The sequence below is a fragment of the Polaromonas sp. genome (assembly GCF_030682935.1).
Taxonomy (GTDB): domain Bacteria; phylum Pseudomonadota; class Gammaproteobacteria; order Burkholderiales; family Burkholderiaceae_C; genus Polaromonas.
On the sequence record NZ_JAUXNA010000347.1, the window covers coordinates 1 to 56,954 of the forward strand.

The 56,954-nt window shown below is 63.0% G+C and carries 53 protein-coding genes and 1 pseudogene (1 of these 54 running past the window's edge); 39 read left to right on the forward strand and 15 right to left on the reverse strand.

The genetic code is table 11. The features are described 5' to 3' along the window. Positions 1–653 (reverse strand): RNA methyltransferase (locus tag Q8K05_RS15915; protein WP_305247592.1); only part of this gene is annotated, 653 nt, incomplete at its 3' end. A 145-nt stretch (positions 654–798) separates the two neighbouring features. Here Q8K05_RS15915 and Q8K05_RS15920 point away from each other — a divergent pair. The 15 genes and pseudogenes from Q8K05_RS15920 to Q8K05_RS15990 all read left to right on the forward strand — a co-directional run bounded on the left by Q8K05_RS15920 (position 799) and on the right by Q8K05_RS15990 (position 15,595). Beyond that, complete coding sequence (locus tag Q8K05_RS15920; RefSeq protein WP_305247593.1) at positions 799–1,791, forward strand: inositol monophosphatase family protein; 993 nt, start codon at positions 799–801, stop codon at positions 1,789–1,791. Positions 1,792–1,922: 131 nt separating this feature from the next. Then, on the forward strand, positions 1,923–2,219 hold the full coding sequence (locus Q8K05_RS15925; protein ID WP_305247594.1) for a phosphopantetheine-binding protein: 297 nt from the start codon (positions 1,923–1,925) through the stop codon (positions 2,217–2,219). A gap of 53 nt (positions 2,220–2,272) precedes the next feature. Then, a complete protein-coding gene (locus tag Q8K05_RS15930; RefSeq protein WP_305247595.1) occupies positions 2,273–2,887 on the forward strand; it encodes a hypothetical protein in 615 nt (204 codons plus the stop codon). Continuing rightward, positions 2,884–4,582, forward strand: a pseudogene (locus Q8K05_RS15935) (AMP-binding protein). Before Q8K05_RS15930 ends, Q8K05_RS15935 begins: the two are co-directional and overlap by 4 nt. After that, positions 4,579–5,550: an acyl-CoA synthetase gene (locus Q8K05_RS15940; protein ID WP_305247596.1), complete on the forward strand. Its 972-nt coding sequence runs from the start codon at positions 4,579–4,581 to the stop codon at positions 5,548–5,550. The pseudogene Q8K05_RS15935 and the gene Q8K05_RS15940 overlap by 4 nt, the downstream one beginning before the upstream one ends. Next, positions 5,547–6,188: a LolA-related protein gene (locus Q8K05_RS15945; RefSeq protein WP_305247597.1), complete on the forward strand. Its 642-nt coding sequence runs from the start codon at positions 5,547–5,549 to the stop codon at positions 6,186–6,188. The genes Q8K05_RS15940 and Q8K05_RS15945 overlap by 4 nt, the downstream gene beginning before the upstream one ends. After that, positions 6,188–8,533, forward strand: coding sequence for an MMPL family transporter (locus Q8K05_RS15950; RefSeq protein ID WP_305247598.1), 2,346 nt, complete (start codon positions 6,188–6,190; stop codon positions 8,531–8,533). The genes Q8K05_RS15945 and Q8K05_RS15950 overlap by 1 nt, the downstream gene beginning before the upstream one ends. Further along, complete coding sequence (locus Q8K05_RS15955; RefSeq protein ID WP_305247599.1) at positions 8,526–9,329, forward strand: polysaccharide deacetylase family protein; 804 nt, start codon at positions 8,526–8,528, stop codon at positions 9,327–9,329. The genes Q8K05_RS15950 and Q8K05_RS15955 overlap by 8 nt, the downstream gene beginning before the upstream one ends. A 3-nt stretch (positions 9,330–9,332) precedes the next feature. Beyond that, on the forward strand, positions 9,333–10,061 hold the full coding sequence (locus Q8K05_RS15960; protein ID WP_305247600.1) for a phosphatase PAP2 family protein: 729 nt from the start codon (positions 9,333–9,335) through the stop codon (positions 10,059–10,061). A gap of 60 nt (positions 10,062–10,121) precedes the next feature. Beyond that, entirely contained in the window at positions 10,122–11,315 is a 1,194-nt protein-coding gene (locus tag Q8K05_RS15965; protein WP_305247646.1) for a beta-ketoacyl-[acyl-carrier-protein] synthase family protein, read from the forward strand. A gap of 9 nt (positions 11,316–11,324) precedes the next feature. Further along, positions 11,325–12,161 (forward strand): beta-ketoacyl synthase chain length factor, encoded by an 837-nt coding sequence (locus tag Q8K05_RS15970; RefSeq protein ID WP_305247601.1) that lies wholly within the window; start codon positions 11,325–11,327, stop codon positions 12,159–12,161. A gap of 20 nt (positions 12,162–12,181) precedes the next feature. Beyond that, positions 12,182–12,733, forward strand: coding sequence for a hotdog family protein (locus tag Q8K05_RS15975; protein ID WP_305247647.1), 552 nt, complete (start codon positions 12,182–12,184; stop codon positions 12,731–12,733). Beyond that, a complete protein-coding gene (gene fabG / locus Q8K05_RS15980) occupies positions 12,730–13,467 on the forward strand; it encodes a 3-oxoacyl-ACP reductase FabG (RefSeq protein WP_305247602.1) in 738 nt (245 codons plus the stop codon). Before Q8K05_RS15975 ends, fabG begins: the two co-directional genes overlap by 4 nt. A gap of 13 nt (positions 13,468–13,480) precedes the next feature. Further along, positions 13,481–14,257 (forward strand): class I SAM-dependent methyltransferase, encoded by a 777-nt coding sequence (locus tag Q8K05_RS15985; protein WP_305247603.1) that lies wholly within the window; start codon positions 13,481–13,483, stop codon positions 14,255–14,257. A gap of 15 nt (positions 14,258–14,272) precedes the next feature. Continuing rightward, a complete protein-coding gene (locus Q8K05_RS15990; RefSeq protein ID WP_305247604.1) occupies positions 14,273–15,595 on the forward strand; it encodes a cation:proton antiporter in 1,323 nt (440 codons plus the stop codon). Here Q8K05_RS15990 and Q8K05_RS15995 read toward each other — a convergent pair. Genes Q8K05_RS15995 through Q8K05_RS16005 form a run of 3 tightly spaced genes read right to left on the reverse strand, consistent with a single transcriptional unit; the run spans position 15,554 to position 18,574 of the window. Then, on the reverse strand, positions 15,554–16,330 hold the full coding sequence (locus tag Q8K05_RS15995) for a glycosyltransferase family 2 protein (protein WP_370868881.1): 777 nt from the start codon (positions 16,328–16,330) through the stop codon (positions 15,554–15,556). The two genes, Q8K05_RS15990 and Q8K05_RS15995, sit on opposite strands and share 42 nt — an antisense overlap. A 52-nt stretch (positions 16,331–16,382) precedes the next feature. Continuing rightward, the gene (locus tag Q8K05_RS16000; RefSeq protein WP_305247606.1) at positions 16,383–17,198 is read right to left on the reverse strand and encodes a 1-acyl-sn-glycerol-3-phosphate acyltransferase; all 816 of its coding nucleotides are present in this window, start codon (positions 17,196–17,198) and stop codon (positions 16,383–16,385) included. Between the two features lie 23 nt (positions 17,199–17,221). Further along, a complete protein-coding gene (locus Q8K05_RS16005; protein WP_305247607.1) occupies positions 17,222–18,574 on the reverse strand; it encodes an NAD(P)/FAD-dependent oxidoreductase in 1,353 nt (450 codons plus the stop codon). Positions 18,575–18,997: 423 nt separating this feature from the next. On the opposite strand from Q8K05_RS16005, the gene chrA reads away from it, so the two are divergent. The 8 genes from chrA to Q8K05_RS16045 all read left to right on the forward strand — a co-directional run bounded on the left by chrA (position 18,998) and on the right by Q8K05_RS16045 (position 28,133). Beyond that, the gene (gene chrA / locus Q8K05_RS16010; RefSeq protein ID WP_305247608.1) at positions 18,998–20,215 is read left to right on the forward strand and encodes a chromate efflux transporter; all 1,218 of its coding nucleotides are present in this window, start codon (positions 18,998–19,000) and stop codon (positions 20,213–20,215) included. A gap of 21 nt (positions 20,216–20,236) precedes the next feature. Next, positions 20,237–21,208 carry a MoxR family ATPase gene (locus Q8K05_RS16015; protein ID WP_305247609.1) on the forward strand — a complete coding sequence of 324 codons (972 nt, stop codon included), beginning with the start codon at positions 20,237–20,239 and terminating at the stop codon, positions 21,206–21,208. Beyond that, the gene (locus tag Q8K05_RS16020) at positions 21,208–22,122 is read left to right on the forward strand and encodes a DUF58 domain-containing protein (protein WP_305247610.1); all 915 of its coding nucleotides are present in this window, start codon (positions 21,208–21,210) and stop codon (positions 22,120–22,122) included. The genes Q8K05_RS16015 and Q8K05_RS16020 overlap by 1 nt, the downstream gene beginning before the upstream one ends. Next, positions 22,115–22,489 (forward strand): hypothetical protein, encoded by a 375-nt coding sequence (locus Q8K05_RS16025; RefSeq protein ID WP_305247611.1) that lies wholly within the window; start codon positions 22,115–22,117, stop codon positions 22,487–22,489. The genes Q8K05_RS16020 and Q8K05_RS16025 overlap by 8 nt, the downstream gene beginning before the upstream one ends. Then, positions 22,486–23,469: a VWA domain-containing protein gene (locus Q8K05_RS16030; RefSeq protein WP_305247612.1), complete on the forward strand. Its 984-nt coding sequence runs from the start codon at positions 22,486–22,488 to the stop codon at positions 23,467–23,469. Before Q8K05_RS16025 ends, Q8K05_RS16030 begins: the two co-directional genes overlap by 4 nt. Continuing rightward, positions 23,466–25,337 carry a VWA domain-containing protein gene (locus Q8K05_RS16035; protein WP_305247613.1) on the forward strand — a complete coding sequence of 624 codons (1,872 nt, stop codon included), beginning with the start codon at positions 23,466–23,468 and terminating at the stop codon, positions 25,335–25,337. The genes Q8K05_RS16030 and Q8K05_RS16035 overlap by 4 nt, the downstream gene beginning before the upstream one ends. After that, positions 25,331–26,869, forward strand: coding sequence for a hypothetical protein (locus Q8K05_RS16040; RefSeq protein WP_305247614.1), 1,539 nt, complete (start codon positions 25,331–25,333; stop codon positions 26,867–26,869). The genes Q8K05_RS16035 and Q8K05_RS16040 overlap by 7 nt, the downstream gene beginning before the upstream one ends. Before the next feature lie 94 nt (positions 26,870–26,963). Beyond that, positions 26,964–28,133 (forward strand): fumarylacetoacetate hydrolase family protein, encoded by a 1,170-nt coding sequence (locus tag Q8K05_RS16045; RefSeq protein ID WP_305247615.1) that lies wholly within the window; start codon positions 26,964–26,966, stop codon positions 28,131–28,133. Between the two features lie 37 nt (positions 28,134–28,170). Here the strand turns inward: Q8K05_RS16045 and Q8K05_RS16050 are convergent, their stop codons facing one another. From Q8K05_RS16050 to Q8K05_RS16060, 3 genes are read right to left on the reverse strand one after another with little or no spacing between them, the layout of a single operon-like run. Further along, positions 28,171–29,019 carry a fumarylacetoacetate hydrolase family protein gene (locus Q8K05_RS16050; protein WP_305247616.1) on the reverse strand — a complete coding sequence of 283 codons (849 nt, stop codon included), beginning with the start codon at positions 29,017–29,019 and terminating at the stop codon, positions 28,171–28,173. Between the two features lie 43 nt (positions 29,020–29,062). Then, positions 29,063–29,809 carry an SDR family NAD(P)-dependent oxidoreductase gene (locus tag Q8K05_RS16055; RefSeq protein ID WP_305247617.1) on the reverse strand — a complete coding sequence of 249 codons (747 nt, stop codon included), beginning with the start codon at positions 29,807–29,809 and terminating at the stop codon, positions 29,063–29,065. Continuing rightward, a complete protein-coding gene (locus tag Q8K05_RS16060) occupies positions 29,806–30,537 on the reverse strand; it encodes an SDR family oxidoreductase (RefSeq protein WP_305247618.1) in 732 nt (243 codons plus the stop codon). Before Q8K05_RS16060 ends, Q8K05_RS16055 begins: the two co-directional genes overlap by 4 nt. A gap of 161 nt (positions 30,538–30,698) precedes the next feature. Between Q8K05_RS16060 and Q8K05_RS16065 the strand changes: the two genes are divergently transcribed. The 9 genes from Q8K05_RS16065 to Q8K05_RS16105 all read left to right on the forward strand — a co-directional run bounded on the left by Q8K05_RS16065 (position 30,699) and on the right by Q8K05_RS16105 (position 40,413). Next, positions 30,699–31,892 carry a four-carbon acid sugar kinase family protein gene (locus tag Q8K05_RS16065; protein ID WP_305247619.1) on the forward strand — a complete coding sequence of 398 codons (1,194 nt, stop codon included), beginning with the start codon at positions 30,699–30,701 and terminating at the stop codon, positions 31,890–31,892. Further along, positions 31,889–32,902, forward strand: coding sequence for a 4-hydroxythreonine-4-phosphate dehydrogenase PdxA (gene pdxA, locus Q8K05_RS16070; RefSeq protein ID WP_305247620.1), 1,014 nt, complete (start codon positions 31,889–31,891; stop codon positions 32,900–32,902). Before Q8K05_RS16065 ends, pdxA begins: the two co-directional genes overlap by 4 nt. A gap of 50 nt (positions 32,903–32,952) precedes the next feature. Then, positions 32,953–33,732 (forward strand): SDR family NAD(P)-dependent oxidoreductase, encoded by a 780-nt coding sequence (locus tag Q8K05_RS16075; protein WP_305247621.1) that lies wholly within the window; start codon positions 32,953–32,955, stop codon positions 33,730–33,732. A gap of 169 nt (positions 33,733–33,901) precedes the next feature. Next, entirely contained in the window at positions 33,902–34,618 is a 717-nt protein-coding gene (locus tag Q8K05_RS16080; RefSeq protein ID WP_305247622.1) for a FadR/GntR family transcriptional regulator, read from the forward strand. A gap of 143 nt (positions 34,619–34,761) precedes the next feature. Further along, positions 34,762–35,661, forward strand: coding sequence for a sialic acid TRAP transporter substrate-binding protein SiaP (locus Q8K05_RS16085; RefSeq protein ID WP_370868882.1), 900 nt, complete (start codon positions 34,762–34,764; stop codon positions 35,659–35,661). Positions 35,662–35,737: 76 nt separating this feature from the next. Next, positions 35,738–36,292 (forward strand): TRAP transporter small permease, encoded by a 555-nt coding sequence (locus Q8K05_RS16090; protein ID WP_305247624.1) that lies wholly within the window; start codon positions 35,738–35,740, stop codon positions 36,290–36,292. 15 nt (positions 36,293–36,307) lie between these two features. Next, positions 36,308–37,699 carry a TRAP transporter large permease gene (locus tag Q8K05_RS16095; protein ID WP_305247625.1) on the forward strand — a complete coding sequence of 464 codons (1,392 nt, stop codon included), beginning with the start codon at positions 36,308–36,310 and terminating at the stop codon, positions 37,697–37,699. 26 nt (positions 37,700–37,725) lie between these two features. Beyond that, positions 37,726–39,252 (forward strand): UxaA family hydrolase, encoded by a 1,527-nt coding sequence (locus Q8K05_RS16100; RefSeq protein WP_305247626.1) that lies wholly within the window; start codon positions 37,726–37,728, stop codon positions 39,250–39,252. Positions 39,253–39,258: 6 nt separating this feature from the next. Continuing rightward, positions 39,259–40,413 (forward strand): Ldh family oxidoreductase, encoded by a 1,155-nt coding sequence (locus tag Q8K05_RS16105; protein ID WP_305247627.1) that lies wholly within the window; start codon positions 39,259–39,261, stop codon positions 40,411–40,413. Between the two features lie 19 nt (positions 40,414–40,432). On the opposite strand, the gene Q8K05_RS16110 is transcribed toward Q8K05_RS16105, so the two are convergent. The 7 genes from Q8K05_RS16110 to Q8K05_RS16140 form a co-directional block, all read right to left on the reverse strand. After that, positions 40,433–40,984: a gluconokinase gene (locus Q8K05_RS16110; RefSeq protein ID WP_305247628.1), complete on the reverse strand. Its 552-nt coding sequence runs from the start codon at positions 40,982–40,984 to the stop codon at positions 40,433–40,435. A 42-nt stretch (positions 40,985–41,026) separates the two neighbouring features. Beyond that, positions 41,027–42,139 (reverse strand): mandelate racemase/muconate lactonizing enzyme family protein, encoded by a 1,113-nt coding sequence (locus Q8K05_RS16115; RefSeq protein WP_305247629.1) that lies wholly within the window; start codon positions 42,137–42,139, stop codon positions 41,027–41,029. 34 nt (positions 42,140–42,173) lie between these two features. Then, positions 42,174–43,373, reverse strand: a complete 1,200-nt coding sequence (locus Q8K05_RS16120) for a mandelate racemase/muconate lactonizing enzyme family protein (protein WP_305247630.1) — start codon at positions 43,371–43,373, stop codon at positions 42,174–42,176. Between the two features lie 61 nt (positions 43,374–43,434). Then, on the reverse strand, positions 43,435–44,445 hold the full coding sequence (locus tag Q8K05_RS16125) for a TRAP transporter substrate-binding protein (protein ID WP_305247631.1): 1,011 nt from the start codon (positions 44,443–44,445) through the stop codon (positions 43,435–43,437). 44 nt (positions 44,446–44,489) lie between these two features. After that, positions 44,490–45,788, reverse strand: coding sequence for a TRAP transporter large permease subunit (locus Q8K05_RS16130; RefSeq protein ID WP_305247632.1), 1,299 nt, complete (start codon positions 45,786–45,788; stop codon positions 44,490–44,492). After that, positions 45,785–46,330, reverse strand: coding sequence for a TRAP transporter small permease (locus Q8K05_RS16135; protein WP_305247633.1), 546 nt, complete (start codon positions 46,328–46,330; stop codon positions 45,785–45,787). The genes Q8K05_RS16130 and Q8K05_RS16135 overlap by 4 nt, the downstream gene beginning before the upstream one ends. A 25-nt stretch (positions 46,331–46,355) precedes the next feature. Further along, entirely contained in the window at positions 46,356–47,099 is a 744-nt protein-coding gene (locus Q8K05_RS16140) for a FadR/GntR family transcriptional regulator (RefSeq protein ID WP_305247634.1), read from the reverse strand. Positions 47,100–47,165: 66 nt separating this feature from the next. Here Q8K05_RS16140 and Q8K05_RS16145 point away from each other — a divergent pair, with 66 nt between their 5' ends. The 7 genes from Q8K05_RS16145 to Q8K05_RS16175 all read left to right on the forward strand — a co-directional run bounded on the left by Q8K05_RS16145 (position 47,166) and on the right by Q8K05_RS16175 (position 56,148). After that, positions 47,166–48,908 (forward strand): IlvD/Edd family dehydratase, encoded by a 1,743-nt coding sequence (locus Q8K05_RS16145; protein ID WP_305247635.1) that lies wholly within the window; start codon positions 47,166–47,168, stop codon positions 48,906–48,908. Between the two features lie 15 nt (positions 48,909–48,923). After that, the gene (denD, locus tag Q8K05_RS16150) at positions 48,924–49,928 is read left to right on the forward strand and encodes a D-erythronate dehydrogenase (RefSeq protein ID WP_305247636.1); all 1,005 of its coding nucleotides are present in this window, start codon (positions 48,924–48,926) and stop codon (positions 49,926–49,928) included. A gap of 48 nt (positions 49,929–49,976) precedes the next feature. Beyond that, entirely contained in the window at positions 49,977–50,888 is a 912-nt protein-coding gene (locus Q8K05_RS16155) for a 2-dehydro-3-deoxygalactonokinase (RefSeq protein ID WP_059759433.1), read from the forward strand. Continuing rightward, positions 50,885–51,532: a 2-dehydro-3-deoxy-6-phosphogalactonate aldolase gene (locus Q8K05_RS16160; RefSeq protein WP_305247637.1), complete on the forward strand. Its 648-nt coding sequence runs from the start codon at positions 50,885–50,887 to the stop codon at positions 51,530–51,532. The genes Q8K05_RS16155 and Q8K05_RS16160 overlap by 4 nt, the downstream gene beginning before the upstream one ends. Positions 51,533–51,743: 211 nt before the next feature. After that, positions 51,744–54,356 (forward strand): DNA mismatch repair protein MutS, encoded by a 2,613-nt coding sequence (gene mutS, locus Q8K05_RS16165; protein WP_305247638.1) that lies wholly within the window; start codon positions 51,744–51,746, stop codon positions 54,354–54,356. A 47-nt stretch (positions 54,357–54,403) separates the two neighbouring features. Then, positions 54,404–55,231, forward strand: a complete 828-nt coding sequence (locus tag Q8K05_RS16170) for a proteasome-type protease (protein ID WP_305247639.1) — start codon at positions 54,404–54,406, stop codon at positions 55,229–55,231. A 74-nt stretch (positions 55,232–55,305) separates the two neighbouring features. Then, positions 55,306–56,148 carry an alpha/beta hydrolase gene (locus Q8K05_RS16175; RefSeq protein WP_305247640.1) on the forward strand — a complete coding sequence of 281 codons (843 nt, stop codon included), beginning with the start codon at positions 55,306–55,308 and terminating at the stop codon, positions 56,146–56,148. A gap of 44 nt (positions 56,149–56,192) precedes the next feature. Here the strand turns inward: Q8K05_RS16175 and Q8K05_RS16180 are convergent, their stop codons facing one another. After that, positions 56,193–56,954: the 3' portion of an undecaprenyl-diphosphate phosphatase gene (locus Q8K05_RS16180; protein ID WP_305247641.1), read on the reverse strand. It continues 72 nt past the right edge of the window; the window shows 762 of its 834 coding nt (coding positions 73–834); its start codon lies off the right edge, out of view — the gene reads right to left on this strand; the stop codon is at positions 56,193–56,195.

Below are 56,954 nucleotides of genomic sequence, written 5' to 3' on the forward strand. Positions count from 1 at the left end.
GCGGCAGGGTCCAAAAAATCGACCGCCACCAGGGCCTGTTCCAGGTGGTTGAGCATGCCCGCCAGCGCGTGTGCATCGGCGGCGGGCCGGGTGGGTGCGGCGGGTGGCAAGGCAAAACCGCCAAGGGCCTGGCGCCAGTCATAGGCAATCAGCTGCACCGCAGCGGCCAGGTTGAGCGAGCCAAACTTCGGATCACTCGGAATGCTCAAGGCGACGTGGCAGCGGTACACATCGTCGTTTTGCATGCCAAAACGCTCGGAGCCGAACAAAAAAGCAATCGAATCGGGCCTTGGCCCGCGTTCTACGGTCGCAGTCAGCTCCGTTTTTGATAGCACATCAGGGGTCCCGAGCAGCTCGGCAAAATGGGCGCGCGGCGACCGGGTAGGCGGGCCAAAGTCGCGCGGCGTCATGGCCGTGGCGCACAGATGCGCCACGCCGTCCAGCGCTTCATCCAGCGTCGCCACAATGCGCGCGTTGTTCAGCACATCCAGGGCGCCACTGGCGCGCTGGATGGTTTCTTCGCGCCGCAGCACATTGGCCCAGCGCGGCGCGACCAGCACCAGGTCGTCAAAGCCCATGGTTTTCATGGCGCGTGCGGTGCCGCCCACATTGCCAGCGTGACTGGTGTTGATCAGGATAAAACGGGTTTTCATGGATAAAAGAAGCCTCAGGCGGTGCCCGGGCCCCAAGTTTCGCAGCGATTGCGCTTGACTCGGAGGGGAAGCCGGTAAAATGAATCTATTGTCGCCTGCCCCCGGTTACCGGTTTGCAGCCCCTGCCCGCTCTTTCATACCCTCTATGTCCAGCAATCTACACCCCATGCTCAACGTGGCCGTCAAGGCTGCGCGCGCCGCCGGCGCCCTCATCAACCGCGCCGCACTTGATGTCGAAGCGGTCCGCGTTTCAGCCAAGCAGACCAACGACTTCGTCACCGAAGTGGACCATGCCGCCGAGGCCGCGATCATCGAAACGCTGCTCACCGCCTACCCCGGCCACGGCATTCTGGCCGAAGAGTCGGGCTCCGAGCATGGCGCCAAAGACTCCGAATTCGTGTGGATCATCGACCCGCTGGACGGCACCACCAACTTCATCCACGGCTTTCCGTTTTACTGCGTCAGCATTGCGCTGGCCGTGCGCGGCAAGGTCGAGCAGGCCGTGGTGTACGACCCCACCCGCAACGACATCTACAGCGCCAGCAAAGGCCGCGGCGCCTACGTCAACGACCGCCGCATCCGCGTCGGCAAGCGCGCCCGCCTGCAGGAATGCCTGATTTCCACCGGCTTTCCCTACCGCCCAGGCGACAAGCTCAAACCCTACCTCAACATGCTCGGCGAAGTCATGAGCCAGTGCGCGGGCGTACGCCGCCCCGGCGCGGCGGCGCTCGACCTGGCCTATGTGGCGGCAGGCCACAGCGACGGCTTTTTTGAAACCGGGCTCCAGCCCTGGGACGTGGCTGCGGGCTCGCTGCTGATCACCGAGGCGGGTGGCCTGATCGGCAACTTCACCGGCGAGTCTGAATTCCTGGACCAGGGCGAATGCGTGGCCGGCAACCCGCGCATTTACGGCCAGCTGGTGGCGACGCTGGGCAAATACAGCAAGTTTGCGGGCGCGGGCGACAAAGCCACGGTGCGCCAGGCCTTGCAGGACTCAAGGACCGAAGCCAGCGCGGACGAAAGCACCGACGGCAGCGAAAAAACGGTCTCCGCCGTGAGCGAAAAACCCACGCTCAAGGCCAAAAGAATCAAGCCCCCGGTTGCCCGCGATACCAGCACGCCAGACGCCCCCTTCTAAGCGGGCATTGGCGCTTGCCTTCTCTTTACGAGCGCAGTCCCGGAGACGCCTCAGCTAAAATCGGAATCTCCGGCGCGCCTGCGCCGGCGCCGGGCAATCTGCCATTCACCCCTATTGATTGATCCTCTTTTATGTCCGAACCGACCCTTCAGACTTCATCCACACCGGCTGATGCAGCCCTGCTGCTTGAAGTCGCCGAACTGGTGGTGAGCGCCTTGAATCTCGAAGTGGCTGCAGCCGACGTGCAAGCGGACGAGCCGCTGTATGGCGACGGACTGGGTCTGGACTCCATCGATATCCTTGAAATCGCGCTCGTGGTCTCCAAGCGCTATGGCCTGCAGCTGCGCGCCGACCAGGAGGACAACCACGCCATCTTCCATTCGCTACGCAGCCTGAGCGACCATATCGCCGCCCAGCGAACCCAGTGAAAGTCGAGCTGAGGACACAGCTAAAACAAGCCTGCCGCTGGGGCGCTGTCCTCATGCTGGGCACGGCCTATGCAGTGCTCTCCCATTGGGCGGCCGCGTCAGCAGAGCCCGATCTGCTCGACGCCCTGGTCGCCATCGTTCCGCCGCTCGGGCTGGGCTTTGTGATGGCCTGGCGTTCGCCGCGGCGCGCCGTCGGGCTGGCTTTGTTCCTTGCGGCCTGCGCCGCGCTCTATGGCATCAGTGGCTGGCTGGTAGCACATTACAACTGGGTCTTTTTGCTGCAGCATGCAGGCGTGTATGCATTGCTCTGCGTGGCCTTCGGCCGGACCCTGCAGGGCGGCCAGACGCCGATGATTTCGCGCTTTGCCCGCATCGTGCACGGCGAGCTTTCGCCTTCGCTCATCCGCTACACGCGGTCCGCCACCTGGGCTTGGGCCTTTTATTTTGGCGGCATTGCAGGACTTTCGCTGCTGCTGTTCTGGCTCGCACCCGTCCCCCTCTGGTCGGCATTTGCCAACCTTCTGGGCATTCCCCTGCTGGTGCTGATGTTCGCCGGCGAGTATGCCGTGCGCTGCTACGTGCTACCGGCCGCTGAGCGGGCCGGCCCACTTGACGCCATCCGCGCTTACCGGCAAGCCTCCGCAGAGGGTGCTGCGCGCCGGCCATGACCACTTTTCCGCTCGTCACGCATCCCCATGCTGAAGACGTCCTGGCCTGGAGCCATGGCAAGCCCATCACCGTCGCGCATTTTCTGGCCGACGTCAGGCAGCTGGCCGCCGCCTTGCCTGCGGGCCGTCATGTCCTCAACGCCTGCGGCGACCGCTACCGGTTTGCGGTCGGCATGGCCGCCGCCCTGCTGGCCGACAAGATCAGCCTGCTGCCGCCCACGCTGACGCCCGAGATGGTGCGCCAGGTCAAGGATTTTGCACCTGACGTGTTTTGCCTGACGGACCAGCCGCAGTCCATCGCTCTGCCTCGGCTTGCATGGGCAGATGCCGTGACAGCGCGCGTGCCGGCCGGGGCTGGCACGCAAACTGGCAAGCACGACATTCCGGAGATTCCCGCCTCGCGAACGGCAGCCATCGTGTTCACCTCGGGCTCGACCGGCGCGCCTGTTGCGCACCGCAAAAGCTGGGGCGGACTGGTGAGCAGCGTGCGCGCCGAAGCCGCCCGGCTCGGTTTGCTTGACGGGCGGCGCCACAGCATTGTGGCCACGGTCCCGCCGCAGCACATGTTTGGCTTTGAGTCCAGCATGCTGGTCGCGCTGCAAAGCGGTGCCGCGATGAGCGCCGCCCGGCCGTTTTACCCGGCCGACATCTGCTCGGCACTGGCAGCGGCGACGCGCCCCTGCATGCTGGTCACCACGCCCGTGCACTTGAAGGTACTGTTGGCGTCGGGCCTGGACATTCCCTTGCCCGATCTCGTGCTGTCGGCGACCGCGCCCATGCCGCCGCAGTTGGCGCTGGCAACCGAGGCCCGCCTGCAGGCGCCCCTGCTCGAAATCTACGGCTCGACCGAGACCGGCCAGATCGCCTCCCGCCGCACAACCGAAACCGCTGAGTGGACGCTTTTCCCGGACGTCCTGCTCAGCGCTGCGCAGGGGCGCATCTGGGCCTCGGGCGGGCATGTCGGGCAGGCCACGCCCATGGCCGATGAGCTCGAACTGGTCAATTCCGAGCGCTTTTTGCTGCACGGCCGCACCGCCGACCTCATCAACATCGCAGGCAAACGCAGCTCGCTCGACTACCTGAACCACCAGCTCAATGCCGTTCCGGGCGTGCTCGACGGCGCATTTTTCATGCCCGATGAGGCTGATGACGATGGCGACACCGTGACCCGCCTGATGGCCTTTGTGGTGGCACCCGGCATGACGGCCTCCACCCTGCTGACTGCCTTGCGGGAACGTATTGATGCCATTTTCATCCCGAGACCGCTGGTGCTGCTGGATGGCCTGCCTCGCAACAGCACCGGCAAGTTGCCGCGCGGCACGCTGGTCGCGCTGGCGCACGAGCACCAGCGAAAAGGCGCAGTCCATGCACGCTGAAACCACGCTCCGCATTTCGCCAGACCACCCGGCTTTTGCCGGTCATTTTCCGGGCGCGCCCATTGTGCCGGGGGTGGTGTTGCTCGACGCCGCTGTACACGCCGTGCTGCAGACATTGCGCCCCGCGGCATCAGGGGACGGCGATCGGCCCGGCACCGCCTGCCAGATCAGCGCTGCCAAATTCCTCAGCCCGGTCGGCCCGGGCGAGACGCTGACCATTTCCTGCACCACCTCCGCCTCGGGCAGCACGCGCTTTGACATTTCAAGCGGCAGCCGCAAAGTAGCCACGGGCACGCTGGTGTTGCCGCCAGGGTCATGAACAAAGCGTGCAAGGCCGATCGATCAGGCAGCGCTGGATGGAAGCACCGTCCCGAGCGCAGCAGCCTGTTGATGCTGCGCCTGATGACCTGGATTTCGCTGCGGCTGGGCAGAGGAACCAGCCGCCTCGTCCTTTACGGAATCGCGGCTTACTTTTTGGCGTTTGCCCCGGCGGCGCGGCGCATGTCGCGCGCTTATTTGCGGCGCGTGCTCAAGCTGCCATCGCCCGCGGCAGTTGGCTGGCGACATCTGTTCCGGCATTTCCTGAGTTTCGCGTCGGTGATCCACGACCGTGTCTATCTGCTCAACGAGCGCTTCGATCTGTTTGATATTCGCGTTCACAACAAGGCGCTCATAGACGATCTCGTGGCCGATGGCCAGGGCGTGTTCCTGATAGGCGCACACATGGGAAGCTTCGAAGTGCTTCGCGCGATGGGCCGCAAGCAGCACGGCCTGCGCGTAGCGATGGTGATGTACGAAGAAAATGCGCGCAAGCTCAACGCGGCGCTAAGCGCCATCAATCCGAATGCGCAGCAAGACGTCATTGCACTCGGCCATATCAACTCGATGATCCAGGTCCATGCGCTGCTGGACCATGGCACCGTCATCGGCATGCTGGGCGACCGCTCGCTGGGCAACGACGAGACCCGTGCGCTTGATTTCCTGGGCGATCCGGCCGAGTTGCCGCTGGGCCCGTTCAGGATGGCCGCGATCCTGAAGCGCCCGGTCCTGTTCATGACGGGGCTGTACCGCGGCGGCAACCGTTACGACATCCACTTCGAACCCCTCGCCGATTTCTCAGTGCTGCCGCCGCGTGGCCGTGCGCTGGCGGTGCAGACTGCCATGACACGCTATGCTGCGCTGATGGAGCAATACTGCTACACGGCGCCCTACAACTGGTTCAATTTTTTTGACTTCTGGCGAGCGCCTGCGCCGCGTCAAGCCAAGCCTTCCACAGACATCACATGACACTCTCCGTTCACACCTCAACACAGGCTGTCACGCAGGCCCGCACGCTGGGCGGCCGCCTGCGAGGCCTGGCCTTCACGCTGGCCGCGGGCCTGGCGCTTGCCACGCTGAGCCCGGCAGCCTTCGCCGCCTGGGACCTCCAGCAGCTGATGGAAACGCTTGCACAGAACAAGTCCGGCCGCGCCCGCTTTGTCGAGACAAAACACATGGCCATGCTCGACAAACCCGTCGAGTCGTCGGGAAACCTGCTCTACAGCGCGCCGGACCGGCTCGAAAAACGCACGCTCAAACCTCAAGCCGAGTCCATGATTGTGAATGGCGACGAGCTGGTCATAGAACGTGGCCGCCAAAAATACCAGCTGCAATTGCAAAGTTACCCGGAACTGGCGGCTTTCATCGACAGCATTCGCGGCACCCTCGCGGGCGACCGCAAGGCACTGGAACGCAACTACCGGCTGAGCCTGGAGGGCACAGCCGAACGCTGGACCCTGCAACTGCTGCCGCTGGATGCAAAGATGCAGGCCGTGGTACAGCGCATTCGCATCGCGGGCATGCGCGATGACGTGCGCAGCATAGAAATTACCCAGGCCGATGGCGACAGTTCGTTGATGACCATCGAAAAACTGGCAACGCCGTGATGACCAAGCCTCGCCGCCGTGGCATCACGGCCATCACGTTGTGGCTGGCGTTTTTGTTGACCTGCGTTGTCCTTATCAGCCGTACGCAGTTCACCACAGACTTGTCGGGATTTCTGCCGCGCACCCCCACGCCCGAGCAGCAACTGCTCATGGATCAGTTGCGTGACGGCCTGGCCTCGCGCCTGATTCTGGTTGGCATTGAAGGCGCCGATGCGCCCACGCGAGCCCGGCTTTCCAAACAAAGCGCCCAGCGCCTGCGCGCCGACCCCGCTTTTGTCACGGTCAACAATGGCGAGCCCGTGAACACCGAGCGCGACCGGATTTTCCTGTTCAACAACCGTTACCTGCTCAGCCCTGCGGTGACACCTGCACGCTTCAGCGTGGAAGGCCTGCATGCAGCCCTGAGCGACAGTATCGACCTGCTCGCCTCGCCCGCCGGGCTGCTGGTCAAGTCCATGCTGCCACGCGACCCGAGCGGTGAAATGGTGAAATTACTTGACCAACTCAACAGCGGCACCCACCCAAAGCTGGTCGATGGTGCCTGGGCATCACGCGACGGTGCGCGCGCCTTGATGCTGATACAAACGCGCGCGGCGGGGTCCGACACCGATGCCCAACAAAGCGCCATGGCGGCCATCCGGCAAGCGTTTGACCAGGCATCCAGCGCAAGCCCTGACGCCAGGCTGGTGATGACCGGTCCCGGCGTGTTTTCCGTGACGTCACGCGACACCATCAAAAGTCAGGTCACCCGCCTGTCCCTCATCAGTGTCTTGCTCATTGCAACGCTGCTATTGCTGGTTTACCGCTCCTTCAGCGCACTGGCATTGGGTTTTTTGCCCGTCATCAGCGGTGCGCTGGCAGGCGTCGCCGCAGTCAGTCTGGGCTTTGGGGCGGTGCACGGCATCACCCTGGGGTTTGGCACCGCGCTGATCGGCGAGGCGGTGGACTATTCAATTTACCTGTTTGTGCAATCCGAACAAAGCGGTGCAGACCAGCAGAACTGGATCAAGCGCTTCTGGCCCACCATCCGCCTCGGTGTGCTGACCTCGATAGCCGGCTTTGCTTCGCTGCTGTTGTCCGGCTTTCCGGGGCTGGCGCAACTCGGTCTGTATGCGATTGCCGGGCTGGTAGCCGCCGCCATAGTGACCCGTTTCGTCCTGCCTCATCTGCTGCCAGCGACATTTCGCATCCGTGATGTAGCGGCCATCGGCGTCGGCCTGTCCCGCCTGACACAGCGCGCCGCTGCGCTGCGCTGGCCGGCCGCGATACTGTTGCTGGCGGCCTGCGCCATCCTCATCCAGAACCGTGCCAGCTTGTTGAATGACAAGATATCGTCGTTAAGTCCGGTGTCGCAGGCCGAGGTGGCGCTCGATGAGCGTCTGCGCGCCGACATGGGCGCACCCGATGTGCGTTATCTGGTGGTGGTATCGGGCACGAGTCGGGAATCTGTATTGCGCTCGTCCGAGCAAGTTTCTGCGGTGCTGCAAACGCAAGTCGATCAGGGCGAACTCGCCAGATTTGAAAGCCCGAGCTTTTATCTGCCCAGCACTGCAACGCAGCGTGCACGCCAGGCCAGCTTGCCCATGACGGCCTTGCTGGAATCGAACCTGGCACAAGCGGTTCAGGGCTTGCCGGTGCGCGCGCAACTGTTTACGCCGTTTCTGGCCGATGTAGCCGCTGCGCGCAGCCAGCCCTTGCTGCAGGCGGCCGACCTGGAACAGACCTCCATGGCCATGGCGGTCGATGCGTTGCTGATTCAGCAAGACCGCCGCTGGACGGCCTTGTTGCCGCTGACCGCACCCGAGGGCGTCAGCATCAAGGCCAACAAAATTCGCGCTGCGTTGAGCGCCACGGGTTTGCCGAATGTGCTGTTTGTGGACATGAAAGCCGAGTCGGATCGCTTGTATTCCGGCTACTTGCATGAAGCCATCCTGCTGTCACTGGGCGGACTGGTCGCCATTATCGGATTGCTGCTGGTGGTTTTTCGCTCGCCGATGCGCGTGCTACGCATCATCGCGCCGCTGGCCGCCGCGGTCATCACCGTCATGGCGGGATTGGCCTTGTTTGGCCAGCAACTGATTATTCTGCATTTGGTGGGCTTGCTGCTGGTCGTTGCGGTGGGTTCCAACTACGCCCTGTTTTTTGATCGACCTGATCCGCGCACGCCGATCTCGCCGCGCACCCTGGCCTCCATGTTGTTTGCCAACCTCACCACCGTCGCGGGTTTTGGCCTGCTGGCGTTTTCCAAGGTGTCGATATTGCAGGCCATGGGCGTCACCGTGGCACCAGGCGTCATCCTGGCACTGATCTATGCTGCGATTTTCGCCAGGAAAACCCATGCATAGTGGACGCTGGCACCCGACGCTGTTGATCCGCGCAAGCCTCGTGCTGCATCTGCTGGCCTTGCTGGCGGTGATCACTGAACCCGGGCAATGGCGTTGGGCGCTGGGCGCGGTCGTGGTCAATCACCTGCTGCTAGCCGGCATGGGCCTGTGGCCGCGCAGCCACTGGCTGGGGCCGAACTGGACACGGCTGCCCGCCGCCGCCACGGCCAGAAATGAAATTGCCCTGACCATCGACGATGGCCCCGATCCCATCGTCACCCCGCAGGTGCTGGACCTGCTGGATCGATATGCAGCCCGGGCCACCTTTTTCTGCATCGGCGAACAAGCCGCGCGCTACCCGGATTTGTGCCGCGAAATCGTGCGCCGCGGCCATGCCGTCGAAAACCATAGCCAGCATCATCGCCATCATTTTTCGCTGATGGGCCCGCGCGCCATGACGCGTGAAATACAAGCGGCACAAGACACGCTGACCACCATTACGGGCCAGCGTCCCTTGTTTTTCCGCGCGCCAGCCGGCTTGCGCAATCCTTTTCTCGACCCGGTGCTGACCCGGCTGGGGCTACAGCTTGCCAGTTGGTCGGCACGCGGTTTTGACACCCGGATTGGCGATGCAGGGCGCGTTAAAACCCAATTATTGCGTGGCCTGCGAGCGGGTGCCATTTTGCTGGTGCACGATGGCAACGCGGCGCGCACGCTGGACGGCCACCCGGTTATTCTCGATGTGTTGCCCGCCCTGCTGGCGTCCGCTGCGGCAGCCCGTCTGCGTTTTGTCACCCTGCGCCAGGCCCTTCCATGAATCGTGTCCCTATTACAGGCTCTCCATGGAGAACAAGCTTTGAACGAAAGTAGCCCCCATACGCCCTGGTACCGCCAGGCTGCCGCAGTCATACCCCGGCATGTGATTCTGAAAAGTATCGGAACCACGCTGTTCATCAGTCTGTTTTTCGGTGCTTACTTCTATTTGCTCAATGGCCCGGCCTATCCGACCACGGTGATGCCCCTCACCTTCCTGGATAGCCTGATCAGCTTTGAGCCACTGGCCATGCCGCTGTATGTTTCATTGTGGGTCTATGTTTCCTTGCCCCCGGCATTGCTGGCGACGCGGCGCGAACTCTATGGTTATGGTGCGGCCATGGCTGGAACCTGCCTTGTGGGGCTGATCATCTTCTATTTCTGGCCCACGGCAGCCCCCGCAGCCGACATCGACTGGGCGCTGTATCCTGGCGTGGATTTCCTTAAAAGCATGGATGCCTCGGGCAATGCCTTCCCTTCCCTTCATGTCGCCACCGCCATTTTTTCAGGTGTCTGGTTACATCACCTGCTGCGTCGCTTTGGTGGGCCGCAGTGGATACTCATGCTCAATGGGATATGGTGCATCGGCATCATCTATTCCACGCTGGCCACACGCCAGCATGTGGCCGTGGATGTGTGGGCCGGTCTCGCGCTCGGGGGGCCGGCAGCCTGGCTGTCATTGCGTCAACGCCTGAACACGGCGCTAGCCGGTAAAATCCGTCACCCCTCCATTTGATCCAACCCGACCCCCTGAATTTTCCAGTATGTCACTTCCTTTAGATCGGCTTGATTTTCTCTGAACCCGCTCTGGCTCTCCCATTTCACCGCGACCAGCGGCATCGGTCGCGGCCTCCAACAGACCCTCGCTGCGCTAAACCAGCAGCGTGGCGGGCTGGTTCCGTGCGCGTTTGATACGGTTGATCTGGCAACTTTTGTGGGCGAAGTCGCGGGTGTGGATGCCGTGGAGCTGCCCACGCATCTGGCCGACTTTGACTGCCGAAACAACCGGCTCGCGCTGCTCGGATTGATGCAGGATGGCTTCGCCGATGCCGTAACAGCCGCCAGCCACAAATACGGCGCGCAGCGCGTGGGCGTGTTTATCGGCACCAGCACCTCCGGCATCCTGCAAACCGAACTGGCTTACCGTCGGCGCGATCCGGTGAGCGGCGCCCTCCCCGCCGATTTTATTTACCGCACCACGCACAATACTTTTTCCGTCGCCGATTTCACGCGTCATTATTTTGGCCTGACCGGTCCCGCCGTCGCGGTGTCTTCAGCATGCTCATCGAGCGCCAAGGTGTTTGCCTCGGCCCGCCGCATGATGGCGGCAGGACTGATAGACGCAGCGGTGGTGGGCGGCGTGGATTCGCTCTGCCTGACGACCTTGTATGGCTTCAATTCCCTTGGCCTGATTTCCACGCAGCCATGCCGCCCCTTCGACGCCGCACGCGACGGGATTTCCATCGGTGAGGCGGCGGCATTCGCCCTGCTGGAACGCCTGCCAGCGCAACTGGATGACGATGCCGTGCTGCTGCTGGGCGTGGGCGAATCCAGCGATGCCCACCACATGTCCTCGCCCCACCCTGATGGCCTCGGCGCGCGCATGGCGATGCAGGATGCCTTGACCATGGCCCAACTCGACGCGGCCGATATTGACTACATCAACCTGCACGGCACCGCCACGCCAAGCAACGACGCGGCCGAGGCCAAGGCAGTCGCCGCGCTGTTCGGATCCACCACGCCCTGCAGCTCCACCAAAGGCGCTACCGGACACACGCTGGGTGCAGCAGGCGGGCTGGAAGCGGTAATCTGTGCGCTGGCACTGCAACACGGCCTGTTGCCAGGTGGCCTGAATACACAGCAGCTGGATCCGGCGCTGCCCCTCAACTACCTGCTGGACAACCGCGAGCAGCGGGTCAGTCGCGTACTGAGCAATTCTTTCGGTTTCGGCGGCACCAATTGCAGCCTGATTTTCGGCCGGGCCGGTTAAAGACAACAAATGACGCAGCATTCAGCCCATGGCGCGACGCCCCTCACGGTCTTTGTCGAAGGCATCGGCCTGCTGGGCCCCGGCCTGTCCAGCTGGGCGCAAGGCCGCCGGCACCTTGACGGTAATTTGCCCTACGAAGCCGGACGATGCGTGCTGCCATTGCCGATGGCGCTGCCGCCAGCCGAGCGGCGCCGCGCCGGCGCCGTGGTCAAGGTCTCGCTGGCCGTCGGCCAGGAAGCCGTGGCGGCTTCGGGTCTGCAGGCGAATGCCCTGCCTTCGGTTTTTTCATCGTCCAGCGGCGACGCCATCAATTGCCACGAGATCTGCAGCGCGCTGGCGTCAGGCGACCGGCTGATCTCGCCGACCCGCTTTCACAACTCGGTGCACAACGCCTCTTCGGGTTACTGGAGCATTTCGAGTGGCGCCATGGCCTCCTCGTCGGTGCTGTGCGCGCGCGATGGAAGTTTTTCGGCCGGCCTGCTGGAAGCGATGACGCAGGTGATGGTTGAGCAGACGGCGGTCTTGCTGGTCGCCTACGACACCGATTATCCCGAGCCACTGCGCAGCGTGCGGCCCCTGCCCGATACCTTTGGGGTGGGTCTGGTGCTGGCCCCCCAGCGCAGCGAACGCAGCCAGGCCCAATGGACCCTGGCGCCAGCCGCCTGCTTGAGCGGCGCGGCGGCAGACCGCCTGGACGATTGCGCCCTCGAACAGCTCCGCAAGAGCATTCCCGCCGCGCGCTGCCTGCCGCTGCTTCGCAGTGTTGCTGCGCAACGCTCGGGCGAGGTCGTGCTGGACTACCTGGAGGGCCTGCAGTTGGCCGTGCAGGTCGCGCCATGCCGCTAACGTGCAGACGCTGCGACTGACTGACGTCCGTGCTTCCAAACGCGCCTTCCACACTGCAGCACGACGAGATTGCCCGCCGCATTCCCCACCAGGGCAGCATGTGCCTGCTCGACCGCGTGACCGCCTGGGACACCATCCAAATCCGCTGCGAAGCCAGCAGTCACCGGGAGGCGAATAATCCCTTGCGCGCGCACGGACGGCTGGGCGCGTCTTGCGGCATTGAATACGCCGCGCAGGCGATGGCGGTGCATGGCGCCCTGATCGCTGAAGCCCAGGCCAGCGCCGGCAAGGCGAGCCCTGCCCCGCAAATCGGCTACCTGGCCAGCGTTAGAAGCGTGACGCTTCATGTCGAAAGGCTCGATGACCTGAGCGCTGCGCTCACCATCCATGCCGAACGCATGAGCGGTGACGACCGCACCATTCTTTACAGCTTCACGGTGCAGGCCGGGCTTGCGCTGCTTCTGTCAGGACGCGCCGTGGTCGTGCTCGATGCAGCGGGTCTGCTGCTGCCGGGCCGCACCGCCATACCCGTCGAGTCTCCGAACGGGTCAACAACTTCCGGGACCTTATGAGCGAACCAACCCCTCGAAAGCGTGCACTGGTCACCGGCGGCAGTGGCGGCATCGGCTCGGCGATTTGCCGGCAACTGGCCGCCGACGGTTTTCATGTCATCGTGCACGCCAATCGCGGCCTTGAGGCCGCCCAAACGCTGGTGGACGCCATCAAGGCAGCGGGCGGACAAGCACAAGCGCTGGCTTTCGACGTCACCGATGCAGCCGCGACAGCCACCGCACTGGAGGCCCTGCTGGCGGACGGACCGATCCAGGTGGTGGTGAACAACGCCGGCATTCACGACGACGCCGTCTTTCCGGGCATGCAGCTCAGGCAATGGCAGCAAGTCATTGACGTGTCGCTGAACGGTTTTTTCCATGTCACCCAGCCTTTGATGATGCCGATGATCCGCACGCGTTGGGGACGCATCATCAACATCACGTCGGTCGCCGCCGTGGCCGGCAACCGCGGCCAGGTCAACTATTCGGCAGCCAAGGGCGCGCTGCATTCGGCCACCAAGTCGCTCGCGCTGGAGGTGGCCAGCCGCGGCATCACCGTCAATGCCGTGGCGCCCGGCATCATCGCAACGCCCATGAGCCAGGGCACCTTTGATGCCCCCGCCATTGCCCAGCTGGTTCCGATGAAGCGCGCCGGCCGGCCCGAAGAAGTGGCGGACCTCGTCAGTTTTCTGGCCTCGGAACGCGCGGCCTACATCAGCGGCCAGATTATCTCCATCAACGGCGGCATGATTTAAAGGAAATACCAGCATGAAAACCCCTGAACCGACTCCCGGGGTGCATGCACCTCATGGCCCGCTCACCGATTACTACCAGACCGAGCAGGATCGGCAAGCGTATTTACGCAAGATTTTCGACAATACGGCCGCGGATTACGACCGCATCGAGGCGATGCTGGCATGGGGATCCGGCTCCCGCTATCGGCGTCAGGCGCTGGTTCGGGGCGGCTTGAAAGCGGGCATGAAAGTGCTCGATGTGGGCGTGGGAACCGGGCTGGTCGCAGCGCAAGCCTGCATTCTGACCGGCAATCCCGCCCTGGTCACCGGGGTTGACCCCAGCCCCGGCATGATGGCTGCAAGCAAGCTGCCCAAGACCATGGTGTTGCTGGAAGGCCGGGCTGAATCATTGCCTTTCCCCGACAATCATTTTGATTTTTTGAGCATGGGCTATGCACTGCGCCACATCAGCGATCTGGGCGTGGCGTTTGCAGAGTTTGAACGGGTCTTGAAGCCCGGTGGCCGTCTGTGCATACTCGAAATTACCCAGGCAAAAAGCCGTTTTGGGCGATGGCTGCTCAAAAGCTATATGCGCGGGGTGATACCGTTACTAACGCGATTCGTTTCCAGGCGAAAAGATACCGCCACGATCTGGCGCTATTACTGGGACAGCATAGAAGCCTGCGTCCCTCCCGAACAAGTCATGGCCACACTCAGCGCCGCGGGACTGATGCAGGTTAAGCGACATCTGGAAGTTGGCGTATTTTCGGAATACCAGGCAATCAAAACAGGCCCCGCCCAGGCTGACTGATGGCCCGCAAAATCCATGACCACAGCCATTAACAGCGCCACCCACGCAACCGAAGCGCTGCTCTTTTTTACCCTGCTGCAACTCACCGTGATCGTGCTCGCCGCGCGTATCGGCGGCGGGATCGCGTTGCGTATGGGGCAATCGGCCGTGGTCGGTGAAATCGTGATCGGCATCCTGCTCGGGCCTTCACTGTTCGGGCTGCTGGCCCCCGATGTATTTCAATATGTGTTTCACTCCGGCGCACCAGAGCCGATGCAGATGCTGTCGCAAATCGGCCTGGTGCTGCTGATGTTTCAGATTGGCCTGGAATTCGATTTCGCACACCTGGCCGAGCGCCGCAATCGCCGCGTCGTGATGTGGGTGGCGGGTGCCAGCCTGGTGGTGCCGTTTGCACTGGGTTTTGCCGTCGGCCAGGTCAGCGCGCCCGCGCTCTCTCCCGGCGCACATCCGCTGGGGTCTGCGCTATTTGTGGCGACTGCCTTCTCGATTACGGCATTGCCGATACTCGGACGCATCATGATGGAATTCAACATGACACGCACACCGATTGGCGTCATCGCCATCAGCGCGGCGGCGATCAATGACGTCATCGGCTGGCTGCTGCTGGCGCTCATCACCACACTCACCCTGTCGGCGTTCGATGCTGCCAGCTTTGCGGTCAAAGTGGTACTGGTGCTGGGGTTTTTCCTGTTCAGCTGGTTTGGCGTGCGCCCTGTCATGAAACGCATCCTGCATCGTTGCGATGCAGGCTCGGGGGCGCTCTCGCACAACCTGCTCGGTATCGTGCTGGCGGCCATTTTCCTATCCGCCATGAGCACTTACCAGCTCGGCATTTTCGCCATCTTTGGCGGCTTCATGATGGGCGTGTTGCTGTATGACGAACATGCTTTTGTGCGCACCTGGAAGGCGCGCATCAGCCCGTTTGTCATGGTGTTTTTCCTGCCCATCTTTTTTACCTATACCGGCCTGCGCACCAATATCGGCAGCCTCGACAGTGCGGCGGCGTGGGGCTGGTGCGCGCTCATCGTCTTTCTCGCGACAGTGGGAAAGTACGGCGGCGCCTACGCGGCGGCACGTGTGGCGGGGATGAACCACTTTGAGGGCAAGGTCATGGGCATCATGATGAACACCCGCGCGCTGATGGAATTGATCGTGATCAATGTCGGCTACGACCTGGGCGTGATCTCGCAACAGATGTTCACCATCCTGGTGATCATGGCGATATTCAGTACCGTCATCACCAGCCCGCTGTTGCGGCGCTGGCTGCCGCGTATCGGTATTCCGGTGCCGCCGCGTTCAAAAGCGGCCGAGCGCGCGGCGCATGAGCAGCACGGGTAAGCGCAGCACAAATCCGGCCAGGAGGCGCGAATGCATCCAGGTGAGCAGCAGGTTGTCGCGCAGGTAGTTGAAATGCGAGACGCCGCCTTCATCGGCACGGAAATAGCGCACCGTCGCGGGCAGATTGACGGGTTTGACGCCGCGCCAGCACATGCGCACCACAGCCTCGGGGTCGAAATCAAAGCGGCGCATCCAGCGCTGGCCACCCATCACCTGGCGCAGCGGCTCAATCGGGTAGACACGAAAACCGAACAGCGAATCGCCAATCCCCGCCCAGAGCGTTTCCAGATTGGCCCACCAGTTCGACACCTTGCGGCCGTTGACACGCAGGCGCGGCGCGTCGGCCGCGAACACCGGCACACCCAGCACCATGGCAGCGGGCTGCGCGCTTGACGCGGCCATGAAGTCGGGGATCAGGTGGGCCGGATGCTGGCCATCGGAGTCCATGGTCAGCACATGCGTGAAGCCTTGCGCCGCGGCCAGATCCAGCCCGTGCAGCACGGCAGCGCCCTTGCCGACGTTGTGCGGCAGCACGAGCACCCGCAAACCTTCGTCCTGCGCCGCCATCGCCTGCAGGCCTTCGGCGCTGGCGTCGGTACTGCCGTCCACCACCACCCAGACCGGCGTCCACTGCGCGCGTGCCGAACGCACCGTTTCATACACCTTGGGGCCGGGATTGTAGCTGGGAATGAGCACAAGATGCGTGCGGGAAACGGTGGATGGGGAGCGGGACAAGGAAGCATTCATCGGCATGAAACCTGAGCAGAAGAAAAAAGAAGACAGGCCGTCAATTCGGCGGCGCCGAAACAGGAAAGTCGGGCAATTGCGCATGTGCCAGCTCGGACTGGAAGTAGCGCTCAAGCTCAATGACAAAGCGCCCGGTATGCTGGGGCGGCTCAAACCGCTTACCGAGGCGGACTCGGTAAGTGATGGGCATTCTCGGCGTCCACAGTACCGACCAGCCTTTTCCCAGAAAACCCGAATTGGTTTCAATGAAGACCGTCTGTACCGGCACACCCGCATGTTTGGCAATCAGTCCGGCCGTCCCCTGAACCGGGCCGACAGGAAACCGGGTGGTGCGGGTGCCCTCGGGAAACAGCAGTAAATGGCTGCCCTGGTGTAAATCGGCAACAGCCAATTGCACCATGGTGCGAAGCGGCGTGTTGCGGATGTAGCCCGCCAGCCGGGCACCTGCACCGAAAAAAACGCTGTTGACGATGTCGGCCTTCATGATGCAGGCTGCATCGGGCAGCCGCGACAAAATCATGACAGCATCGAGCAGCGACGGATGGTTGGGCGCAATGATCATGGCCGGGCCGCCTTGCAGCGCATCGAGCTCTTCCAGGTCGAAGCGACAGGCTCCCATGAAAACCAGCAAGCGTAAATAAGCCCGGAACGTCCTGGCGATGAGCTTGCGGCCGATCCGCTTGCTCAGCACCCGCGGCAAAATCACGCGCATCGGAATCGCCAGCAACGAGATGGTGAGGCAGATCACGCCCAGCACCACGAAGCCCAGGTGCAGCCTGGCGGGGTCAATCAGGGCCCGGCGAACGGCGTTCAGCGTAAGGTGCTTGTTCAGAACGGTATTTCCCTTGTTTTCCATAAAGTCGGTGCGTGCGGCGGCTCTTAACGCGCCGCCGGCTCTGAGCCCTCAACGACGCGAATGTTGGCCTTGCGCAAGCGCATGGCCTGCCACGAGCGCCTGAAGTTCCAGGCTGATGCAATGTAAAAAATACCCTTGAGCGCTGCGATCGACCGCCAGATCGGTGTTTTTCCAAAAATATCGCCGGCCAGCATCGACAGCAGCGCTTCCTTCACGCGCCACACATTGCTGGGCGCCATGAACATGTCGCGCATGGCCGGGTTCGTCACCCGGTAAATAAACCACGAAAACTCCTTGGGTCCCAGCCGTACCTGGCGGTCAAAATGCGCCAGCGCCGACACGGCTTTTGCGGGTTCGCGCAAGCAGGCATCCACCGTCTCGGCCCCGACAAAGCCGCCCTGCATGGCCAGCATGACGCCTGACGAAAACACCGGGTCAATGAAGGTGAAGGCATCGCCAATCAGCAGGTAGTTGGGGCCGTGCGTTTGCTCGCAGGCGTACGAGAAATTGCCGGTCGCTGCCACATCGGACGACAGCGTTGCGTGGACCAGCCGCTCGGCCAGCGCAGGGCACATGGCAATCGTGTCAAGGAAAAAATCCTTGACCGGCTTGCTCCGACTCTGCAGGTAATGCGGCCACACCACGGCACCGATGCTGGTGGTGCCGTCAGCCAGCGGGATCAGCCAGAACCAGCCGTGCTCGAACCAGAAGATCGTGATGTTGCCTTCGTCCTGGCCCGGGTGCCGGACGGCTCCGGTGAAGTGGGCATACAGCGCCGAGCTGTTGTGCCTGGGGTTGCGGCGCTTGGTGTCGAACTGCTTGCCCAGCAAAGTGTCGCGGCCCGAAGCGTCCACCACAAAGCGCGCGCGCCAGCGCTGGGAGCGTCCATCGTCGTGCTCGGCATGAACGGTGGCGCCGCTGTGGTCAGGCGCAAAAGCCACATCGCGAACCCTGCAGCCTTCAATCACTTCAGCGCCCAATCTGGCGGCATTGCGGATCAGGATTTCGTCGAACTCGGAACGCCGCACCTGGTAGGAAAACGGCATGGATTTGTCCCAGGCGTCGCCGAACTTGAAAGTCTGGGTCTTGCTGTCATGCCAGGGCGAGACAAATTCGGCGCCCCATTTCTCCATGCCGATGGCCTTGACGGCCTCTGCCACCCCGAGTTTTTCAAGCAGCGGCAAGTTGGCCGGCAGCAGCGACTCGCCAATGTGAAAACGCGGATGATGTTCTTTTTCAAGGACCACGACCTTGTGCCCCCGTTGCGCCAGCAGCGCCCCTACCGTGGATCCCGCCGGACCACCGCCAATCACCAGGACATCGCACTCGCTCAGGGCGGCAGGGGATGAGAGGGTCGGTGAGCACTGCTCGGTCATTAAGTGTCCTTCGCTGGGGAGTTTTTCGAGCCTGCCGCAAACCCGGGGCATCGGTCTGGGCATTGTTATCAAGCGCTTCGGGCCACAAGTCAGCGATTTTACTTCGGGGTACGACAAGTTTCGGTGAATGGGGGGGTGTCCGAATTTCTGCATGTGAGGCGCGGCAAGACTTTTCCATCGCTCCAGCAACTCCTGCAACTCCAGACGCTTCGGACTTGCAAACGCCTTGCCGATGCGTGCGACTTGTTCGCGCAGAAGGTCTTTCATTTCTCTTGAGTTTACAACCCATCATTCTAATAATGCTTAGAATGATGACAAGCCATCGGGTTAACCGGTGCCTTGGCCCCCTCATATAAAAGAGACAATCCTGCAGCGTGCGCTCTGCCACAGGCTTTCGCCAATCCACTGTTATCCCTCAAACTGATGCCCTCAAATTCAGACTTAGCCGCAATCCCATTGGTGCCAAGCACCGCGTGGAGCGTTTTTTTGGCTTTCCTGCGTCTGGGCCTGACCTCGTTCGGGGGGCCCATCGCGCACCTGGGCTACTTTCGGGACGAATTTGTCACGCGCAGGCGCTGGCTCAGCGAACGCAGTTACGCGGATTTGGTGGCGCTTTGCCAGTTTTTACCCGGTCCCGCCAGCAGTCAGGTGGGTATGGCGATTGGACTGTCGCGCGCCGGGCTCGGTGGCGCATTGGCGGCGTGGGTCGGGTTCACCTTGCCTTCGGCCCTCGCCCTGATTCTTTTTGCATTGGGTATGTCGGCCTGGGGTGATGTGATGCCAGCAGGGTTTTTGCACGGCCTGAAAGTGGTGGCCGTGGCTGTGGTGGCGCAAGCGGTATGGAGCATGGCACGCAACCTGTGCACGGATACGGCGCGCATCAGCATCGCGGTTGTTGCTGCCTGTGTTTCCCTGCTGCTGCCCAACACCTGGGGCCAGCTTGGCATTATTGCGGTGGCTGCGGTGGTCGGCTTGCTGCTGTTCAAGCCGATTCAGGGCAGTGCGCATGAGGCACTGCCAATGCCTGTGACACGCCGCACCGGTCTGATTCTGTTGCTACTGTTCTTTGGATTGCTGTTCGGTTTGCCACTGCTTGCACAGGCTTGGCCAAACCAGACGCTGGCCCTGGTGGACGCCTTTTACCGTGCCGGCTCGCTGGTTTTTGGCGGCGGGCATGTGGTGCTGCCGCTGCTTCAGTTGGAGGTGGTGCCTCGTGGCTGGGTCAGCAATGACATTTTTCTGGCGGGTTATGGTGCAGCGCAAGCGGTGCCTGGCCCACTGTTTACCTTTGCTGCTTTTCTCGGCGCGTCCATGAGCACCAGTCCGAGCGGCTGGATGGGTGGGCTGGTCTGTCTACTGGCCATCTTTCTGCCCTCGTTTTTATTGGTGGCCGGTGCGCTGCCATTTTGGGAACAGCTGCGCCGTCAGGTACGCGCGCAGGCCGCGCTTGCGGGCGTCAATGCCGCCGTAGTGGGCTTGCTGCTGGCGGCGCTATACCAGCCGGTGTGGATCAGCGCCGTGTTGAAACCCGAAGATTTTGGTCTGGCGCTGCTCGCCTTCGCCGCCCTGATGTTCTGGAAGCTGCCGCCCTGGCTGGTCGTTATCTTCAGCGGCCTGACAGGCTGGCTGCTCCTCGGTTAAAAACACTTATTCATCGCCCGTATGACCCTCTTCACACACCAAGCCGCCATGGTTGCCCTGCGCACCGCCCTATCGGCCACCATCGTGGGCCAGCACAAGCTGCTCGACCGCCTGATCATCGGCCTGCTGGCGGGCGGGCATATTTTGGTGGAGGGCCTGCCAGGGCTGGCCAAGACCACGGCGGTCAAGGTGCTGGCCGCTGGCTTGCAAGCCCAATTCCGGCGTATTCAGTTCACGCCCGACCTGTTGCCCGGCGATCTCACGGGCACCGACATTTACGACCCGCGCGGCGGCGCATTCCACTTTGCGCCCGGCCCGCTGTTCAACGAGATCATTCTGGCTGACGAGATCAACCGCGCACCGGCCAAGGTGCAGTCGGCTCTGCTTGAGGCCATGCAGGAGCGCCAGATCACGGTGGGCGGGGAAACGCGCGCGCTACCCGATTTGTTCATGGTGATGGCCACGCAAAACCCGATTGAGCAGGCCGGCACCTACCCCTTGCCCGAGGCCCAGCTTGACCGCTTTATGCTGCACGTCACGCTGGACTACCCGGCGGAAGACGAAGAGCGTGAAATTCTGCGACGCGACCGTGCCCTGCACTTGGGCGCAAGCAAACCCGCCGCGCCACCGGTGCTCGGTGTGGCCACCGTGCTGGCAGCGCGACAGGAAGTGCAGCAAGTGCATTTGTCCGAGCCCGTGGAAGCCTATATTGTCTCTCTGGTGCGGGCCACCCGCGAGCCGGGTCGCTGGCGCACGGAATGGGCACAGGCCATTGAGGTCGGCGCCAGCCCACGGGCCTCCATTGCACTGGCCCATGCCGCTGCCGCCCATGCCTACCTGTGCGGACGTGACTACGTGAGCCCCGACGACGTGCGCGAGATGGCGCCGGATGTGTTGCGCCACCGGCTGGCGCTGAGCCTGGATGCACGCGTACGCCAGCTCAGCCGCAGCGAATTCGTGGCCGGGTTGATTGAGGCCGTGACCGCACCGTGATGCTTGAGGTAGTAAACAAGCCCCTGCTGGCGGCGGATGAGGTTGCGACGCTGGCCGCACAGGCCGGCATGGCTACACGCACGCCAGTGCGTCGCGAGGTGCATGACCACCACGCGGGCGACTGGCCTTCGGCCTGGCTCGGGCGCGGCATGGACTTTGAGGAAGCCCGCCCCTACACCCCGGGCGACGATGTGCGTGACATGGACTGGCGCACCACCGCCCGCCTGGGCCACCCTTTCATCAAAACCTACCGCGAAGAACGCCAGCCGATGCTGCACCTGGTGGTGGACCGGGGGCCGAGCATGCGCTTTGGTACGCGCCGCCGCCTCAAGGTGACGCAGGCCACACGCCTGGCCGTGCTGGCGGGCTTCATGGCCACCCAAGGCAACGTGGCCGTGGGGCTGACGCTGTGGGACCGCCCGGACCAGATGCTGATGGCTAGGCACGGGCGATCGGGCTGGCTTGAGGCTGTGCAGGCCATGCTGGCGCCTTGTGCGCCACTGCCTGCTGAAGCCGGTGAGGCGCAGCATGAACTGACGCGCCTGCAAACCCTGCGCTCCGAGCTGCCACGCGGCAGCCGTTTGCTGCTACTGAGCGACTTTGCCTGGCTAACCGTGCTGCACGAACCCCTGCTGGCCAGCCTGGCCGAATGCTTTGATGTGCTGGCTGTGCGCATCAGCGATGCCGCCGAGCGCGCCCTGCCTGATGTGGGACTGGCCTGCTTTGCCGACCCGGCTGGCGGCCCCGCGCGCTGGCTCGATACCGGCAAGGCAGCGGTTCGCGCGGCGCATGCCGCCGCATTTGCAGAGCGCCAGACGCAGATAGACAAGACATTCTCACGCTGCGGTCTGCGTCACCTGCACCTCGGCTGCGAAGTGGACGACCTCTTGACGCTGATGCACACCCATGGCTGATCCCCTTCAACTGCTGGCCCCCTTGATCGAGCCACCACTGCCGCCTGTGCGGGTGCCGACGGAGTCTTTGCCGGCATCGCTGTACCCGGCCATCGGTTTGGCGTGGCTGCTCGTCCTGGTGCTGGCGGCCGGATGGCTGTGGCGTCGCCGCGCACCGCAGCGCGCGCTGGGGCGCATTGCGCGCATGAGCGACCCAGCACTGGCCGCCAACCAACTGGCTGGGCTGCTGCGCCAGCAGGCGATACAGCCGCCACGGGACTGGCTTGAGGCGCTGGACCGCGTGCGCTTTGCGCCACCATCGGCTGAACATCGCGACACCATGGCGCGCCTGTGCGCGCAGGCACACTCATTCCTCAACGCAAAATGATCGAATTTTCCCAACCTGTCGTGTTGTGGTTCGCGGCATTGGTGCCGCTCTGGCTGATGCTGGCGTTACGGCGGCGAGGCCAGGGTGCGCCTGCCAGCTGGGTGCTGCGTCACCCGCAGCTCGGCACGGCAACTTGGCAGGCCAGCCCCGGTCAGCGTGTGCCGCTGGTGTGGCACGCGCTGGGTTTTGTCTTGCTGATTACGGCCCTGGCCCAGCCGCGCCAGGTCGGTGCCTGGATCACACCGCCACCGCAGGGGCGCGACCTGGCGCTGGTGATTGACACCTCGCTCACCATGAGTCTGCAAGACTTTGCGCTCAACGACAAGCCCGTGAGTCGCATGGCCATGCTCAAGCAGGTGCTGGCGGACTTCGTCAAAGCGCGCACGGCGGACCGTTTTGCACTGCTGGTGTTTGGCTCGCAAGCGGCACTGCTGACGCCGCCGACCTTCGACCATGCGCATGTGCTGGCCCAGCTGCGCCGCCTGCAAGTGGGCGTGGCGGGGGACGACACCGCGCTGGGGGATGCCTTGGGCCTGGCGCTCAAACCCTTGCGCCAGCAACAACTGCGCCCTGCCATCATTTTGGTGAGTGACGGCGAGCCGTCCAACAGCGGCGAGATGAGTCCGGCCGAAGCCGTGGCTGTGGCGCACCAACTGGGCGTGGCCATACACACACTGGAAATTGGCAGTGCTAGCCGCGCGCCTGCTGAGCCTGTTGCTCCAGATGACCGCATTGAGGCGGCAGTTGCGCAACCGGGCCTCGCAGACATCGCCCGTCTGACCGGCGGGCAGCACTGGAAAATTCGCAGCAGCGCCGATGCACAGGCCGTGATGCAGGCCATCGACCAACTGGAGCCCACGCTGGCACGCCCCGCCCAGGCGCGCGAAGTGCATGAGTGGTTCTGGATACCACTGGTCCTGGGCATTGCCTGCCTCACCGTCGCCCAACTGTTGCTGATTCGCAGGCAGGGTCAACCATGATGCCCACTTGGTCTGAACTGCACTTGCTGCAATGGCGCTTCCCCTGGGGCGCGCTTGTGGTCCTGCTGCCCCTGGCGCTGGCCTGGCTGGCGCACCGCCAACAACAGCGGCTGGCCGGCTACGCCGATGCGCATCTGTTGCCCTGGGCGGTGGTACAAACCGGGCCGGGGCTGGCTGTGGGTGGGCGCAAGGTGCTTGAAGTGGCGGCGTGGCTGCTGCTGGCGCTGGCCGCCACCGGGCCGCGCCTGCCTGCGGCCACAAACGATGCCGCCGCTCATCGATCGGCCCCGCCGCATGTGATGGATCTCATGGTCGTGCTGGATGTCTCGGCCTCCATGGCTGCGACCGATGTCGCGCCAGACCGCTTGAGCCGCGCCCGGCTGGAGCTGACCGATTTGCTCAAACAGCTCAACGGAGAGCGGCTGGGCCTGATGCTCTACGCCGCTCAAGCAGGCCTGCTACTGCCACCCACTGACGATGCCGCGCTGTTTGAGCGCGCACTGAGTCAGGCCGGGGCAGACTTGCTCGATGCGCAGGGCACCGATTTGGCGCAGGCCTTGCGGCTGGCCCGCCAGACGCTGCTGGCCGAGGCTGCCAGCGTGACGGGCCTGCCGCCACGCAGCCGCGCCGTGCTGCTGGTCACCGATGCCGACACCTCCAGCCTTGACGGTGCAGCAGGCGAGGCCGCACAACAAGCCGCACAAACCCTGCGCGCCGACGATATCCCCCTCTTTGTGCTGACAGTTGCCAGCACGGACGGTGCGCCCGTGCCGCTGGCGGGTGGCGGGCAGGCCACGCAAAACGGCACCCCCATGATCAGCCGCCCCGATGTGCGCACCTACCGCCGGCTGGCCCAAGACAGCGGCGGCGAACTGGCCCTGGTGAGCAATGGCGATGCCGATTGGAACGCGCTGTATGACAGCGGCATCGCCCGGCTACGCGGCGCAGCCGTGAACACTGCGACAGCGCAGGCCTGGCACGAGTTGTTTGCGTGGCCGCTGGGCCTGGCGCTGGTCTTGCTGCTCGGGGTGTATCTCCCCCCTCCGGAAAAGCGCGCTTTGGCGCAAGCCGGTGTGTGGCTGGCCGTGCTGGTCGGCAGTGCAGGCATGCCACCGCCCGCTCAGGCGCAGGACGCACCCAACAAATCAACGCCAAGCGCCACGACCAATGCCACGTCCACCGCGCAAGCCGCAGCGCAGGCCTACCGCAACGCACAGTGGCGCCAGGCACAAACACTTTTTACACGCCAAGGTGGCTACGCGGGCCACATGGGTGGCGGAGCCGCCGCCTGGAAGCTGCGCGACTACACAGCAGCTTCGCGCCACTTCAGCACGGCACTGCTGCTGGCCCGAACCGACAGTGAACGCGACGATGCACTCTACAACCTGGGTAACGCCTATTTCGGGCAAGCGCAGTGGGACCGTGCAGCGCAGGCCTGGCGCGCCGTGCTGCTGTCGCGGCCCGGTGATGCCGCCGCAGCAACCAACCTGGTCCAGGCCGAAGCCCAACTGGCCAAGCGTGCCGGGAATGTGCCAATGAAGAGCGATTTGCGCGGTCGGCGCGGCTTTTTGGCAGAAGGCCAGGTCAGCATAGATGGCGCAGTGGACGCGCAAGACGAGTCATTGGACCTGCCGGAATTGCCGCAAGGCCCACGCAGTGCGGGGGCTGCCGATGCCGCAGGTGCCCGCCTGAGCCCGCAAGCCGATGCGGCCGGCATGCCGTCGGTACAGCTCGACCCGCAGCGGCTGCAGTCCGGACTGGTCAAGCTGGAGCGGCTTGAAGAGCGCCAGCGCGACCTGCTGCGCGGCCTGCTCAAGCAGGACCGTGTGCCCGCGCCGCCCTCTGCCAGTGCGGGTGTGCCATGGTGAAGTTGTCAGGCAGCTGGTCAAAGGTGCTTGCAGGGTTGCTGCTGGGCACCACCTGCCTGCTTGTCGTGGCAGCGCCTCCCGAACGTAAGGCACCCTATCAGATCGACCGCCCAACGCTGGCCCTCGGTGAGCCCCTGACGCTGAGCATCACCCGCGCCATGGATGGCGCAGACACCCCGCTGGAGGCCCTGGACCTGGCACCGCTGCGTCTGGACTTCGATATTCTGGAGCGCACGCTGGGACGCGACAGTCTGGAAGAAAAACTGCTGCTCACGCTTTACCCACGTCGCACAGGGCGCCTTGAACTGCCCACGCTGGGCCGACCCGGACACCCCTTGAGCGTGACCGTCACGGAAAGCTCGGACACCGTGCCCCGCGTGTACTGGAAGCTCAGCCTTGACCCCGCCGAGCCGCTGGTGCGCCAGGCCACCACCTTCACACTCGAAGCCTGCGACGATGGAACCTTGCTGTGGAAGCGTCCGTCATTGCCCTCCAGCGAGGGCTTACTGCTGCGCCCGCTCAACGAGACTGAAATCATCACCCAGCGGGAAGGCCAGCGCTGCACCGCGCACCGCTGGCATTGGGCGTTACTGCCTACGGCTGCCGGTCAGGCTGCGGTGCAACTGCCCGTGATGCAAGCAAGCAAGTTCGGCCAGCGCTTGCGTTTTACACCACCCGCCCTGACCCTTGCCACCCAAGCCCTGCCCGCCTGGTTGCCCACCGAGACCGCCGTGGGCAAACCCGAGATCGCGGCGGAGCCGCTGCCTGCACAAGCGGTGCTGAACCAGCCGCTGGCCTGGCGCATCCGCGTAACGGGCACCTACAGCGCCCAAGCTTTGCAAACGCTTCTGAACCTTCAGATGGGCCAGGACGATGGATCGTCCGAACTGGCAGCATACGCGCCAAGCGTGGAAACCCAAAGTACGATGACCCCGGCACCGCAGCACCTGGTCACGCTTTATTTGCTGCCGCAAGCGCGCGGCAGCTGGCAAGTGCCGGGCCTGCAACTGCCCTGGTACGACCCGCAAAGCGGCCGCCTGCTGCAGGCAACCATACCGGGCGCGCGCATTGAGGTGCTTGACCCGGTGCGCCAGCGCTGGCTGACGGCTGGCGCGGCGTTGGCGGGCCTGGCGGCGGCGGCCTGGGTGGGCCTCTGGCTCTGGAAAATCATGGGCTGGCGGCTTTATCGGCGCCGTGTGCTCAGGCGCCTGCGCCAATCCCGCACGCCCGATGCGGTGTACCAGCAGTTGCTGGCCTTCAGGCTGCAGCGCAATGCCAAGCCCGCCGCCACCCTGCGCACATGGCAGACCCGCACGCAGACGCAGTGCACGTCTATTGGCCTGGATGAACTCATTGGCGCGCTGGAGCGCAGCCGCTACGGCATATCACAAGACATGACCCCCTCGGAAAACCCATTCCACGCGGCGGATGAAACGAAGCGCATGACGACGACATCTGGCGCCGATTTGGAGAATTTGGTTCGACTGGCGTGCGCCTGGCTGATGTCAGTCAAAGTCCGTCAAAAAATTTAGTCCAGTCACTTTTGTGCAATTCGCTGAGCTAAAGACTAGCCAGCGCCAATCGTAATATGCTCAGCATCTTCAACCATCCAAGGAGGTAATTTTCATGCAGCTCACTGCCCAGGCCTGTCTTCCACACGACGGCACATCCGGTGCCTTGGCGGCGCGTGTCTGGCGCCCCGATGTTGACGGCCCCTCCATAGTTGCCCTCCGTGGCGATGATGTAATCGACATCACACACATCTTCGCCACCATGCGGGATCTTTGCGAAGCGCCAGATCCTGCAAGCGCTTTGAAAGAAGCCAATGGCGAGCGGATCGGTTCACTTGCCGAACTGTTTGGCAATACACCACCCGACACGCGCAATCCGGCACGGCCTTGGCTGCTGGCACCGGTTGACTTGCAGGTTATCAAGGCGGCGGGCGTCACGTTCGCAGTGTCGATGCTTGAACGGGTGATTGAAGAAAAGGCACGTGGTAACCCGGCCGCTGCCGCGACCATTCGCCAGGAGATCGTGGCGCTGGTCGGAGATGATTTGTCCAAATTGAAGCCTGGGTCGTCGCAGGCCATGGCGCTCAAAAAGGTGTTGATTGCCCAGGGGGCCTGGAGCCAGTATCTGGAGGTTGGTATCGGGCCAGACGCAGAAATTTTTACCAAGGCGCCGCCCATGGCCGCAGTGGGCACGGGTTCTGATGCCGGCCTGCATCCCTCTTCTTCATGGAACAACCCCGAGCCCGAGCTTGTGTTAGCGGTGAACTCTCGTGGCCAAATCGTGGCGGCTACCTTGGGCAACGATGTCAACCTGCGCGATGTGGAAGGTCGCTCGGCTTTGTTGCTGGGCAAGGCCAAAGACAACAACGCGTCAGCGACTATCGGTCCCTGTTTGCGGTTTTTTGACCCCACTTTCTCGCTTGATGACGTGCGTCAAACTACCATCTCATTGACAGTTGTGGGCGAAGACGGCTTCACGCTCGAAGGATTTTCATCCATGTCACAGATCAGTCGCGACCCCATCGATCTGGTTGGACAGATGATGGGCCCGCATCACCAGTACCCCGATGGCGCCATGCTCTTTCTGGGTTGCATGTTCGCGCCGGTGAAGGACAGGGATGCCGTGGGAGGCGGCTTTACTCACAAGGAAGGAGATATCGTCACCATCTCGGCCCCAAAACTTGGCACACTCGTCAACCGGATGAAGCGCACTGATAGGTGTCCGCCATGGACATTTGGCAACTCCCATTTGATGCGCAATCTGGCTAAACGAGGTTTGCTCTAGCTGGCCACCGGGCAGCAACTGCTGCCACACGAAGACCTCAGCGTGTGAACGGCACGACCAACTGGCGCTGCTCGCCCAAGCCCTCGATGCCCAAAGCCATCACATCCCCCTTCTTCAGGTAGAGCGGCGGCTTCATGCCCATGCCGACGCCGGGGGGCGTGCCGGTGGTGATCACATCGCCCGGCATCAACGTCATGAACTGGCTCACGTAGCTGACAATCTTGGCCACGCTGAAAATCATGGTTCTGGTGTTGCCTGTCTGTGTGCGCTGACCGTTGAGGTCCAGCCACATGCTCAGTTTTTGCGGATTTGGCACCTCATCGCGCGTCACCAGCCAGGGACCGAGCGGGCCGAAGGTGTCGCAGCCCTTGCCCTTGTCCCAGGTACCGCCGCGCTCGATCTGGTACTCACGCTCGCTGACATCGTTGATGGTGCAGTAACCCGCAACAAAACTCAAGGCATCCTTTTGCGACACGTACTGTGCTTTGGCACCAATCACCACCCCCAGCTCCACCTCCCAATCCGTCTTTTTGGAGCCCTTGGGCAGCATCACCGGGTCATTGGGTCCCTGGATGCAGCTGGTGGCTTTCATGAACACAATCGGCTCTTTCGGAATCGGCAGCCCCGATTCGGCCGCATGGTCGGCGTAGTTCAGGCCAATGGCAATGAACTTGCCGACGCCGCTGACCGGGCTGCCCATGCGCGGCGCGCCCTTGACCAGCGGCAGATTCGCGGTCTTGAGCTTGCGCAGCTTGGCGAGTGCGGCATCCCCGAGCTGATCAGGGCTTATGTCCTTGATCACGCCGCTCAAGTCGCGCAGCTTGCCCTCTGCATCGATGAGTCCGGGTTTTTCTTTGCCCGGGTTGCCATAACGAACGAGTTTCATGGTTTTTTCCTTCTGGTTAAATCAAAGTCATCGCGACAAGAAATCAATAGGTCGAACGCCCACCCGACAGATCAAACACGGCGCCGGTAGAGAAAGAGCATTCTTCGGTACACAGCCAGCCCACCATCGCGGCCACCTCTTCGGGCGTGCCGAATCGGCCCATCGGGATTTTCGACAGCATGAAGGCAATATGCCCGGGCGTCATCTGCTCGAAGATCGCGGTTTTCACGGCTGCAGGCGTCACACAATTGACGCGCACGCCAGTATCGGCGAGTTCCTTGCCCAGCGATTTGGTCAGCGCAATCACCGCCGCCTTGCTGGCGCTGTAGGCGCTGGCGTTCGGGTTGCCATCTTTTCCCGCCACCGAGGCGATATTGACAATGCGGCCATAGTTGCGCTCGCGCATCAGCGGCACGACTTCGCGGCAGCAGTGAAACAGGCCCGTGAGGTTGACCTGTATGACCTGCTGCCACTGCTCGGGCGGATAGTCCCAGACCTTCACATTCGGTCCGGTGATGCCGGCACAGTTGACCAGTACATCGATCGCAGGCGCATGCGCCACGGTCTGCTGCACCGCACGAACAACGCTGGCGTGGTCGCAGACATCGACCGCCACCGTATGCACGCCTGCACCGAGCTCGCCGGCCGCACGCACCAGTGGCTGGCCATCCAGATCCCACAGCGTGACGCTGGCACCCGACGCCAGCAGGCGCCGCGCAATGGCGAATCCCAGGCCCGCCGCGCCGCCGGTAATCACCGCATGGCGGCCGGCCAGATCGAGCTGGTTCATATGGTCATGCCGCCGTCGATGGCATAGGATTGGCCGGTGACAAAGGCCGATTCGTCGCTGGCCAGAAACACCACCAGCGGCGCAATTTCGTGGGCCTGCGCGAGCCGTCCCATCGGTTGGCGTGCCACGAAGTTTTTCCGCGCTTCAGCCGGGTCTTCAAACACATTGATGCGGTCCTGCAGCGAGGGGGTATCGACCGTGCCGGGGCAAATGGCATTGCAGCGCACGCCCTGCATCACGAAGTCAGCGGCAACACTTTTGGTCAGGCCGATGACCGCCGCCTTGGATGCGCCGTAGATGAAGCGGTTCGGCAAACCCTTGACGCTGACGACACTGGCCATGTTGATGATGCTGCCGCCGCCGTTGGCCAGCATCTTGGGCAGCGCCGCCTGGATGGCCCAGAACTGCGAGCGCACATTGAGGTTGAAGGCAAAGTCCCATTCTTCATCGGTGGCTTGCAAGACCGAGCCGGCATGGACAAATCCCGCACAGTTGAACAGCACATTGAGCGCCGGCAAGTCCGCCATCAGTGTCTGGATCGCGGCCTTGTCGAGCACATCGAGCGCCACGGTCTGGATATTGGGCACACCGGCGTAGCTGGCCAGCAGTTTCTCATTGACGTCGGTCGCCCAGACTTGGGCGCCCTGTGCCGCCATGGCCAGCGCGCTGGCTTTGCCGATGCCCTGCCCGGCAGCCGTGACCAGTACGGTTTTTCCTTTGAGTCTCATGTCTTTTCCTTGGTTTGGTTGATAGTCACATCGGCAATTTGCCACTTTTCAATTACAGGGTTTTGCCGGATGTTGCCGGCGCGATTTCGTGAGATTATTAATTGGTCTGACCACTTGTCCAATTCTGGCTAACCCTTAATACCGCTTCAAAAGCGCCCAGCATGCCGATCTCCGGTGCCACCCGTGCAGCCAAGTGCCCCGTCAAGGCCGACTGGCGGCTGCGCATCGACATGAAACCCTGGCATATCCTGGCCGACGATCTGACTGGGGCACTCGACAGTGCCGCGGCATGGGCCAACGCAGGCGATGTGCCGGTTTTTCTAGATCAGCCCGGCCCATCCGCACAGGGGGTCCAAGTCCTCGCCACGGGCACACGCGATGCGCCGCCCGCCAGCCTGCCGGTCCTGCTGGCGCCCAGCCTCGACTGGCTAGTCGCCACCGGCAGCGCCTTCAAGAAGATCGACAGCCTGCTGCGCGGCAACACTTTTGCCGAAATCGCCTGGCTCATGCGCAGCGGGCGTTTTGCCGGCGTGGTGTTCGCGCCGGCATTTCCAGCGCAGGGACGCTTCACGGCCCGGGGACGCCACTGGGTGGCGCCACCGCACCAGCCCCACGGCCCGCGCACGCACGAACACACCGGCACGCTGGTGCAGGCCTTTGCCGATGTCGGACTAAGCGCGCACATTCCAACCCGTGTGCAGGACAGCCTGCAAAATGCGGGCCATGTCGTGATTCCAGACATCCTGAGCGACCGCGACCTGGAGCAGCTCGCGACCCTGACGACCGGTCCACAGGCGCAGCGATGGCTGTGGTGTGGCAGCGCCGGGCTGGCCTGGGCGCTGGCGCGGCAGGCCGCAGCCGCAGCACCCTTAGGCGCAAGCAGCGCCGCACCGACGGTCCCGCCAGCCCCTGCGCAGGGCTTGACCCTGGTGCTCACCGCCAGCCGCCATCCGGTGCTGCGGGAACAGTTGCGTCAACTGCCACCGCCCGAGGCGTGCACCAGGCTGCTCGATCTGGCCGAGGCGCAGCCCCTCACTGCCGCCGAGGCGCATGCCCGGCTGGCGCAACGCATGCACACCGTCGTCACCACCCAACTGCGCCCGACCACGCTGGTGGTGGTGGGTGGCGACACCTTGCTGGCCCTGTGCCGGGCTGCCGGCGTGCGCAGCCTGCAGGCCGGCCCCAGCCCTCGCGCCGGGTGGGGCCGTGCCCGTCTGGTCGGTGGGTTGTGGGATGGCCTCACCTGTTATTCCCGTTCGGGGGCCTTCGGCCCACCCGACGACCTGCGCGCGCTGCTGGCAGCGCTCACCCCTCTCACGCCACCCCGATTGACTTCCAAGGAACGCATCCCATGAACACACCCATCCGACTGGCCCTGACCATGGGCGACCCGGCCGGCATCGGCCCCGAGATCATCGTCAAGGCCGCGCACCAGATGCGCGATCTCATCGCGCAGGGCCGCATCGAACTCAAGGTACTGGGCAGTGCCCGGGCACTGGCGCGGGCCGCTCGCCTGCTCCAGCTCGACACCACTGCGGCGCTGGACATGATCGACGTCGGGCCCGTGGCACAGCCGCTGACCACCGGTGAAATTTCCGAAGCCGGCGGTCACTGGGCCTACCGGGCCGTGGAACGCGCGGTGCAGCTCTGCCAGAGCGGCGAAGCCGACGCCATCGTGACGGCGCCTTTATGCAAGGAGGCGCTCCATATGGCGGGCTATCCGTTCGAAGGCCACACCGAAATGCTGGCTCATTTGACCGGCATGCGCGATGGCGTGATGATGCTGGCCCATGGCCCGATGCGCGTGTCCCACGTCACCACCCACTGCGCCCTGGCCGAAGTGCCGGCCCGGCTCACGCCGCAGCGCCTGCGCCGCGTGCTCGACGTGACGCTCGAAGCCCTGCAGACCCTGGGCATCCGTCAGCCGCGCGTGGCCGTGGCCGGACTCAACCCGCATGCCGGCGAAGGCGGCATTCTGGGCAAGGAAGATGGCGTCGTTATCGCCCCCCTGGTGGCCGAATACGCCAACGCCGGCCACGCCGTCACCGGCCCCTGGCCCGGCGATACGGTGTTCATCAAGCTGCGCGCCGGGCAGTTTGATGCGGTGGTGGCGATGTACCACGACCAGGGCCACATCCCGGTCAAGTTGCTGGGCTTCAGCATCGACCCCGCCACCGGTGTATGGCAGGCGGTCAGCGGCGTCAACATCACGCTGGGCCTGCCAATCCTGCGCACGTCGGTGGACCACGGCACGGCGTTCGACATCGCCGGCACGGGCCGCGCCAGCGCCGAGAGCATGGTCGATGCCATCCAGTACGCCATGACGCTGGTCGAAGGCCAGCGTGCAGCGCGTGCGGCAGTCTGACTCCGCTGCCCCAACCCGATCAATTTCTACACACCACAGGAAAACACAACATGATCAACCCCTCCCACGCCCTCCAGTTTGCGGATAAGTCTGTTCTGGTCACGGGCGGCGGCTCCGGCATCGGTGCTGCCGTGGCGCAATCTTTCGGCGCGGCGGGCGCGCGCGTGGCCGTGCATTACTCGCGCAACCGCGAGGGTGCGGAGGCGGTGGCCAGCATCATCCGGCAGGCCGGCGGCCAGGCCATCACACTGGCCGGCGACATGCTGGACCGCAGCGTGTCTGACCAACTGGTGGCGCAGACCGTCCAGGCCTTCGGCGGCCTGGACATACTGATCAACAACGCGGGCGACATGTTTGGCCGCCGCCCGCTGGATCAGGCCAGCGACGAGGACTTTGACCGCGTGATCGGCCTCAACACCCATGCGGCCTTCGCCCTCTGTCGCGCTTGCGCGCCCGTGATGCGCAAGGCCGGGCGCGGCAGCATGATCAACACCACCTCGATTGCCGCGCGCACCGGCGGCGGTGAAGGCGCGGGCCTGTACGGCGCGGCCAAGGCCTTTGTCAGCACCATGACCCGCGTGTTCGCGCGCGAGATGGCGCCGCACGGCATACGCGTCAATGGCGTGGCCCCGGGTGTCATCCTGACCGACTTCCATGCACGCAACTCCACGCCGGAGCAGCTCGAAGGCGCGCGCCGCGGTATCCCGATGGGCCGACTGGGAACAGCCGACGAATGTGTGGGGGCCTACCTGTTCCTGGCCGACGATGTGCTCTCGAGCTACATCACCGGCCAGATCATCGAGGTCAACGGCGGCCAGCTCATGCCGTGAGCATCGCCGACGAATTGACCCCATGCTGGCTTGCGGTTTCATGAGGCTATTAGAGGCATTACAGGGTTTAACCGGATGCCCGGCAGATGGAATCATGGGATTATCAATTGGTCTTACCACTTGTCCAATTTTTTAACGAACCCTTGAGCCCGCCTCAACAGCACCCCGCATGCCGATAAAAACCATCGAAACGCAACGCCTGTACCGCAAGATTGCCGAGCAACTGCGCTCGCTGATCAGCACAGGCGAGTTCGCCGTGGGCTCGCGCCTGCCGGCCGAGCGCGAGCTGGCCAAGCAACTGGGCGTGAGCCGCCCTTCGGTACGCGAAGCCCTGATTGCGCTGGAGGTGGAACACGTGATCGAAGTGCGCACCGGCTCGGGCATCTATGTGCTCAAGCCCAAAGCCCGCCCGCCCTCGCGCAAAAAAGCCGACGACGATGCCCAGTGGGGCCCGCTGGAGCTGATGCGGGCGCGCGAGCTGGTGGAGAGTGAGGTGGCGGCACTGGCCGCGCGCAACGCCAAAAAAGCCGACCTGCAGCTGATCGACCAGGCACTGCAACAAATGCGCGACGAAGTTGCCAAAGGCAAGATACCGCGCGAAGGCGACGAAGCTTTTCACAACGCCATTGCCCAGGCCTGCGGCAACGAGGTATTGCGCGACACCATCCGTGGTTACTGGCAAGCCCGGCACGGCACGCTGTTCGAGCGGCTGGGCGACTATTTTGAAAACCAGACCTCCTGGGACGCCGCCCTGATCGAGCACGCCGCGGTGCTGGAAGCGATCCGGGCCCACGATGCCGGCGCCGCACGCAGCGCGATGCAACGCCACCTGAAAAAAGCCCATACCCGTTACAGCGCGAGCTGGCGCCGCGCAAAGCCGTCTTAACGCCCAGCAACTTCAACACCACCAACCGAGGAGACATCATGAAAAAACGTGAATTAACCAAACTTGCCGTTAAAGCAATCGCTGCCTGTGCCCTATTCACAGGGGCCGCCGGCACCTTTGGCATTGCCAGTGCGCAGACCAAACTGAAGTGGGCACACGTCTACGAGACTTCCGAGCCTTTCCACAAGTGGTCGGTCTGGGCCGGTGACGAGATCAAGAAACGCACCAACGGCAAATACGAAGTCCAGGTATTTCCGGCCTCGACGCTGGGCAAGGAATCGGATATCAACCAAGGCCTGACACTCGGCACGGTGGACATCATCCTGACCGGCGCCAGCTTTGCCGGCAACACCTACAAGCCGCTGGCCGTCACCTACTTCCCCTTCATCTTCCGCGATTCCGACCATCTGCTGAAGTACGCCAAGAGCGACGTTTTCAAGGAGCTGTCCAAGGGCTACGACGACAAGAGCGGCAACCACATCACGGCGCTCAACTACTACGGCGCCCGCCATGTGACATCGAGCGCGGCCAAGCCTGTCACCAAGCCCGAGGACATGAAGGGCCTGAAGATCCGCGTGCCCGACGCGCCGGCCTACATGGCTTTCCCCAAGGCGCTGGGCGCCAATGCCACGCCGATTGCCTTTGCCGAGGTGTACCTGGCGCTGCAGAACAACACAGTCGACGCGCAGGAAAATCCGCTGCCGACCATTGAAGCCAAGAAGTTCTTCGAGGTGCAGAAAAACATCTCGCTGACCGGCCACATCATCGACTCGCTGCTGACGGTGACCTCGGGCCAGCTCTGGGCCAAGCTCTCGGCCGACGAGAAAAAGATCTTCTCCGACGTAATGCAGGAAGCTGCCGAGAAAACCGGGCGCGAAATCATCGCCTCGGAAATCCGCTTGGCTGAAGAGTTCAAGAAAAGGGGCAACAACGTGATCACGGTTGACAAAAACGCCTTCCGTGAAGCGGTGCTGAAAAACACCAAGCCAACCGACCACGGCTACCGCCAGCAAGACTACGACCGCATCACTGCCATCAAGTGAGCCACGCCGCTGCCCGCGTTGCCAGCCGGCACCGCGGGCAGCCTTTTTTTGACAGCTGCCTGCAAGCGGAGCCTTCATGAGCGAAAAAATCATCAGTGATGACGGCGAGTTCCACGCCGAAGACGAGGTCGTGGACCTGTCGCACACCACGCCTGAGGCGTGGCTGGCCCTGGGCCTTTTCTGGGTGCTGGGTCTGACCGTACTCTACCAGTTCATCACGCGCTACGTGCTCAACGATTCAGCCGCCTGGACCGAGGAAATAGCGCGCTACCAGCTGATTGCGGTGGTGTTCATCGGCGCGGCCATTGGCGTGGCCAAGAACAACCACATTCAGGTCGATTTCTTTTACCGCCATATGCCCGCGCGGATGAGCCGGCTCATGTCGGGCCTGGTCGATGTGGTGCGCATCAGCTTTTTCGCCGCTGCCGTTGCCATGACCATCCAGATGATGCTCAAGATCGGCAACCAGACGCGCATGACCGTGGTCGATCTGCCAATGAACGTGGTGTATGCGCTGTGCCTGCTCGGCTTTGCCGTCATGCTGCTGCGCTCGCTCCAGGTCGCACTGATTCATTACCGCCGCGGCTACAGTGTGCTTGAGCGGCCCGACACCACGATGGAAGATCGCTGAACGCGCAACAAACCCATGCTTAAAATATTCTTCCTGATCTTCATGGGTGCCGGCGTTCCGGTGGCCATCGCCATGGCGGGCGCCTCGCTCGTCTACATCCTCTTTACCGACAACCTGCCGCCTTTTGTGGTGATCCACCGCATGGTGTCGGGCATCGACAGCTTTCCACTGCTGGCCGTGCCCTTTTTCATCCTGGCCGGCAACCTGATGAACAACGCCGGCATCACCACCCGCATCTACAACTTTGCGCTGGCGCTGGTGGGCTGGCTCAAGGGCGGACTCGGCCACGTCAACATTGTGGGCTCGGTGATTTTTGCCGGCATGAGCGGCACCGCAATTGCTGACGCGGCTGGGCTGGGCACCATCGAGATCAAGGCCATGAAGGAACACGGCTACTCGTCGGAGTTTGCCGTCGGCGTGACGGCTGCGTCGGCGACGCTGGGGCCCATCATTCCGCCCAGCCTGCCCTTTGTGATCTACGGCATGATGGCCAACGTCTCCATCGGCGCGCTGTTTCTGGCCGGCCTGCTGCCGGGCTTGCTGCTGGCTGTGCTGATGATGCTCACCGTCGCTTACTTCGCCCACAAAAACAAATGGGGCGGTGACATCCGGTTTTCGGGCAGCCGCTTTGCCAAGGCCATGCTGGAACTCGCCGTGGTAGCGGCCTGGCCGCTGGTCATGTGGGGCCTGATCCATCTGGGCTCACCCGCCCAGGCCACTGTTGTCGCTGGCCTGATTGCACTGTTTGTGCTCGACAAGCTCTGCAAGTTTGAGGCAGTGCTGCCCATCATGACGCCGGTGCTGCTGATAGGCGGCATGACGACCGGCATCTTCACGCCCACCGAGGGCGCGATTGCGGCCTGCGTCTGGGCCATGGTGCTGGGTTTTGCCTGGTACCGGTCGCTCAAATTCAAGATGTTCGTCAAGGTCTGCCTGGACACGGTGGAAACCACCTCGACGGTGCTGTTCATCGTGGCCGCAGCGTCGATCTTTGGCTGGATGCTGACCGCCACCGGTGTCACCACTGCCATCGCATCCTGGGTGCTGGCTTTCACCCAGGAAGCCTGGGTGTTTTTGCTGCTGGCCAACCTGCTGATGCTGTTTGTCGGCTGCTTCCTGGAGCCCACCGCCGCCATCACCATCCTGGTGCCGATTCTGTTGCCGATCACGCAGCAGTTGGGCATCGACCCGGTCCACTTCGGGCTGGTGATGGTGCTCAACCTGATGATCGGCCTGCTGCATCCGCCCATGGGCATGGTGCTGTTTGTGCTGGCGCGGGTGGCCAAGCTGTCGGTCGAGCGCACCACCATGGCTATCCTGCCGTGGCTGATACCGCTGCTGGTCAGCCTGGGCCTGATCACCTACTTTCCCAAGGCGGTGCTCTGGTTGCCGAAAATGTTTTATTGACATTGTTTTATTGAAGAAAAACACGCATGACTCCATTCATTCGCCTTCACCCTGACGACGATGTGCTGATCGCCCGCCAGCAATTGCTCAGCGGCACCAGCGTCGAAGGCATTCCGATCAAGGGCCTGATCCCGGCCGGTCACAAAATTTCCACCCATGCCATCGCGCCGGGCGAGGCGGTGCGGCGCTACAACCAGGTCATCGGTTTTGCCAGCAAACCGATTGCTGCCGGCGAGCACATTCACACCCACAACCTGGACATGGGCCCGAACAAGGGCGACTTTGCGCGCGACTACGCCATTGGTGCCGACGTCAAACCCGAGCCGGCCCGGCGCGAAGCCACCTTCATGGGCATCAAACGCGCTGACGGCCGCGTCGCGACGCGCAACTACATCGGCATCCTGTCCAGCGTCAATTGCTCGGCCACGGCCGCCCGCGCCATTGCAGACCACTTCTCGCGACAGAACCATCCTGCCGCATTGGCGAATTTCCCCAACGTTGACGGCGTGGTCGCGCTGACCCACGGCACCGGTTGCGGCATGGACACCGACGGCCTGGGCATGCAGATTTTGCAGCGCACCCTGGCCGGTTATGCGACGCACGCCAACTTCGCCGCCGTGCTGGTGGTGGGCCTGGGCTGCGAGTCGAATCAGATCAATGCCTGGCTGGCCAACAGCAGCCTGCGCGAGGGCGACACCTTGCGCGTGTTCAGCATTCAGGACACCGGTGGCACGGCCAAGACAGTCGCCAAAGGCATTGCACTCATCAACGACATGCTGCCCCAGGCCAACGCGGTCAAGCGCGAGCCTTGCAGCGCCGCCCACATCGCCATCGGCCTGCAATGCGGCGGCTCGGACGGCTACTCGGGCATCAGCGCCAACCCGGCACTGGGTGCGGCGGTCGATCTGCTGGTGGCGCACGGCGGGACCGCCATCCTGAGCGAGACGCCTGAAATTTACGGCGCGGAACACCTGCTGACGCGCCGGGCGGTGAAACCCGATGTGGCTGAAAAGCTGATAAAGCGCATCAAGTGGTGGGAGCACTACACCCAGATCAACGACGGCGAGATGAACAACAACCCCTCGCCCGGCAACAAGGCCGGCGGGCTGACCACCATTCTCGAAAAATCACTGGGCGCCGTTGCCAAAGGCGGCACCACCAACCTGCAGGCGGTCTATGAATATGCCGAGCAGGTGGTGGCCCATGGCTTTGTCTACATGGACACCCCCGGCTACGACCCGGTCAGCGCGACCGGCCAGGTGGCGGGGGGCGCCAACCTGATCTGCTTTACCACCGGCCGTGGTTCGGCCTACGGCTGCGCGCCCTCGCCCTCGCTCAAGCTGTCCACCAACTCGGCGCTGTGGCGCAAGCAGGAAGACGACATGGACATCAACTGCGGCGAGATCATCGACGGCAGCAGCACGGTGGCCGAGATGGGGCAGCGCATTTTTGAGCGGGTGCTGGCCACAGCCTCAGGCGAAAAAAGCAAGAGCGAATCGCACGGCTACGGACAAAACGAGTTTGTGCCATGGCAAGTCGGCGCCGTGATGTAATTTTTTATGCAAAAAACATTCCAAGCCCCCGAATTACAAGCGCAAGTAGCTACTATTTTAGTAGCAGCCGGCAGTTCCCCCGAAGAAGCTGCAACCGTCGCGGCCAACCTGGTGCAGGCCAACCTGAGCGGCCACGACTCGCACGGCGTGGGCATGCTGCCGCGTTATGTGGATGCAGTGCTCGAAGGCGGCCTCAAACCGAACACCAGCGTGCGCGTGGTCCTCGACACCGGTTCGCTGCTGACGCTGGACGGCCAGCGCGGCTACGGCCAGGTCGTCGGCGAGCAGGCCATGGCACTCGGCATCAGCCGCGCCCAAACCCACGGCAGCTGCATCATGACCTTGGGCAATGCGCACCACTTGGGCCGCATCGGGCACTTTGCCGAAATGGCCGTGGCCCAAGACCTGGTGTCCCTGCATTTTGTCAATGTTCTGTCGCGCCCGGTGGTGGCGCCCTTTGGCGGCGCCGACGGGCGCTATGGCACCAACCCCTGCTGCATTGGCATTCCGCTGAAGGGGCATCGCGTCGCGAGCGAACGCAGCGAAGGGCCGCCCCGAGCAAGTTCAGCCCCCCCGGGGGGCAGCGAACCACACGCAGTGGGGAGCGTGGGGGCCCATTTCCTGCTCGACTTTGCCACCAGCCGCGTGGCCCAGGGCAAGATGCGTGTGGCGCACAACGAAGGCCGGCGCGTCGAGCCCGGCACGCTGATTGACGAATACGGCCACCCCAGCACCGATCCAGGCGTGGTGGTGGTGCCGCAAAGCAATGGTTTGTTTGGTGCGCTGCTGGCCTTTGGCGAGCACAAGGGTTACGGCCTGGCCGTGGCCTGCGAACTGCTGGGCGGCGCCTTGACCGGCGGCGGCACCTGGCATCGGCCGACCGACCCCGCCGTGCGCGCCGTCATCAACGGCATGCTCACCATCCTGATCGACCCGGCCCGGCTCGGCACCCAGGCCGTTTTTGAGCAGGAAGCTATGGCTTTTGTCGACTGGCTCACGGCCGGGCCGGTCGCCCCCGGCTTTGACGCGGTGCAGATTGCCGGCGACCCGGAGCGCGCCAGTCGCGCGCAGCGCGCAGTCGATGGCATCGCGGTCGATCTCCAGACCTGGCAAGAGATTGTTGCGGCGGGCCACAGGGTCGGCGTCACTTTGCCAAGCTGACGGCCTCAGGTGCGCGCATTCAGGATGCAGATTGGCTGGCATCATGGGATGGCCACCGGGCAGCCACGGCGGCCACGATGGCCTCGGGCCGGCTCGCCATATCAAAGCTTTGTGCATCTTCCCCCACGCCCGGCACTTCCAGCGTGGCGAGCTGGCTGGCCAGCAGCGACAGCGGCATGTAATGGCCGGTCCGCGCTGCCATGCGCGCTGCCATGCGCGCTGCCAGCAACTCGTAATCGCCATGCAGGTAGAGAAAATGCAGCTCGGGCGCACCCTGGCGCAGGATGTCCCGGTAAGAACACTTGAGCGCCGAGCACGACAGCACCAGGCCCTGCCCGGTCCGGCGTGCTGCGCCGATCCGCTCGGCCAGGGTCTGCAGCCAACCGGCACGATCCGCATCGCTCAAGGCGAAACCGGCTGCCATCCGGGCCACGTTGCCGGCCGGATGCAAGGTATCGCCTTCGAGAAATGGCAGGCCCAGCGCGGCGGCCAGCTGGGCGCCCACCGTGCTTTTGCCGCAGCCGCTGACACCCATCACGACAAAAATATCGGAACGCTTACTTTGATACATGACAGGGCGTTCGCGCCAGCAGGAGAGGCATGAGACACCGACTCAGGCGGTGGCTTGCCGGTATTGCGCCCACGCCGCTGGCGTGGGCGTGGTGCCGGCGCCGGGCAGTTCGGGCCGACGGAAATAACCATCAACCACCTCGGCCGGGTCGGTGAAGCAGGCCTTGATCCACGGAATGTATTCCAGCACCGCGCAGGCGGGATGGGCGAACGACAAGTGCACATGCACCTGACTCATGTCGCCCGCGTGCGGTGCCACCGGCAGACGAAAGGCGTGTGCCGTCTCGCACACGCGCAGCACCTCGGTCAAACCGGCCATGCGCGTCACGTCGGGCTGCACCCAGTGGATCGCCTGCTGATGGAAGAACTCGGCAAACGCATCGGAACTGTACAACTGCTCGCCCAGCGCCACCGGAATCGGGGTGGCGCGCGCAAGCTGCGCGTGGCCCTTGACGTCGTCGTACCACAGTGGCTCTTCAAACCAGTACACATCAAATGCCTCCGCCGCGCGGCAAAAGCGCTGACAGGTGGGCAAGTCCCATTTGCCGTTGCCATCAATCGCCAGCGTGACGTCGGGGCCGATCGCCTGGCGCACGGCGGCCAGACGCCGCAAATCACGCTCTACGGTGGAGCCGACCTTGATCTTGATGCCGGTAAAGCCCTGCGCCACCGCACGCTGAGCGCCTTCGACCAGCTGGTCATCGGCCAGGCTGAGCCAGCCAATATCGGTGTTGTAGGCGCGAACCTTGCCACGCACCTGGCCACCGAGCAATTGCCACAGGGGTTGCTGCGCCGCCTTGGCTTTCAGGTCCCACAGGGCCACATCAATCGCCGCATGCGCCAGCGTCGTGATACCGGCGCGCCCGACCCACTGCAGTGCCGGGTTGCGGGCTATTTTGTGCCACAAACGGTTGATGTCACTGGCGTCTTCTCCCAGCAGCAGCGGGGCATGGCAGGTTTCAATACAGCGCGTGATGAGCTGATCGCTGGGCAAATGGGCATGCGTGCCCGTAAAGCCGTAGCCCGTCAGGCCGTCTTCAGTTTCAATCTGTGCACCCACCACACCCCAGTGCGAGATGGTGTGGGTGCTGTCGGCAATCTGCGCTCCGGTGACCGGAACATGCAGGATGAAAGGCTTGACCGATTTGATTTTCATGGAAAAACTCAGGTTTTTGTTTGACTGGGACGCTTCAATCCGGCACCGAGACCCGCACCGTCGCATCCGCGCGCTGGTGCAGGTCTGGCAACAGCTCCAACCCGAGTCCGGGCTTGTCATTAAGACTGATCATGCCGTTTTGTACCGTCGGCAATTCGGTCACCAACTCCTGGTACCAGCCGCTGTAAAAGGCGCGCACGCTTTCCTGGATCAGCGCATTGGGCGCATGCAATGACAGATGGGTGGACGCAGTCCACACCACCGGCCCGGTGCAATCGTGCGGCGCCACCGGCAGTTGCCAGGCGTCGGCCATGGCGGCAATCTTACGCGCCTCGGTCAGGCCGCCGCACCAGCTCAGGTCCAGCATCGCCACCCCGGCCACGCCGGTTTGCAGATAGTCCTTGAAACCCCATTTGTAGCTCAGCGTCTCGCTGGCGCAGATCAGGGCGTCGCAGTCCTTCGCATACTGCTTGAGCAGATCAAGACTGTCCATGCGAATGGCGTCCTCATGCCAGAAGGTGTTGAAGGGCTTGAGCGCGCGCGCGATCTTCTGCGCCATCGGCAGCCGCCACAGGCTGTGAAACTCGACCATGATGTCCATTTTTTGGCCGACCGCCTGGCGAATTTTTCGGAACGGCTCCAGTGCCAGATCGAGGTCGACGTTGCTGATGTACTGGCCATCGCTTTTTTCTGCGGCCGGGTCAAAGGGCCAGATTTTCATCGCGGTGATGCCTTCGCTGAGCAAGGACTCCGCCAGTTCGTCGGCCCGGTGCAAAAAACCTTCCAGGTCTTCGTAGGGCCCGGCATGCTGCCCCAGCCCCCAATTGGCCGTGCTCTGGTTGACCGTGTTGCGCACATACTGGTAGCCGGCGCAGGTGTTGTAAATGCGGATGGCATCGCGGCTCTTGCCACCGAGCGCGGTATGCACCGGCATGTTGGCGGCCTTGCCGAAGATGTCCCACAGCGCAATGTCCACGGCCGAGTTGCCGCGCGTCTCGACGCCCGAGCCACGCCAGCCCAGATACCCCATCATGTCCTTGTTGCGCGCCTCAATCGCCAGCGGGTTCTTGCCCAACAGTTTGGGCGCGACCCACTCATGCAGATAGGACTCCACCGCTTGCGCCCCCATGAACGTTTCCCCCAAGCCCACCAGGCCTTCATCGGTATGAATGCGGACCCAGATGATGTTGGGAAATTCGCCCAGACGAATGGTTTCGACTTTGCTGATTTTCAATTGAAACTCCGTAAAAAAGGCCGCGAGGGTTACCCCTGGCGGCCTTCACTGATGCCAGGAATCAACCGCCGCGGGCCTTCTTCAAGGCATCGAGCACAGTCGTCACCGCCTCAGCACCGATGGTCGGCACGTTGCGCTCATACACCGGCTTGACTTTGTCGAACATGCGGCGTTGCTCGGCCGCAGTGACCTCGTTAACCTGCATGCCTTTGGCTTTAAGGCTGCTCAGGGATTTTTCATTCAAGGTGCGATTCGCCGCACGTTGAACTTTCTGGCCCTCCATGGCCGCCTCACGCAATACCGCCTGCTCCTGCGGGTTCAGCTGATCCCACAGTTTCTTGCTGTACAGCACCAGGAACGGTGTGTAGGCGTGGCGCGTAACGCTGAGGTACTTCTGCACTTCATTGAACTTGGAGGTCTCGATGGTCACAAAAGGGTTTTCCTGGCCATCGATGGTCTTGGTTTCGAGCGCCGTGAATACTTCGCCAAAGGCCATCGGCACCGCGTTGGTACCCAGCGTCTTGAAGGTGTCGAGGAAAATATTGTTCTGCATCACGCGCACCTTGACGCCGTCAAAATCTTCCGCCTTCGCCACCGGGCGCTTGCTGTTGGTCAGATTGCGAAAGCCGTTTTCCCAGTAGGCCAGATTGACCAGACCGGCGTCTTCGAGCTTCTTGTTGAAGTAGGCACCGGCCGGGCCATCGAGCACGGCATCGGCTTCTTTTTCATTGGCGAACAGGAACGGCAGGTCAAACGCGCCGAGTTCCTTGACGATGCCCACCAGCGGCGAACTCGAGGTGCACACCATCTCCTGCGTACCGGCACGCAGCGCCTGGGTGGCCGGCAGGTCGCCGCCGGCGGCACCGCCCCAGAAGGCGTTGATCTTGATCTTGCCGCCGGTCTTGGCATTGAGCACTTCCTGCATCTTCTTGACGCCGACGCCCACCGGATGGTCCTCGTTCACGCCGTTGGTGAATTTGATGGTGCGCTCGGCAAATTGCGCGAAGGCTGAAGTCGCCACCAGCAATGCGGTAGCGGCCAGGGCTGAGGCCAGGGTTCTGCGTTTGAACATGCTTGTCTCCTTTTATATGAAAGACGGGGGTTGGGGAAAAATTGTCAGCGCATCCACCACTGAAGCGGCACGGTGACGATGGCAGGAAAAAGAACCAGCAGGAAAAGCACGGCCAATTGGGCGATCAGGAACGGCAGCACGCCCTTGAAGGCATCGTCCATGCTGATTTTGGCAACACCGCACACGACGTTGAGCACCGTGCCCACCGGTGGCGTGATCAGGCCGATGGCGTTGTTCATGATGAACATGATGCCGAAGTAGACCGGATCAATGCCGGCCTTGAGCACCACGGGCATCAGCACCGGCGTCAGAATCAGCACCGTCGGCGTGAAATCAAGTGCTGTGCCGACGACCACGATCAGCACCATCATGACCAACATCAGCAGTATCTTGTTACCCATAAAGGGCTCCATCAGATTGGCGACTTCGGTTGGAATATTGGCCACCGTGATCAGCCAGGCGCTGACCATGGCGGCGGCGACCAGGAACATCACAACGGCCGTCGTCTTGCCGGCGGTCAGCGTCAGCTGGTAGAGCGCCGACCATTTGAGTTCGCGGTAGATGAACATGCCCACCACAAAGCTGTAAACCGCCGCCACGACCGCAGCCTCGGTCGGCGTGAACACACCGAATTTCATGCCACCGATAATGACCACCGGCAAGGCCAGCGCGAAGCCACCTTCCGCCGTAATACGCAGGCGCTCGGGTAGCGCCAGACGGGGAGCAGGAAGTATGTTTTCACGCTTTGCCAGCCACCACCAGGTCATGCCGATCGCCAGACCCATCAGCAAACCTGGCACGATGCCGGCGAGAAACAGCTTGGTGATGGACACATTGCCGGCCACGCCGAAAATAATCAACCCTATCGACGGCGGGATCACCGGTGCAATGATGCCGCCCGAGGCGATCAGCCCCGAGGCCCGGCCCACGTTGTAACCGGCCGCCCGCATCATGGGGATCAGCAGCGCGGCCAGTGCGGCCGTGTCGGCGACCGCCGAGCCCGACAGCGAGGCCATGATCACCGCGGCAATGACCGTGACATAACCGAGGCCGCCGCGAAAGTGCCCAACCCACGCCATCGCCAGATTGACAATGCGGCGGCTCAGGCCGCCGGCGTTCATGAACTCGCCCGCCAGCAAAAAGAACGGTACCGCCAGCAGCGGGAAGTTGTCAGCACCATCGACAAAGCGCTGCGCCAGTATCTGGCTGTCAAACGTCACCAGGCCACTGGTGGCGGCCAGAAAGCCCATCAGAGCCACACCGCAGACCAGCAACGCATACGCGATCGGCATGCCGATGGCCATGGCGGCCAGCAGGCTCAGGATAAAAACACCAACCGTCATGCCTTGCCCTCCTGAAATTGTTTTTCGCCAGCGGCCAGGCCTTCGGTCTCGACCACCTGCACCAGCTCATCCTCACTGATCTGCCCGGTCAGCAGGCGGTACAGCACATTGAGATTGATGATGCCCATCACCACACCGACGACATAGCCAATGCCGTAAATCCAGATCATGGAGATGCCGACCACCGGTGACACGTTGCTCACCTGCAGGTCGTGCATCTTGTAGGTCCCCATCAGGAAAAGCACATTGCAAAACAACATGAGCGACTCGCTCAGGAACAGGCACACTTTCTTGCCAACCAGCGGCAGGTGCTTGACCAGCGTATCCACGCCCAGATGCCCGCCTTCGCGCATGGCCACCATCGCACCCAGATAAATCAACCAGATGAAGCAGTAGCGCGACATTTCATCCGACACCGTCAGTCCGGAGTTGAAGGCATAACGCAGCACCACATTACCGAACACCATGACAACCATGGCCACCATGCACACGACCACCAGAAATTCAAGCAACTTGAAGAAAAGATTGATGATTTTTTGCAACGCAGACTCCAGAAAAGTCAGTACTTCAGGCGGCCTTGAGCACCGATGCTGGCGTGTTCAGTCGCGGCAGACGGCGACGCGAGGCCAACACCTGCTCGATATCTTCATGCGCGCCGTCGATCAAGATCAATATCGCCTTTTCGGCCTGGTCGGGGTTGCGGGCCTTCACGGCATCGAGCACCGAGCGATGCAGCGCCAGGGAACTCGCCGCCCCCCCTTTTTTACTGGTTGACAACTCAAAGCTGGTGCGCAGCAGGGCCCCCAGTGCCTTGCTCATCTGGATCAGCATGCGGTTGCGACAGGCACGCAGCAGACCCAGGTGAAAGCGCAGGTCATAGGTGACGTAGTCGCCGCCCTCTTCAACTGCGCGCTTCATGCCAGCGAAGGCGGCCTCGACTTCGGCAATATCCTGCGCCGTTGCACGCTGGGCCGCCAGCCGCACAGCAGCCGGTTCAACAACCCGGCGCAAGTCCTGCAAATCACGCAGAAATTCAGGCGTCAAGCCGGCTTTGGTTTGCCAGGCAATCACATCGGGATCGAACCAGTTCCAGTGATCTTCCGACAGCACCCGCGCGCCGACTTTGGGACCGGTGGTCATCAGGCCTTTGGCGATCAGCGACTTCACCGCTTCGCGCACCACCGTGCGGCTGACACCCAACTCCTGGCACAGCACAGGCTCGGGCGGAATGGAGGCGCCCACGGCATAACGCCCTGCGACGATGGCTTCGCCAAGGTGATCAACTGTATTGCCGTGTACGTTTTTTATCATGGTTTTCACTAGGACCGTTTTTCAATCATATGACGATAATATGATTACAAATTCAGGTTTTACCCTATGACCGACTCCAACAAACCCAAAAAGAAGCCCGAAGAACTCCGCAGCCAGCAATGGTTTGGCCGGCAGGACCGCGACGGTTTTGCCTACCGCAGCTGGGTCAAGGGCAAAGGCGTGCCGCATGACCAGTTTGACGGCCGCCCGGTCATTGGTATTTGCAACACCTTCAGTGAATTCACGCCCTGCAATTCGCACTTCCGCACGCTGGCCGAGCAGGTCAAGATCGGGGTCTACGAGGCCGGCGGTTTCCCGCTGGAGTTCCCGGTCATGTCCTTGGGTGAGACCTTGCTGCGCCCCACCGCCATGCTGTATCGCAACCTGTCCAGCATGGACGTGGAGGAAAGCATTCGCGGCAACCCGATGGACGGTGTCGTGCTGCTGATGGGCTGCGACAAGACCACGCCGTCGCTGGTGATGGGCGCCGCCAGCGTGGACTTGCCCACCATCGGCGTGAGCGGTGGCCCGATGCTCAACGGCAAGTGGCGCGGCCAGGAGCTGGGCTCGGGCACCGGGGTATGGAGCATGAGCGAGCAGGTCCGCGCTGGCACGCTCAAGCTGGAGGAATTTTTCGAAGCCGAGAGCTGCATGCACCGCAGCCACGGCCACTGCATGACCATGGGCACCGCCAGCACCATGGCCTGCATGGTGGAAGCCCTGGGCCTCGGCCTGCCTGGCAATGCCGCGTATCCGGCGGTGGATGGCCGGCGCAATGTGCTGGCGCGCATGGCCGGACGGCGCGCGGTGGCCATGGTGCATGAAGACCAGAAGCTCTCCAAAATTCTCACGCGCGAGGCGTTTGAGAATGCCATCAAGATATTGGCTGCCATTGGCGGCTCGACCAATGCCGTGATTCACCTGATCGCGATGGCCGGCCGGATCGGCATCAAGCTGAGCATCGAGGATTTCGACCGGCTGGCCAGCGAACTGCCTTGTCTGGTCAACCTGCAACCCTCGGGCAAGTACCTGATGGAAGACTTCTGCTACGCCGGCGGCCTGCCGGTGGTGATGAAAGAGATGGCGCAGCACCTGCACACCCAGGCCGTCACCGCCAACGGCAAAACCGTGGCCGAGAACTTTGCCGACGCGCAAAACTACAACACCGAAGTGATCAAGCCGCTGGGCACGCCGTTCAAGGACAAGGCGGGCATTGCCGTGCTGCGCGGCAACCTGGCGCCTCGGGGTGCCGTCATCAAGCCCAGCGCCGCCACCCCGGAGCTGATGGTGCACAAAGGCCGGGCCGTGGTGTTCGAGAACATCGAGGATTTCCACGCCCGCATTGATGACGAGAATCTCGACATTGACGAAACCTGCGTCATGGTGCTCAAGAACTGCGGCCCCAAGGGCTACCCCGGCATGGCGGAGGTGAGCAACATGCCCTTGCCGCCCAAGATTCTGCGCCGCGGCATTACCGACATGGTGCGCATCTGCGACGGCCGCATGAGCGGCACGGCCTACGGCACCGTGGTGCTGCACACGGCGCCCGAAGCGGCCGCGGGCGGGCCGCTGGCGGTGGTGCAAAACGGCGACCTCATCGAGCTCGATGTGCCTCAACGCAAAATTCATCTGCATGTAACGGACGAGGAGCTGGCCCGCCGTCTGGCCAACTGGAAAGCGTCTGAGCCGCCCATGACATCGGGCTACTGGAAGCTCTACATCGACCATGTGCTGCAAGCCGATGAAGGCGCCGATCTGGACTTCCTGGTGGGCAAGCGGGGCGCGTTTGTGCCGCGTGACAACCACTGACCCGAAAGCTCACTCATGAAAATACTCGTCACCGGTGGCGCCGGTTTTGTCGGCGCCCGGCTGGCCCGCGAACTGCTCAGACAAGGCCAGCTTAATGGCCGCACCATCACCGAACTCGGCATCGCCGATCTGTCCCCCCCTCCCGCCGACCTGAGCGCGGACCCGCGGGTGCGGGTACACACCGGGCCCCTGCTGAATCAAGCCGAACTGTTTGCGAGCGGTTTCGACGCTGTGTTCCACCTGGCCTCGGCCGTCTCGGGCGAATGCGAACTGGACTTTGACCTGGGCCTGCATTCCAACCTCGACAGCACCCGTGCCCTGCTGGATGGCCTGCGCAAGGCCGGCAATACCCCCCGCCTGGTGTTCGCCAGTTCGGTCGCGGTGTTCGGGCCGGACGCCGCCAACCCGCTGCCCGACCTGGTGACCGACAACACCTTGCCGTCGCCACAAACCTCGTACGGCACGCACAAGCTGATGTGCGAGCACCTGATTGCCGACTACACGCGCAAGGGCTTCATCGATGGCCGGTCCGCGCGCCTGATGACCGTCACCGTGCGCCCGGGCAAGCCCAATGGCGCCGCGTCGTCGTTTTTCAGCGGCATCATCCGCGAGCCTCTGGCGGGCGTCGAAACCACCTGCCCGGTCGATCCCGATGTCATGCACCCCGTGTCATCCCCATCCAACACCGTGCAGGGGCTGCTGACCGTGTTCGAGGCCAGCCGGGAAGCCATGGGCGGTCGCCTCGCGCTGAATCTGCCGGGGCTCAATGTGCACGTGGGCGACATGCTGCAGGCCCTGGAGGAAGTGGCCGGCCCCCAGGTTCGCCAGCGGGTGCGTTTCGAACGCGACGACCGCATCGCCGGCATCGTCGCCAACTGGGCCCGGGGCGCGACCGCCGATCGCGCGCTGGCGCTGGGCTTGCGTCCGGATGCATCGTTCAAGGCCATCATCGAGCAGTACATCGAGGATTGCCGGCAGCCCACCTATCCGGCAGACGCTCTGCGGGGCCTGAACCGCTGAGCGGGACCAAACGGGCATGAATCGGCCATCCGGCGACAAAGGGACAGCATGAACGTTCGCACCTTGCTGGCGGTCGACTGGGGCACCTCATCGCTGCGTGGTGCCTGGCTCGACGCCCGGGGCCAGGCCGTGGAAGAGCGGTCTTTTGCCCGGGGCATCCTGACGGTGGCGCCCGGTGAATTTGCCCCGGCGTTTGAGAGCTGCTTTGGCGACTGGATGCAAAGGCCTGATGCTTTATGCCTGATGTCTGGCATGGTCGGCAGCAAGCAGGGCTGGCTGGAAGCACCCTATTGCACCTGTCCGGCCGGGTTCGAAGAAGTCGCCGCCAACCTGGCATGGGTGAAACCGGGTCGCGTGGCCATCGTGCCGGGGTTAGTCTGCGAACACGATGGTCTTCCTGACGTCATGCGGGGCGAAGAAACCCAGGTCTTCGGCGCCCTGCAGCTGCTCGGCCTGCAAGACGCCCTGCTGGTGCTGCCCGGTACGCACAGCAAATGGGTGCGGGTGCAAGCCGGTCGTATCCAGTCGTTTGCCACCTTCATGACGGGCGAGTTCTTCGCGCTGCTGCGCCAGCACTCCATTTTGTCGCGCACCTTGCCCGCCAGCGATGGCGCATTCGACAGCGAAGCTTTCGACCAGGGCGTGACACTGGCGCTGCGCGGCAACAGCCTGCTGCACACCGCCTTCAGCACGCGCACCCTGTCGCTGTTCGATCGCCTGCCGGCCGCCGCGCTGCCCAGCTATCTGTCGGGCCTGGTCATTGGCGAAGAATTGCGTGCCCAGACATTGCAGGCCAATACCCACGTGGTCATCATCGGCTCCGCGGCATTGACTCAGCGCTACCAAAACGCATTGGCCCTGCGGGGCGTACCCGCGCAGCGGATAGGCTCGGAGGCGACTTGGGCCGGTCTGTGGGCGATTGCCCAAACCATCCATCCCAGCTTGTTAAAAACAGTATGAACGCACACCAAAAATTTGAAGCCGCACTGAGCCACATCCCCCTCGTCGGCATCCTGCGCGGCCTGCAAGCCCACGAGGCGCTGACGATGGGCGAAGCCCTGACCAGCACGGACTGGACCCTGATTGAAGTCCCCCTTAACTCACCTGATCCGCTCCAAAGTATTGCCACACTGGCCAGCCAATTTCCGCAGGCGTTGATCGGCGCCGGCACGGTGCTCACGCCGGACGATGTGCGCAACGTTCATGCCGCAGGTGGCCAATTGATCGTGTCGCCCAATTTCAATCCGGCGGTGGTGCGCGAAGCTGTGCGCTTGGGGCTGGTGTGCCTGCCCGGCGTGATGACTGCCACAGAAGCCTTTGCCGCACTGGAGGCTGGCGCCACCGGACTCAAACTGTTTCCGGCAGAGATGATCACCCCGGCGGTGGTTCGGGCTCTACGCGCCGTGCTACCTGCAGACACACGACTGCTGCCGGTGGGGGGCATCACGCCAGAAAATATGAGTAGCTACCTTGCCGCCGGTGCCAACGGTTTTGGCATTGGGTCGGCCCTCTACAAGCCCGGCATGAAGGCAACGCAGGTACAGGCCCATGCCATGAACTTCATCGCCTCCTGCCGTGAGCCATCCACAACACGGCGTTGTTGAACAACTCCTTTGTAACGAGCTTTTTTGATCTTGTGACGGCGACTCTCGTTATGCTTGTAGGGCACTGGCTATTCTGAAGGTGAAACCGAGCTGCGTCATGCAAGTTCGTCGACCTGGTTGCCGGGATTTTGATTTATTCAACAACGCCCATGGAGGGGCAGCATTGATAATGCTGCATTGCGCAACGCCCCGCGCGCCTTCTATCTGATTCATGAGTGACACCACACCGCTGACCCCCGAGCGCCCCACCCCGGCCCAGCCGCACACCCCCATGATGGCCCAGTACTGGGGCATCAAGGCCGAGTACCCCGACACGCTGGTGTTTTACCGCATGGGCGACTTCTATGAGGTCTTTTTTGCCGACGCCGAAAAAGCCGCGCGCCTGCTCGACATCACGCTGACCCGGCGCGGCCAGTCGGCGGGCGAGCCGGTGGTGATGGCGGGCGTGCCGTTCCATTCGCTCGAAGGCTACCTGGCCAAGCTGATCAAGCTCGGTGAATCGGTGGCCATTTGCGAGCAGGTCGGCGATGTGGCGACAAGCAAGGGGCCGGTCGAGAGAAAAGTGGTGCGCGTGGTCACGCCCGGCACGCTGACCGACACCGCACTGCTGAGCGACAAGACCGAATCCATCCTGCTGGCCGTGCACCAGGGCGCCCGCAACACCTGCGGCCTGGCCTGGCTCAGCGTCACCCAGGGCGAGATCCACCTGGCCCATTGCGCCAACGGCGAGCTGGAAACCTGGCTGGCCCGCATTGCACCCAGCGAACTGCTGTACAACGTCGACGTCACGCCTGCTTTTGAGCAGCGCCTTAAAACCTTGCGCTGCGCCGCCAGCGCCCGCCCCGCCTGGCAGTTTGATGCGGCGCTGGGCGCTCGGCGACTGCTGGAGCAGCTCCAGGTCGCCTCACTGGCCGCGTGGAATGCCGAAGGCCTGAATGAAGCGCATGCCGCTGCGTCGGCGCTGCTCGGTTATGCCGAACACACGCAAGGCCGCGCCCTGCCCCATGTGCAGGGCCTGCAGGTGGTGCGCTCGGGCGAACTGATCGAGCTGCCTTTGAGCACGCGGCGCAACCTCGAACTCACGCAGACCCTGCGCGGCGAAGATTCACCCACGCTGTTTTCACTGTTAGATACCTGCACCACCGGCATGGGCAGCCGGGCGCTGAAAAGCTGGCTGCTGAGCCCGCGCCGCGACCGCGCCCAAGCCGCCGCCCGGCTGGAAGCGATTACGCAGCTGCGCCAGGGCTCCCAGCAAACCTTGCGCGCCCGCCTCAAGGGCTGCAGTGATGTGGAGCGCATCACGGCCCGCATCGCATTGCGCCAGGTCAGGCCGCGCGAGCTGGTGGCCTTGCAATTAACGCTACAAAAAGCAGAGCTGCTTACGCCCGTGGACAATGGGCTAGCGGCACTTTTGACCACTATTTTTGAAGATTTGCAGCCCCCGCCCGGCTGCGCCGAACTACTGGGCCGTTATGTGCTGGACGAGCCGGCCGCGCTGATTCGCGACGGCGGCGTCATCAACCACGGCTGCGATGCTGACCTGGACGAGCTTCGTGCGATCCAGACCAACTGCGATGAATTCCTGCTCGACCTGGAAGGCCGCGAAAAAGCCCGCACCGGCATTGCCAATCTGCGCGTGCAGTTCAACAAGGTGCATGGTTTTTACATCGAGGTCACACAGGGCCAACTCGACAAGGTGCCCGACAACTACCGGCGCCGCCAGACCCTGAAAAACGCCGAACGCTACATCACGCCCGAGCTCAAGGCCTTTGAGGACAAGGCCCTGTCGGCGCAGGAACGGGCGCTGGCGCGCGAAAAATGGCTGTACGAGCAGTTGCTTGACCAGTTGCAGGACTTCATTCCCGCGCTCAGCCGCCTGGCGCGCGCGCTCGCCTCGCTCGATGCGCTCTGCGCGCTGGCCGAGCGCTCGCTCACGCTGAACTGGTGCGCGCCTGTGTTCGTTACGGCGCCGTGCATAGACATCGCCCAGGGCCGGCATCCGGTGGTGGAAGCCCGGCTGGCCGAGCTAGGTGCCGGCGCCTTCATTGCCAACGACTGCCAGCTCACCGGCAAAAGCCGCATGCAGGTGATCACCGGCCCCAACATGGGCGGCAAATCGACCTACATGCGCCAGGTCGCGCTCATTGTGCTGCTGGCCAGCGTGGGCTCTTACGTGCCCGCCAGCAGCTGCCGGCTCGGGCCGATCGACGCCATCCACACCCGCATCGGCGCGGCCGACGATGTGGCCAACGCGCAGTCGACCTTCATGCTTGAAATGCTGGAGGCCGCGCAGATTTTGCACGCGGCCACCCCTTATTCGCTGGTGCTGATGGACGAAATCGGGCGCGGCACCTCCACCTTCGACGGCCTGGCGCTGGCCGGCGGCATAGCCGCCTACCTGCACAACAAGTCGCAGGCCTTCACGCTGTTTGCCACCCATTACTTTGAACTGACCGAGTTTCCGGCCCAGCACCATGGGGCGATCAATGTGCATGTCAGCGCGGTCGAGTCCGGTGCAAACATTGTTTTCCTGCACCACATCGAGCCCGGCCCCGCCAGCAAGAGCTACGGCATTGCGGTGGCCAAGCTGGCCGGCGTGCCGGCTGCCGTGGTCAACCATGCCCGGCATGCACTGAATGCGCTGGAAACCCAGCAGAACGAAACGCGGTCCCAGATCGACCTATTTGCCGCCCCGCCGCAGGCAACCGAGCCCGACGAGAGCGCCGCCCTTCAGGCATTGGGTACGATAGACCCCGATGCGCTGACCCCGCGTGAAGCGCTGGAGGCGCTCTACCGGCTGAAAAAGCTGGCGGCCGCCGCCTGAAACGGAAATCCCTGAATTCCCATTCTTCAACATTCCCGAGTCCCCTCATGACCTATTGCGTCGCCGCCAAACTCAATGCCGGCCTGGTGTTTTTGTCAGACTCCCGCACCAATGCGGGCCTGGACAACATCAGCACCTTTCGCAAAATGATCGTCTACGAAAAGGCCGGCGACCGCTTCATGGTGCTGCTGTCAGCGGGCAACCTGTCGATTTCGCAATCGGTGCGCGAAATTTTGCAGATTGAACAACTCAAGGACCATGAAGGCGACGATCCGATCACGATCTGGAATGCCAAAAGCATGTTTGACGCTGCCCGCGTGCTGGGCTCGGCGATTCGCCGTGTCCACGCGCGCGACGGCGAGGCACTCAGAAAGGCCGATCTCGATTTCAATGTGGCGCTGGTGCTGGGCGGCCAAATCCGCGGCGAAGCCATGCGCCTGTTTCAGGTCTACTCCGCCGGCAACTTCATTGAGGCCACCGACGAGACACCCTACTTCCAGCTTGGCGAATCCAAGTACGGCAAGCCGGTGCTGGACCGCGTGCTGACGCCCGAAACGCCGCTGGCCGAAGCCGCCAAATGCGTGCTGGTGTCCATGGACTCGACCATCAAGTCCAACCTGTCGGTCGGCCTGCCGCTGGACCTCGCGGTCTATGAAGCGGACAGCTTCAAGAGCGACAAGATCGTCTGCATTGACCACGACAACCCCTACTACCGGATGATGCACAACAGCTGGGGCCAAAAGCTGCGCGAGGTGTTCGACAGCATTGAGGACCCGGTGTGGGACGATGCGCACACCGACATTCCGATCAAAATGCCCACGGCCCGCCACGAAACGCTCAAAAAAATCAGCACGCCGCACGAAAAACTGATTTAAACCCTTCACCGCCTCACCGACATCACCACCAGGGCCCAACCGGCAGCCAGCGCGCTGCGGCGCCCACAAAGCCTGTGCCCTCCAGCTCCAAACCCCTCATCATTTTTTCCCACGGCAACAGCTTTCCGGCCAGCACCTACGGCGTGCTGTTCCAGAGCCTCAAGGCCAGGGGCTTTCAGGTCAAGGCCATCGAAAAATTTGGCCACGACCCGCGCTACCCGGTCACCAGCAACTGGCCCAATCTGGTGCAGCAACTGGCTGACTTCGCCAGCAAGGAAGTCGAGAAATCCGGCCAGCCGGCTTTTCTGGTCGGCCATTCGCTGGGCGGCTTTTTAAGCCTCATGTGCGCCGCCCAGCACCCGGTGCTGGGCGGCAAACCCGTGCGCGGCGTGCTGCTGATTGATTCGCCGATTCTGGGCGGCTGGCGTGCCACCGCGCTCAGCATGGCCAAGCGCGCGCAGCTGGTGGGGTCGATCTCGCCCGGCGCCATCAGCCGCAAGCGCAGGCAGCAGTGGCTGGGCCGTGATGAAGTGCTCGCGCATTTCCGCAGCAAAAAAGCCTTTGCCCGCTGGGACGAGCAGGTGCTGCGCGACTACATCGATCATGGCACGCACGACGAAACCAGCTCGGGCCAGGGCCAGCGCCTGCTGAGCTTTGACCGCGACGTGGAAACCGCCATTTACAACACCCTGCCCGACAACCTGGAACGCCTGCTAAAAGCAAACCCGCTCAAATGCCCCGCCACCTTCATTGGCGGGCGGCAGTCGGTCGAGATGAAACAGGTGGGCATGGCGATGACCGAAAAAGTCACCAAAGGCCGCATCATGATGCTCGATGGCAGCCACCTGTTTCCCATGGAAAAGCCGCTGGCCACGGCGGCCGCCATTGAAGCGGCGCTGCTGAACATGATGGGCTGAGCCGCCCCAGCCCGGCGCCGGTCAGTTCAACCGATTCAACCGGCTCAAGCCGCCCACGTCACCAGGCCGCTCCAGGCCGTGGCCAGCACCACGATGCCAAATGCAATGCGGTACCAGGCAAAGGGCACAAAACTGTGGGTGGCGATGTAGCGCAGCAACCAGCGAATGCACAGCCAGGCGCTGACAAAGGCAAACAGCAGCCCGACGCCAAACAGCGGCAGGTCGGCCAGGGACAGCAGGGCGCGGTCCTTGAACAGGCTGTAAGCCCCGGCACCCATCAGCGTGGGAATCGCCAGGTAGAACGAAAAATCAATCGCCGCCTGGCGCGACAGCCCCAGCAGCATGCCGCCAATGATGGTGGCGCCGCTGCGACTGGTGCCCGGCACCATGGCCAGGCACTGCACCAGCCCCACCTTGAGCGCGTCCATGGTGCTCATGGCCTCGACTGTGTGAATGCGCGTGACAGCCGGGTTGCGCAGTTGCCGCCGTTCAGCCCACAAAATAATCAGGCCGCCAATGATGAAACTGCTGGCCACCACCACCGGCGTGAACAGGTGCTCCTTGATGGCCTTGCCAAACAGCAAGCCCAGCACCACGGCCGGCACAAAAGCCACCAGCACATTGAGCGAAAACTGCTGCGCCTGCTTCTCGTTGGGCAAGGCGATCAGCGTGGTACGGATTTTTTGCCAATACACCAGGATCACCGCAAAGATGGCGCCGGTCTGGATGGCAATGTCAAACACCTTAGCCTTGTCATCGTCAAAACCCAGCAGCGCGCCCGCCAAAATCAAATGCCCGGTCGAGGA

Excerpts from the sequence above, each read along its gene's own strand:
- Q8K05_RS15920 (WP_305247593.1), top strand. The coding sequence starts at position 799 with ATGTCCAGCAATCTACACCCCATGCTCAACGTGGCCGTCAAGGCTGCG.
- Q8K05_RS15925 (WP_305247594.1), top strand. The coding sequence starts at position 1,923 with ATGTCCGAACCGACCCTTCAGACTTCATCCACACCGGCTGATGCAGCC.
- Q8K05_RS15930 (WP_305247595.1), top strand. The coding sequence starts at position 2,273 with ATGCTGGGCACGGCCTATGCAGTGCTCTCCCATTGGGCGGCCGCGTCA.
- Q8K05_RS15940 (WP_305247596.1), top strand. The coding sequence starts at position 4,579 with ATGAACAAAGCGTGCAAGGCCGATCGATCAGGCAGCGCTGGATGGAAG.
- Q8K05_RS15945 (WP_305247597.1), top strand. The coding sequence starts at position 5,547 with ATGACACTCTCCGTTCACACCTCAACACAGGCTGTCACGCAGGCCCGC.
- Q8K05_RS15950 (WP_305247598.1), top strand. The coding sequence starts at position 6,188 with ATGACCAAGCCTCGCCGCCGTGGCATCACGGCCATCACGTTGTGGCTG.
- Q8K05_RS15955 (WP_305247599.1), top strand. The coding sequence starts at position 8,526 with ATGCATAGTGGACGCTGGCACCCGACGCTGTTGATCCGCGCAAGCCTC.
- Q8K05_RS15970 (WP_305247601.1), top strand. The coding sequence starts at position 11,325 with ATGACGCAGCATTCAGCCCATGGCGCGACGCCCCTCACGGTCTTTGTC.
- fabG (WP_305247602.1), top strand. The coding sequence starts at position 12,730 with ATGAGCGAACCAACCCCTCGAAAGCGTGCACTGGTCACCGGCGGCAGT.
- Q8K05_RS15985 (WP_305247603.1), top strand. The coding sequence starts at position 13,481 with ATGAAAACCCCTGAACCGACTCCCGGGGTGCATGCACCTCATGGCCCG.
- Q8K05_RS15990 (WP_305247604.1), top strand. The coding sequence starts at position 14,273 with ATGACCACAGCCATTAACAGCGCCACCCACGCAACCGAAGCGCTGCTC.
- Q8K05_RS16000 (WP_305247606.1), bottom strand. The coding sequence starts at position 17,198 with ATGGAAAACAAGGGAAATACCGTTCTGAACAAGCACCTTACGCTGAAC.
- Q8K05_RS16005 (WP_305247607.1), bottom strand. The coding sequence starts at position 18,574 with ATGACCGAGCAGTGCTCACCGACCCTCTCATCCCCTGCCGCCCTGAGC.
- chrA (WP_305247608.1), top strand. The coding sequence starts at position 18,998 with ATGCCCTCAAATTCAGACTTAGCCGCAATCCCATTGGTGCCAAGCACC.
- Q8K05_RS16015 (WP_305247609.1), top strand. The coding sequence starts at position 20,237 with ATGACCCTCTTCACACACCAAGCCGCCATGGTTGCCCTGCGCACCGCC.
- Q8K05_RS16020 (WP_305247610.1), top strand. The coding sequence starts at position 21,208 with ATGCTTGAGGTAGTAAACAAGCCCCTGCTGGCGGCGGATGAGGTTGCG.
- Q8K05_RS16025 (WP_305247611.1), top strand. The coding sequence starts at position 22,115 with ATGGCTGATCCCCTTCAACTGCTGGCCCCCTTGATCGAGCCACCACTG.
- Q8K05_RS16030 (WP_305247612.1), top strand. The coding sequence starts at position 22,486 with ATGATCGAATTTTCCCAACCTGTCGTGTTGTGGTTCGCGGCATTGGTG.
- Q8K05_RS16035 (WP_305247613.1), top strand. The coding sequence starts at position 23,466 with ATGATGCCCACTTGGTCTGAACTGCACTTGCTGCAATGGCGCTTCCCC.
- Q8K05_RS16040 (WP_305247614.1), top strand. The coding sequence starts at position 25,331 with ATGGTGAAGTTGTCAGGCAGCTGGTCAAAGGTGCTTGCAGGGTTGCTG.
- Q8K05_RS16045 (WP_305247615.1), top strand. The coding sequence starts at position 26,964 with ATGCAGCTCACTGCCCAGGCCTGTCTTCCACACGACGGCACATCCGGT.
- Q8K05_RS16050 (WP_305247616.1), bottom strand. The coding sequence starts at position 29,019 with ATGAAACTCGTTCGTTATGGCAACCCGGGCAAAGAAAAACCCGGACTC.
- Q8K05_RS16055 (WP_305247617.1), bottom strand. The coding sequence starts at position 29,809 with ATGAACCAGCTCGATCTGGCCGGCCGCCATGCGGTGATTACCGGCGGC.
- Q8K05_RS16060 (WP_305247618.1), bottom strand. The coding sequence starts at position 30,537 with ATGAGACTCAAAGGAAAAACCGTACTGGTCACGGCTGCCGGGCAGGGC.
- Q8K05_RS16065 (WP_305247619.1), top strand. The coding sequence starts at position 30,699 with ATGCCGATCTCCGGTGCCACCCGTGCAGCCAAGTGCCCCGTCAAGGCC.
- pdxA (WP_305247620.1), top strand. The coding sequence starts at position 31,889 with ATGAACACACCCATCCGACTGGCCCTGACCATGGGCGACCCGGCCGGC.
- Q8K05_RS16075 (WP_305247621.1), top strand. The coding sequence starts at position 32,953 with ATGATCAACCCCTCCCACGCCCTCCAGTTTGCGGATAAGTCTGTTCTG.
- Q8K05_RS16080 (WP_305247622.1), top strand. The coding sequence starts at position 33,902 with ATGCCGATAAAAACCATCGAAACGCAACGCCTGTACCGCAAGATTGCC.
- Q8K05_RS16090 (WP_305247624.1), top strand. The coding sequence starts at position 35,738 with ATGAGCGAAAAAATCATCAGTGATGACGGCGAGTTCCACGCCGAAGAC.
- Q8K05_RS16095 (WP_305247625.1), top strand. The coding sequence starts at position 36,308 with ATGCTTAAAATATTCTTCCTGATCTTCATGGGTGCCGGCGTTCCGGTG.
- Q8K05_RS16100 (WP_305247626.1), top strand. The coding sequence starts at position 37,726 with ATGACTCCATTCATTCGCCTTCACCCTGACGACGATGTGCTGATCGCC.
- Q8K05_RS16105 (WP_305247627.1), top strand. The coding sequence starts at position 39,259 with ATGCAAAAAACATTCCAAGCCCCCGAATTACAAGCGCAAGTAGCTACT.
- Q8K05_RS16110 (WP_305247628.1), bottom strand. The coding sequence starts at position 40,984 with ATGTATCAAAGTAAGCGTTCCGATATTTTTGTCGTGATGGGTGTCAGC.
- Q8K05_RS16115 (WP_305247629.1), bottom strand. The coding sequence starts at position 42,139 with ATGAAAATCAAATCGGTCAAGCCTTTCATCCTGCATGTTCCGGTCACC.
- Q8K05_RS16125 (WP_305247631.1), bottom strand. The coding sequence starts at position 44,445 with ATGTTCAAACGCAGAACCCTGGCCTCAGCCCTGGCCGCTACCGCATTG.
- Q8K05_RS16130 (WP_305247632.1), bottom strand. The coding sequence starts at position 45,788 with ATGACGGTTGGTGTTTTTATCCTGAGCCTGCTGGCCGCCATGGCCATC.
- Q8K05_RS16140 (WP_305247634.1), bottom strand. The coding sequence starts at position 47,099 with ATGATAAAAAACGTACACGGCAATACAGTTGATCACCTTGGCGAAGCC.
- Q8K05_RS16145 (WP_305247635.1), top strand. The coding sequence starts at position 47,166 with ATGACCGACTCCAACAAACCCAAAAAGAAGCCCGAAGAACTCCGCAGC.
- denD (WP_305247636.1), top strand. The coding sequence starts at position 48,924 with ATGAAAATACTCGTCACCGGTGGCGCCGGTTTTGTCGGCGCCCGGCTG.
- Q8K05_RS16155 (WP_059759433.1), top strand. The coding sequence starts at position 49,977 with ATGAACGTTCGCACCTTGCTGGCGGTCGACTGGGGCACCTCATCGCTG.
- Q8K05_RS16160 (WP_305247637.1), top strand. The coding sequence starts at position 50,885 with ATGAACGCACACCAAAAATTTGAAGCCGCACTGAGCCACATCCCCCTC.
- mutS (WP_305247638.1), top strand. The coding sequence starts at position 51,744 with ATGAGTGACACCACACCGCTGACCCCCGAGCGCCCCACCCCGGCCCAG.
- Q8K05_RS16170 (WP_305247639.1), top strand. The coding sequence starts at position 54,404 with ATGACCTATTGCGTCGCCGCCAAACTCAATGCCGGCCTGGTGTTTTTG.